This is a genomic window from Tropicimonas omnivorans, from assembly GCF_031846565.1.
Taxonomy (GTDB): domain Bacteria; phylum Pseudomonadota; class Alphaproteobacteria; order Rhodobacterales; family Rhodobacteraceae; genus Tropicimonas_B; species Tropicimonas_B omnivorans.
The window spans coordinates 899,468-957,138 of the sequence record NZ_JAVRHL010000002.1 but is presented as its reverse complement, the minus strand read 5'-3'; the positions used below and the strand labels follow the sequence as shown (position 1 = coordinate 957,138).

At 67.7% G+C, this 57,671-nt stretch carries 47 protein-coding genes (2 of these 47 running past the window's edge); 24 read left to right on the top strand and 23 right to left on the bottom strand.

The window, feature by feature from the left end; translation table 11 throughout:
• The 7 genes from ugpE to RM543_RS09815 all read right to left on the bottom strand — a co-directional run.
• Nucleotides 1-329, bottom strand: the 5' portion of a protein-coding gene (gene ugpE, locus RM543_RS09845) for a sn-glycerol-3-phosphate ABC transporter permease UgpE (protein ID WP_311691370.1). The gene continues 514 nt to the left of window position 1, outside the view; 329 of the gene's 843 nt are visible here — the first part of the coding sequence; the start codon lies at nt 327-329; its stop codon lies beyond the left edge, outside the window.
• Nucleotides 330-333: 4 nt separating this feature from the next.
• Complete coding sequence (locus RM543_RS09840; protein WP_311691047.1) at nt 334-1,305, bottom strand: ABC transporter permease subunit; 972 nt, start codon at nt 1,303-1,305, stop codon at nt 334-336.
• 138 nt (nt 1,306-1,443) lie between these two features.
• Entirely contained in the window at nt 1,444-2,739 is a 1,296-nt protein-coding gene (locus tag RM543_RS09835) for an extracellular solute-binding protein (protein ID WP_311691046.1), read from the bottom strand.
• 188 nt (nt 2,740-2,927) lie between these two features.
• Complete coding sequence (locus RM543_RS09830) at nt 2,928-3,905, bottom strand: glycosyltransferase family 4 protein (protein WP_311691044.1); 978 nt, start codon at nt 3,903-3,905, stop codon at nt 2,928-2,930.
• A gap of 13 nt (nt 3,906-3,918) precedes the next feature.
• Nucleotides 3,919-4,893, bottom strand: coding sequence for a glycosyltransferase family 2 protein (locus tag RM543_RS09825; protein WP_311691042.1), 975 nt, complete (start codon nt 4,891-4,893; stop codon nt 3,919-3,921).
• Nucleotides 4,894-4,906: 13 nt separating this feature from the next.
• Entirely contained in the window at nt 4,907-5,821 is a 915-nt protein-coding gene (locus tag RM543_RS09820; protein WP_311691040.1) for a glycosyltransferase family 2 protein, read from the bottom strand.
• Nucleotides 5,821-7,056, bottom strand: a complete 1,236-nt coding sequence (locus RM543_RS09815; RefSeq protein WP_311691038.1) for an oligosaccharide flippase family protein — start codon at nt 7,054-7,056, stop codon at nt 5,821-5,823. The genes RM543_RS09820 and RM543_RS09815 overlap by 1 nt, the downstream gene beginning before the upstream one ends.
• A 214-nt stretch (nt 7,057-7,270) precedes the next feature.
• Here RM543_RS09815 and RM543_RS09810 point away from each other — a divergent pair, with 214 nt between their 5' ends.
• Nucleotides 7,271-8,512: a polysaccharide biosynthesis/export family protein gene (locus RM543_RS09810; protein ID WP_311691036.1), complete on the top strand. Its 1,242-nt coding sequence runs from the start codon at nt 7,271-7,273 to the stop codon at nt 8,510-8,512.
• A 398-nt stretch (nt 8,513-8,910) separates the two neighbouring features.
• Here RM543_RS09810 and RM543_RS09805 read toward each other — a convergent pair whose 3' ends face one another.
• The 4 genes from RM543_RS09805 to RM543_RS09790 form a co-directional block, all read right to left on the bottom strand.
• Nucleotides 8,911-11,427: a hybrid sensor histidine kinase/response regulator gene (locus RM543_RS09805; protein ID WP_311691034.1), complete on the bottom strand. Its 2,517-nt coding sequence runs from the start codon at nt 11,425-11,427 to the stop codon at nt 8,911-8,913.
• Nucleotides 11,428-11,458: 31 nt separating this feature from the next.
• Entirely contained in the window at nt 11,459-11,968 is a 510-nt protein-coding gene (locus RM543_RS09800) for a putative pterin-binding protein (RefSeq protein ID WP_311691032.1), read from the bottom strand.
• 122 nt (nt 11,969-12,090) lie between these two features.
• Complete coding sequence (locus tag RM543_RS09795) at nt 12,091-12,981, bottom strand: UTP--glucose-1-phosphate uridylyltransferase (RefSeq protein WP_311691030.1); 891 nt, start codon at nt 12,979-12,981, stop codon at nt 12,091-12,093.
• A gap of 24 nt (nt 12,982-13,005) precedes the next feature.
• The gene (locus RM543_RS09790; RefSeq protein WP_311691028.1) at nt 13,006-14,412 is read right to left on the bottom strand and encodes a WecB/TagA/CpsF family glycosyltransferase; all 1,407 of its coding nucleotides are present in this window, start codon (nt 14,410-14,412) and stop codon (nt 13,006-13,008) included.
• 371 nt (nt 14,413-14,783) lie between these two features.
• Here RM543_RS09790 and RM543_RS09785 point away from each other — a divergent pair, with 371 nt between their 5' ends.
• The 8 genes from RM543_RS09785 (at nt 14,784) to RM543_RS09750 (ending at nt 22,900) form a co-directional block, all read left to right on the top strand.
• Nucleotides 14,784-15,395 carry a response regulator gene (locus RM543_RS09785; RefSeq protein ID WP_311691026.1) on the top strand — a complete coding sequence of 204 codons (612 nt, stop codon included), beginning with the start codon at nt 14,784-14,786 and terminating at the stop codon, nt 15,393-15,395.
• Between the two features lie 108 nt (nt 15,396-15,503).
• Nucleotides 15,504-17,033, top strand: coding sequence for a GumC domain-containing protein (locus RM543_RS09780; protein WP_311691024.1), 1,530 nt, complete (start codon nt 15,504-15,506; stop codon nt 17,031-17,033).
• Nucleotides 17,030-18,283: an O-antigen ligase domain-containing protein gene (locus tag RM543_RS09775; protein ID WP_311691022.1), complete on the top strand. Its 1,254-nt coding sequence runs from the start codon at nt 17,030-17,032 to the stop codon at nt 18,281-18,283. Before RM543_RS09780 ends, RM543_RS09775 begins: the two co-directional genes overlap by 4 nt.
• A gap of 123 nt (nt 18,284-18,406) precedes the next feature.
• Complete coding sequence (locus tag RM543_RS09770; protein WP_311691020.1) at nt 18,407-19,432, top strand: ABC transporter permease; 1,026 nt, start codon at nt 18,407-18,409, stop codon at nt 19,430-19,432.
• On the top strand, nt 19,432-20,328 hold the full coding sequence (locus RM543_RS09765) for an ABC transporter permease (protein ID WP_311691018.1): 897 nt from the start codon (nt 19,432-19,434) through the stop codon (nt 20,326-20,328). The genes RM543_RS09770 and RM543_RS09765 overlap by 1 nt, the downstream gene beginning before the upstream one ends.
• A 4-nt stretch (nt 20,329-20,332) precedes the next feature.
• A complete protein-coding gene (locus tag RM543_RS09760; RefSeq protein ID WP_311691016.1) occupies nt 20,333-21,172 on the top strand; it encodes an ABC transporter ATP-binding protein in 840 nt (279 codons plus the stop codon).
• On the top strand, nt 21,169-21,915 hold the full coding sequence (locus RM543_RS09755; protein ID WP_311691014.1) for an ABC transporter ATP-binding protein: 747 nt from the start codon (nt 21,169-21,171) through the stop codon (nt 21,913-21,915). Before RM543_RS09760 ends, RM543_RS09755 begins: the two co-directional genes overlap by 4 nt.
• Complete coding sequence (locus RM543_RS09750) at nt 21,908-22,900, top strand: alpha/beta hydrolase family protein (RefSeq protein ID WP_311691012.1); 993 nt, start codon at nt 21,908-21,910, stop codon at nt 22,898-22,900. The genes RM543_RS09755 and RM543_RS09750 overlap by 8 nt, the downstream gene beginning before the upstream one ends.
• Nucleotides 22,901-22,963: 63 nt before the next feature.
• Here RM543_RS09750 and RM543_RS09745 read toward each other — a convergent pair whose 3' ends face one another.
• Nucleotides 22,964-24,550 (bottom strand): ABC transporter substrate-binding protein, encoded by a 1,587-nt coding sequence (locus RM543_RS09745; protein WP_311691010.1) that lies wholly within the window; start codon nt 24,548-24,550, stop codon nt 22,964-22,966.
• Between the two features lie 68 nt (nt 24,551-24,618).
• Nucleotides 24,619-25,767: a mandelate racemase family protein gene (locus tag RM543_RS09740; RefSeq protein WP_311691008.1), complete on the bottom strand. Its 1,149-nt coding sequence runs from the start codon at nt 25,765-25,767 to the stop codon at nt 24,619-24,621.
• Nucleotides 25,768-25,982: 215 nt separating this feature from the next.
• Between RM543_RS09740 and RM543_RS09735 the strand changes: the two genes are divergently transcribed.
• The gene (locus RM543_RS09735; protein ID WP_311691006.1) at nt 25,983-26,666 is read left to right on the top strand and encodes a FadR/GntR family transcriptional regulator; all 684 of its coding nucleotides are present in this window, start codon (nt 25,983-25,985) and stop codon (nt 26,664-26,666) included.
• Between the two features lie 7 nt (nt 26,667-26,673).
• Here the strand turns inward: RM543_RS09735 and RM543_RS09730 are convergent, their stop codons facing one another.
• The 7 genes from RM543_RS09730 to RM543_RS09700 form a co-directional block, all read right to left on the bottom strand.
• On the bottom strand, nt 26,674-27,522 hold the full coding sequence (locus RM543_RS09730; protein ID WP_311691004.1) for an ABC transporter permease: 849 nt from the start codon (nt 27,520-27,522) through the stop codon (nt 26,674-26,676).
• A 4-nt stretch (nt 27,523-27,526) separates the two neighbouring features.
• The gene (locus RM543_RS09725) at nt 27,527-28,393 is read right to left on the bottom strand and encodes an ABC transporter permease (protein WP_311691002.1); all 867 of its coding nucleotides are present in this window, start codon (nt 28,391-28,393) and stop codon (nt 27,527-27,529) included.
• Nucleotides 28,393-29,466, bottom strand: coding sequence for an ABC transporter ATP-binding protein (locus RM543_RS09720; protein ID WP_311691000.1), 1,074 nt, complete (start codon nt 29,464-29,466; stop codon nt 28,393-28,395). Before RM543_RS09720 ends, RM543_RS09725 begins: the two co-directional genes overlap by 1 nt.
• A gap of 65 nt (nt 29,467-29,531) precedes the next feature.
• Nucleotides 29,532-30,605 carry an extracellular solute-binding protein gene (locus RM543_RS09715; protein WP_311690998.1) on the bottom strand — a complete coding sequence of 358 codons (1,074 nt, stop codon included), beginning with the start codon at nt 30,603-30,605 and terminating at the stop codon, nt 29,532-29,534.
• Between the two features lie 128 nt (nt 30,606-30,733).
• Nucleotides 30,734-31,993: an NAD(P)/FAD-dependent oxidoreductase gene (locus RM543_RS09710; protein WP_311690996.1), complete on the bottom strand. Its 1,260-nt coding sequence runs from the start codon at nt 31,991-31,993 to the stop codon at nt 30,734-30,736.
• 4 nt (nt 31,994-31,997) lie between these two features.
• Nucleotides 31,998-33,485, bottom strand: a complete 1,488-nt coding sequence (locus RM543_RS09705; RefSeq protein WP_311690994.1) for an aldehyde dehydrogenase family protein — start codon at nt 33,483-33,485, stop codon at nt 31,998-32,000.
• Complete coding sequence (locus RM543_RS09700) at nt 33,482-34,591, bottom strand: mandelate racemase/muconate lactonizing enzyme family protein (RefSeq protein ID WP_311690992.1); 1,110 nt, start codon at nt 34,589-34,591, stop codon at nt 33,482-33,484. The genes RM543_RS09705 and RM543_RS09700 overlap by 4 nt, the downstream gene beginning before the upstream one ends.
• Nucleotides 34,592-34,704: 113 nt before the next feature.
• On the opposite strand from RM543_RS09700, the gene pdxR reads away from it, so the two are divergent.
• Entirely contained in the window at nt 34,705-36,261 is a 1,557-nt protein-coding gene (gene pdxR / locus RM543_RS09695) for a MocR-like pyridoxine biosynthesis transcription factor PdxR (RefSeq protein ID WP_311690990.1), read from the top strand.
• On the opposite strand, the gene RM543_RS09690 is transcribed toward pdxR, so the two are convergent.
• The gene (locus RM543_RS09690) at nt 36,173-37,816 is read right to left on the bottom strand and encodes a GMC family oxidoreductase (RefSeq protein ID WP_311690988.1); all 1,644 of its coding nucleotides are present in this window, start codon (nt 37,814-37,816) and stop codon (nt 36,173-36,175) included. The two genes, pdxR and RM543_RS09690, sit on opposite strands and share 89 nt — an antisense overlap.
• A gap of 579 nt (nt 37,817-38,395) precedes the next feature.
• On the opposite strand from RM543_RS09690, the gene RM543_RS09685 reads away from it, so the two are divergent.
• Entirely contained in the window at nt 38,396-38,713 is a 318-nt protein-coding gene (locus tag RM543_RS09685; protein WP_311690986.1) for a DoxX family protein, read from the top strand.
• A 3-nt stretch (nt 38,714-38,716) separates the two neighbouring features.
• On the opposite strand, the gene RM543_RS09680 is transcribed toward RM543_RS09685, so the two are convergent.
• On the bottom strand, nt 38,717-39,646 hold the full coding sequence (locus tag RM543_RS09680) for an isoaspartyl peptidase/L-asparaginase family protein (protein ID WP_311690984.1): 930 nt from the start codon (nt 39,644-39,646) through the stop codon (nt 38,717-38,719).
• Nucleotides 39,647-39,828: 182 nt separating this feature from the next.
• Between RM543_RS09680 and RM543_RS09675 the strand changes: the two genes are divergently transcribed.
• From RM543_RS09675 to RM543_RS09660, 4 genes are all read left to right on the top strand, one after another.
• Complete coding sequence (locus RM543_RS09675) at nt 39,829-40,689, top strand: cyanophycinase (RefSeq protein ID WP_311690982.1); 861 nt, start codon at nt 39,829-39,831, stop codon at nt 40,687-40,689.
• Nucleotides 40,676-43,324: a cyanophycin synthetase gene (gene cphA / locus RM543_RS09670; protein ID WP_311690980.1), complete on the top strand. Its 2,649-nt coding sequence runs from the start codon at nt 40,676-40,678 to the stop codon at nt 43,322-43,324. The genes RM543_RS09675 and cphA overlap by 14 nt, the downstream gene beginning before the upstream one ends.
• 72 nt (nt 43,325-43,396) lie before the next feature.
• On the top strand, nt 43,397-44,695 hold the full coding sequence (locus RM543_RS09665; RefSeq protein ID WP_311690978.1) for an ATP-grasp domain-containing protein: 1,299 nt from the start codon (nt 43,397-43,399) through the stop codon (nt 44,693-44,695).
• Between the two features lie 98 nt (nt 44,696-44,793).
• Nucleotides 44,794-46,806 (top strand): CocE/NonD family hydrolase, encoded by a 2,013-nt coding sequence (locus RM543_RS09660; protein ID WP_311690976.1) that lies wholly within the window; start codon nt 44,794-44,796, stop codon nt 46,804-46,806.
• 61 nt (nt 46,807-46,867) lie between these two features.
• Here RM543_RS09660 and RM543_RS09655 read toward each other — a convergent pair whose 3' ends face one another.
• Nucleotides 46,868-47,839 carry a LysR family transcriptional regulator gene (locus RM543_RS09655; protein WP_311690974.1) on the bottom strand — a complete coding sequence of 324 codons (972 nt, stop codon included), beginning with the start codon at nt 47,837-47,839 and terminating at the stop codon, nt 46,868-46,870.
• A gap of 138 nt (nt 47,840-47,977) precedes the next feature.
• On the opposite strand from RM543_RS09655, the gene chvE reads away from it, so the two are divergent.
• The 8 genes from chvE to RM543_RS09615 form a co-directional block, all read left to right on the top strand.
• Nucleotides 47,978-49,042: a multiple monosaccharide ABC transporter substrate-binding protein gene (gene chvE / locus RM543_RS09650; protein WP_311690972.1), complete on the top strand. Its 1,065-nt coding sequence runs from the start codon at nt 47,978-47,980 to the stop codon at nt 49,040-49,042.
• Between the two features lie 133 nt (nt 49,043-49,175).
• Nucleotides 49,176-50,711 carry a multiple monosaccharide ABC transporter ATP-binding protein gene (mmsA, locus tag RM543_RS09645; protein ID WP_311690970.1) on the top strand — a complete coding sequence of 512 codons (1,536 nt, stop codon included), beginning with the start codon at nt 49,176-49,178 and terminating at the stop codon, nt 50,709-50,711.
• Nucleotides 50,712-50,716: 5 nt separating this feature from the next.
• Nucleotides 50,717-51,916 (top strand): multiple monosaccharide ABC transporter permease, encoded by a 1,200-nt coding sequence (gene mmsB / locus RM543_RS09640; RefSeq protein WP_432280450.1) that lies wholly within the window; start codon nt 50,717-50,719, stop codon nt 51,914-51,916.
• Nucleotides 51,917-51,921: 5 nt separating this feature from the next.
• Complete coding sequence (gene araD1, locus RM543_RS09635) at nt 51,922-52,914, top strand: AraD1 family protein (RefSeq protein ID WP_311690966.1); 993 nt, start codon at nt 51,922-51,924, stop codon at nt 52,912-52,914.
• A complete protein-coding gene (gene araD / locus RM543_RS09630) occupies nt 52,914-54,656 on the top strand; it encodes an L-arabinonate dehydratase (RefSeq protein WP_311690964.1) in 1,743 nt (580 codons plus the stop codon). Before araD1 ends, araD begins: the two co-directional genes overlap by 1 nt.
• A gap of 172 nt (nt 54,657-54,828) precedes the next feature.
• Nucleotides 54,829-55,770, top strand: coding sequence for a galactofuranose ABC transporter, galactofuranose-binding protein YtfQ (gene ytfQ / locus RM543_RS09625; protein ID WP_311690962.1), 942 nt, complete (start codon nt 54,829-54,831; stop codon nt 55,768-55,770).
• 89 nt (nt 55,771-55,859) lie between these two features.
• Entirely contained in the window at nt 55,860-57,392 is a 1,533-nt protein-coding gene (locus RM543_RS09620; RefSeq protein WP_311690960.1) for a sugar ABC transporter ATP-binding protein, read from the top strand.
• A protein-coding gene (locus RM543_RS09615; RefSeq protein WP_311690958.1) for an ABC transporter permease crosses the window boundary here: on the top strand, nt 57,389-57,671 show its beginning. It continues 743 nt past the right edge of the window; 283 of the gene's 1,026 nt are visible here — the first part of the coding sequence; it begins with the start codon at nt 57,389-57,391; its stop codon lies beyond the right edge, outside the window. The genes RM543_RS09620 and RM543_RS09615 overlap by 4 nt, the downstream gene beginning before the upstream one ends.

The following is a 57,671-nucleotide window of genomic DNA, read 5'->3' as shown; positions in this document are numbered from 1 at the left end:
AGGATCGTGGCGAACCGGAAGCGAAAGTAGACGAGCGCATAGGCCGCCATCATCGACAGGACGATCTTCCCGACCGCGAAGCCGATGCCCATGATCATCGAGTTCATCAGCATCCTGAGGCCGGTCACGTCCCCGGTGAAGCCGCCCTTGTGGGTCAGCACCTTGCGATAGGTCTCGCCGCCATGGCTGCCGGGGGTGAGGTAGAGGCCGTTGGAGTGGATGTCCGTGGGCGTATGGGTCGAGGACATGAGGGCCATCACGACGGGCGCGATCAGGAACAGGACGCCCGCAATGAGGATCAGGTGGTCGAGGGGTTTGATCTTCTGCATCATGTCACCCGTAATGCACGCGGCGTTCGAGGAAGCGGAACTGCATGACCGTCAGCGCCGCGACGACGATCATGAGGATCACCGACTGGGCGGAGGAGCCGCCGATATCGTTGCCCTTGAAGCCGTCGAGATAGACTTTGTAGACGAGCGTGATCGGGTTGTTGGCCGGCTTGTCCTTCACCACCACGTCGAAGATCGGGAAGGTGTCGAAGAGGCTGTAGGTGATGTTGATCACCAGCAGGAAGAACGCCGTCGGCGCAAGGAGCGGCAGCGTCACGTCTTTGAAGCGCCGCCAGCCCGACCGCGCGTCGATGAGCGCGGCCTCGCGAACCGAAGTTGGAACGGATTGCAGCCCCGACAGGAAGAAGATGAAGTTGTAGGGGATCTGTTTCCAGACCGAGATGGTGACGACCGCAAAGGCGGTGTCCCAGTAGTCGATTCCGACGCGCAGATCGTGGCCGAAGAGCGCCGCGAGGTCCTTCAGCGGGCCCATGTGCATGTCGAAGAACATCATCCCGATGAGCCCCGCCACCGGCGGCGCGATGGCGTAGACGGAGATGAGAAGCGTCTTGTAGGCAGGTGCGCCGCGGATCACCTTGTCCGCCTTCACCGCGAGCAGAAGCCCGATCCCGAGCGAGAGCGCCGTGACGATGGCGCAGAAGAAGGCGGTGAAGGTCGCGGTGGAGAGGTACTGGCTGGAGGCGAGCGCATCGACGTAATTCTCGCCGCCGACGAACGTCGCCCCGAAGCCGAACGGGTCCTCGATGTAGAACGACGATGTCACCGCCTGCACGGAGGGCCAGTAGAAGAAGATCACGACGATGGCGAGCTGCGGCACGAGGAACAGCCATGGCGTCAGCGGCCGGTCGAACTGCACCCGCTTGACGGGGTGCGGGGTCTCGGCGCTGTACCATGCCCGCAGGCGGGACAGGATCGCGCCCCGTCGCGCGCTGCCGGTGTGGTAGGTTTCGGCCATGGGGCCCGGTACTCCATAGGGATGGCGGCCCGGGGGCCCGGGGTCATGTCCCCGGCCGCGGGCCGCCCTTGGAACGATGCGGGGATCCGGCCCGCGATGGGGGGCCGGATCCCTTGAGGTTCGGATCGGACGAGTGGATCAGCCGGCGGTCTTGGCGAAGCGCGCCAGGAGCTGGTTGCCTTCCTCTTCGATCGTCTCGAACGCGTCCTGCACGTCGACCTCACCCGAGAAGATGCGGTTGAATTCGCGCTCCATCACGGTGCGGATCTGCGGGTAGAAGCCCATGCGGTAGCCGCCGGTCCACTCGCCGCCTTCGAGCATCAACTGCTGGATGCCGACCTCGGCCACGGGCTGCTCGTCGTAGTAGCCCTCGTCCTTGGCCATCTCGTAGGCGGCCTCGGTGATCGGAACGTAGCCGGTGTTCTTGTGGTAGTAGACCTGCGTTTCCGGGGAGGTCAGGAAGGAGAAGAACTGCGCCGAGCAAGCGTTCTCCTCGTCGGACTTGCCGGACATCGCGAAGAGCGCGGCGCCGCCGATGAAGCTCTGCGTGCCGGCGCCCTCGATGGCGTCCCAGTAGGGCATGAAGTCGGCGGAGAAGTCGAAATCGGTGGATTGCTGCAGGCCGCCGAAGGAGCCCGAGGAGCCGATCCAGATCGCCGCCTGGCCATCTTCGAAGGGCTTGAGGTTGTCGCCCCAGCCGGCGCCGTAGAAACCGAAGAGCTCGGCGTCGGCCCACTCCTTCAGCTTCTCGAACATCATCACCTGGTTCTCGTCGGTGACGAGGATCTCCGTGCCGTCGACGCTGTCATAACCGTTGTTGTTGGTGGCGAACTGCTGGTTGTTCCGGGACTTGAAGTTCTCGACCATCATCCACGTGAGCTGGGACGCGGTCATCGGCAGGTAACCGGCCTCCTTCAGGGCGGGGGCGATTTCCTCGAACTCTTCCCAAGTCTTCGGCGGCTCGACGCCGGCTTCCTCGAAGGCCTCTTCGTTGTAGTACATGATCGGCGCCGAGGAGTTGAACGGCATGCCGATGAACTTGCCGTCGCTGTCGGCGTAGAAGTTGCGCACGCCGGCGATGAAGGCTTCGCGGTCGAACTCCTCACCGGCGTTCAGGATCAGGTCCTCGGCGGGGATCGTCGCGCCCTCGGCGGCGATGATGGTCGCGGCGCCGGCATCGAAGACCTGCAGGATGTTGGGCTGTTCGCCCGAGCGGAAGGCGGCGATGCCGGAGGACAGCGCCTCTTCGTAGGTGCCGCGGGACACCGGCGTCAGGTGGCAGGCGTCCTGGGCGTCGTTGAACTGCTGGGAGATCTCGTTGATCACCTCGCCGTTGCGGCCGCCCATGCCGTGCCACCAGCTGATCTCGGTCTGCGCCATCACGGAGGTGGCCGTCAGGCTGAGGGCGATCGTCGCCGTTGCGGTCTTCATCATGTCGCTTGTCCCTGTAGCGATTCCAAATGTGCCGCCGGGCTAGGCCTCATCCGTAACGCCGAGGTCACGCTTCCGTGACGGTTCCATGAAGATCGCTTTCGGGGAGATGTGTCGTGGCGGCAGTTGCAGACCGGACGCTCCGGACGCCGCGCGAACCTGCGGATTGCGCGGCGTCCGGGATGCACTGCTCAGGCTGCCAGTGCAGGCGCGGCCCCTTCCTGCACGGACCGGGCGAGCGCATGCCATGCTGCCCGGCAGGCCTCCTCCGCCCCGTCCGGGCGGGGCGCCGGAGCGATTTCGGCAAGGCTCGAGAGCGCGCCCCGCCACACCTCCGTCCCGGCGCCCCGCACGGCATGCGCGCCGGACCCGGCGTGATCGGCGAGCCCGTCCGCCGCGCCGACGAGGAGCACCCTGCCCGCGGCCATAGCTTCGAGCGCCACGAGGCCGTAGGGCTCCCAGCGCGAGGGCATCGCGATGACGTCGCACTCCGCCATCGCCGCGGCGGGATCGGCGGCGAAGCCATGGAAGGAGATGCGCGCGTCCCCCTCCGCCAGGGCCTCGAGCGCCGCACGCTCCGCGCCGTCTCCGATCAGCCGCAGCCTGAGCGCCGGATCATCCACGGCCCGGAAGGCCCTGATCAGAAGGTCGAATCCCTTCTGCGGATCGAACCGCCCCACCGCCCCGATGACGCGCCTCTGCCGCGGTGCCGGGAGCGCACGGAACGGCGCGAGGTCCACGCAAGGCGGGATCACGCTCAGCGCGGCGGGTCTGACCAGCTTGCGCAGCCGGAGCCACTCTCCCTGCCCCCGGCTGACCGCGACCACCCTGTCGAAGAGCGCATAGGCGGTGCGCAGGAGAGTATGGAAGCGGCGCCGCGCGGTGACGTTTGAGGCGACGAACCCGGCCGAGTAGCTGTGCTCGACATGGATGAGAGGCGTGTTCGGATGCGCCCCCCGGAGTGCCATCAATCCCGGCAGGCCACGCCACGTCACCGCGAGGTGGGAGACGATGATGTCCGCCGCCTCCCCCCCGGCGCTCGGTCTGGTGCGGGAGACGGGACGGACGATGTGCTCGAGGCCGGAGGCGGGGCTCGATGCGAGGAAGTCCAGGTAGCGCGTGACGCCGCCGGGGTTCGTGTCGTCGACGAGGTGGAGGATACGGGTCATGGGACAGGTCCTTTCAGGAGGCGGTGCTGCGAATTGCGCCGGGACGGAGCGGAAGGGAGCCGGTGAGGGACATCAGCGAAGCGGCGGCAAGCGTGGTCAGGGTCTTGGCCGGCTCCTCGGCGAGTGGCCGGAGGGACGTGCGCAGAGATTGGGCGCAGAGGGCCGCCGCCCGCCTGCCCTGCCCCGCGCTCACGGCCCGCCGCGCGAGGTAGCGCAGCTGATAGGCGCGTGCGGCCGGCAGGTGCCGCGCCATGAACTCGGGCGCGACGGGGACCAGTCCCGCCATGGCCCGCTCCCAGGAGGCGTATTGCGCGTCGATCCCGGCCGAAAGACCGCCGCCCGCGATGCGGTAGCGGGTCAGAAGGCCCGGAATGCCCTCGATCTCCCAATCCGTCGTGAGCCCGAGGCGAAGCCAGCACTCGATGTCCTCGGACTGGCGCAGGGTCTCGTCGAACCACCAGTCCCGATGCCTCTCGAGCCGGGGCCGCCAGGCGATGGCATCGAGGGCGCTTCGCCGCAGGACCGCCGCGGAGCCGTTGCCGACCGGATTGCGCTTGAGGATATGCGCCGCCGTCACGTCGCGGAGCCGGGGCCGCTGCGCGAGGCCGAGGGAGCAGCCGGCCTCGTCGATCATCTCGGAGCCCGAATAGCTCAGACCGACCTCCGGGGCATCGTCCAGATGCGCGACATGAGCGGCAAGCTTGCCCGGACGCCAGAGATCGTCCGCGTCGCAGAAGCCGACATAGGCGCCGCGGGCATGGTGGATGCCGGTGTTCCGCGCCCCGGCAAGGCCGCGATTGGGTTGTTGCACGAGGCGGACACGGGTGTCTCCGGTGGAGCGGGCGATGCTCGCGGTGCGATCGGTAGAGCCGTCGTCGACGACGAGGATCTCGACGTCACCGAAGGTCTGGGCGCGGAGCGAGGCGAGCGTCGCCGGAAGGGTGGCGGCGACGTTGTAGGCGGGAACGACGATGGTGGCGCGGGGCATGGGAGTGATCCTTTCAGGACGCGAAGAGACGGCGACGAAGGGGGCGTGGCAGAAGCGGGGCTGCGAGCGCGCCGGCGATGGTCAGCGCGCCGCGGCGGGGGCTCGAGAAGAAGCCGGCAGGGCTCCGCATCAGGCCGGCAAGCGCGAAGCGAAGGGCTTCCACGCCAGGCGCGTCGACCCTGAGCGCGCGGCGGGCGAGGTACCGCAGGTTCACCGCCTCGTGCCGCGGCTCGGCATCAAAGCCATAGCTGCGGGCGCTGGCGATGGCGGCTTGCCGGCCGGCCTGCATCTTGCACAGATCGGCTGAGAGTCCCGTCCGGCTCGTGCGGTAATGCACCAGCGTCTGCTGCAGCCCGATGGTCCGGTGGCCCTCGCCGACGAGGCGGACCAGCCATTCGAGATCCTCGTTGTGCACGAGGGTCTCGTCGAACCCCCCGGTCGAGGCGAAGACGCAGGCCCGGACCGCGAGGTTCGACATGGTCCCGACCGGGTTCTCCCCCAGAAGCTGCGGCACCCGCAGCGGGCCCGTCGGAACGGTGGACAGGGTGCGGATCTCTCCGTGATCGAAGAAGCCGTAGCGTGCATAGACGGCGGCGAGCGCGTGGTCGTCGAAGGCCTGCGCAAGGCGGGCGAGCTTGTCCGGCGTCCACAGATCGTCCGCATCGCAGAAGGCGAGGATCGGCGCGTTCGCGAGCCGCGCGGCCGTGTTGCGCGCGACGGCGGGGCCGCGCCCCTCTCCCTCGATCAGCCGGAAGCGCGGCTCTGCGTGGCGGGCAGCATCGATCAGGAGCCGCGTCGCATCGGTGGAGCCGTCATCGACCAGGAGCGCCTCCCAGTCCCCGAACGTCTGGGCGACGAGGCTGTCCAGCGTTTCGGGAAGGGTGTCCTCGGCGTTGAAGCAGGGCACGATTATGGTGAAACGGGGCATCAGGCAAACCTCGGTTGAGCGGGAAGGAAGGCGCGAAGAAGGACGGGGGCCGCGCCGCCGATCTGGGCGACGGCCGAGACCGCGAGATACCCCAGCGCAATGGCGACAAGGCCGTGCGGCGCGAGAAGAACGGTGTTGGCGATGAGCGCGGCGGTCATGCCCAGCGTCAGGGCGAACTCGACCTCCGGCCGGTCCGCGGCCCTCAGCCACCCCGCGGCGGACGCCCAGACGATGGCCGGGATCGCGGCGAGGCAGAGGATGCGCACGATGGGCGCAAGGCCGGTCCAGTCGTCCCCAAAGAGAATGGGCACATAGACCGGAACGAGAAGCGCCTGTACGAGCACGACCGGCACGAGAATGCAGAGGCTGAGGGTCAGCGCTTGCCTGAGCGCGGCAATGCGGTCGGACGCGGTGCACAGATGCGGGAACAGGACGGTCGCGAAGGCCTGCGAGAAGGATGTTGCGAGGCCGAGCCCGGCATTGAAGGCGAGAAAGTAGATGCCCAGTGCCTCGGCGCCCATGAGCGCCGCGATCACCAGTTTGTCCGCCTGCAGCCGAAGCGCCTTCACGACCTCCGTGCCGAGAACGGACGCGCCGTAGCGCACGAAGGGGCCGAGGGGGGCGGGCGTTGCCGGGACCGGCGTCCAGGGCTGCAATCTGCGCATTGCGACAAGCCAGATCGGCGCGGCCAGAAGGCGCGGCAGGACGAGCGCGAGCGGCCCCGCGATCAGCACGGCGAGAAGAGCCGTCAGCGCGTTCGCTCCGACGACCTGCCCCGCGGCGATGGAGGCGGTCTGGCGCATCTTGCCCGCCCGCATCGCCAGGGCGCAGTTCACGAGGCCGGCCGGCATGAAGAGGTATTCCCCGGCGAGGATCGCGATGAGGACGAAGAGCATCGCATCGCCGCTCGCCGCCCAGAGGCCGAGGCCGAGCGCGATCTGCAGCGCGAAGAGACCGAGGCACCACGCCCAGAAGATCCGCCGCGCGGTGCGGCAGATGCCGGGAAGGTCCTGCTCGGAGGCCGCGATGATGCGCTGACCGGCGCCGTTCTCCGTCAGGGCCTTCAGGATATCGGATCCCGCCAGCGCAGCCGCCGCGACGCCGATCGCGGTCGCATCCATGGTCCGCGCGACGGCGACCACCACGAGGATGCGGGAGGCCTTGGCCGCAACTTCTGAAAGACAGTAGGCCATCAGGTTTCTGGCGAACGGGCCGGGTCTGAATGATAGGGGCATCGGGGCCTCCGTTGGCGGGCCGGGAGCGGCTGTGGCCAAGGTCTAGCCGTCCGCGGACCCTTTCGTCCCGCTCCCCTCCGGCGAGGCCCGGCGCCCGGTCGGGCAGCCACCTATCCGTTCGGGTGGGGCCGCGATCCGGGCGCGGAGATGCAGGGCGCCGGCGCCGCGCGGTAGACCATGGGGCGTCCCCGATCGCTCAATGAAAGCCAGTCCCATGACCTTCCCCACGCTCACCCGCGCCGCCGGCGCCCTCTCCCTCCTCCTCGCGGCCGGGTGCGGCACCCCGCACCAGCCCGCCAACCTCGAGCCCGCCACCCGCGGCGGCGCCTACCAGGCGCAGTACCGCCTGCCCGAAGGGCGCGGAGATGCGGGCGCCCTCCTGCGCTCCGCCGCGATGAACGTCGAGCGCTGCGCGGACGGAGCCGGCCCGATCGCGGATGACACATACGCGTCCGTCAGCAAGCTTTCGGGCGACATCCCGCGCGGCCTCGGCGGTGAGCTTCTGTCCCGCGGGGATCTCGTCGACCTGCGCGTGCCGCAGGACGAGACCTTCACCGGGACGTTCGTCGTGTCCCGCGACGGCACACTGAAGCTGCCGTTCATCGCTCCGGTGCCGGCGCAGGGCCGGACCACGGATCAGGTCGCCTCGGACATCAGGGGAGCCCTCGTCGGCGGAGGGTTCTATGCCGCCACCCCGGCCGTTTCCCTTCTGGTCGCCGACTTCGCCCCCGCCCATGTCGCCGTCGCGGGCGCCGTGTTCGAGCCGCAGCCGGTGCAGATCGGTGGCGTTTCCGGCGACCGGATCGACAGCCTTCGGCAAGCCGCGCTCGGCGCCTCCACCGAGGCGCGCAACCTCTCGGCGGCGATCCGCAATGCCGGCGGCGTGCGCCCGGATGCGGATCTCGCCCGCGTGCGTCTCACCCGCGGCGGCACCAACTACGTGCTCGACCTGCGGGGCATGATCGCCGGCAGCGCGGCGGACGACGTGATGCTGCTGACCGGAGACCAGATCCACGTTCCCTCCCGCCACTGCTTCCAGGACGATCTCATGCGTCCGAGCCCGATCAGCCCGCCGGGCATTTCCCTTTACCTGTCGAACCTCACGCAGCCCGCCACCGGCAACGCCATTTCCGCCATCGGCCAGACCGTGCGCGAAGTGCCCTACGGGACGCGCTTCATGCAGGCGGTGGTGGATGCCAACTGTGTCGGCGGCGCCCGGGCGACCAGCGCCAACCGCTCCGCCGCGCTGTTCTCCCGAAACCCCGTCACCGGCGTCTCCGTCGTGATCGAGCGCAGTATCGAAGACATGCGCGCCCGCGCCGACCGCGACGATTACGACCCCTACCTGCTGCCCGGCGACAGCATCGCCTGCTACGACAGCGGCATGACGAACCTCGCCGAAGTCGGCCGCGTCGTCGGAACCGTCACGGCGGGACTGCTCGTGCCGGGCCTCTGAGGCATCGGGGCGAAGACGATCGGGGTGGAGGCGACAGGCCCGGAGCGATGCGGATCGCTCCGGGCCTTTTCTGTTCGGCGCGGCTGTCCGAAGCTTGCGTCGGACACCTCGGAGACCTCTGCGCGCCGTCGTCCCTCGTCCGGCCGGACCGGGGAAACAGGCGGCGACACAAGTACATCCTCCCCGCGGGCAGGACATCGCCGCATGCGAGACCTTGGGCAGCTTGGACCTTCCCGATGTCCACACCGGGGGCGAGCCGGGACGATCACGCGCCTCCCCCGTGCCGGGAAGCCCGCCGGACGCGCGGGCCCGGCGGGTGCCGTCCTTATCCGCGCGGCGTCCACCACTCGATGGGGTCCTGCCGGCGGCATCCCCTGCCGCGGGTCCGTCTTTCACGATCAGGGAGCGGCGTTCTCCAGTTCGGCGACGAGACCGGGCCGGGTCCTCGTCCAGAGATCGGCGAGCGCCGCGATCTCACCGTCCGGGCGCGTCCCCTGTTTCGCTTCGGTCTCGATCCGGGCGAGGGTCTCCCGCAGGTCGCCGAGCCCGAAGACCGCGCAGGATCCGGCCTGCCGGTGCGCCTGTGCCGCTAGGGCACCCATGTCGTCCTCGTCCGGAAAGACAGCGACGGCGGCGTCCATCTCGCCGATGAACTTCGCCACGAGCCGTCGCAGCACCTCCGGGTCCGTGCCGTCCTTCAGCGCCGCCAAGCTGGCCGGGGCGGGCGCAGTCTCCGGGGACGCATCGCCGAGAAGCGCCATGATCCGCGAGAGGGCGGCGCGGTCGATGGGCTTGGAGATCGAATGCTCCATCCCGGCCTCCCTGAACCGGGCGACCTCCTCCGGCAGCGCATGGGCCGTCACCGCCACGATCGGCGTCCGGGCACAGGGGCCGCCCCCGGAGCGGATGCGGCGTGCCGCCTCCTGCCCGTCCATCACGGGCATGGAAATATCCATCAGGATCACGTCGAAGCGCCGACGCTCCGCCCACTCGACGCCGGCCTGACCGTTCACCGCCTCCGTCACCTCATGCCCGTCCGACTGAAGCATCTCGCGGGCGACGAACCGGTTGATCTCGTTATCCTCCACCAGGAGGATCGAGAGCGGCCGCCCGCCCGGATCGGGCGCATCCGCGGCAATCGGCGTGCCGGAGGCGGCCTGATCGGCGGCGACCATCGGCAAGCGCACCCAGAAGAGGCTCCCCTCCCCGGGCTCGCTCTCCGCGCCGATCCGGCCCCCCATGATATCCACGAGACGCCGCGCGATGCCGAGACCGAGACCGGTTCCACCGGCCTGCCGCGCATAGGAGGAATCCACCGTCTCGAAATCCTGGAAGATCCGGCCCAGATCCTCCGGCGAGATACCGATCCCGCTGTCGATCACGCGGATCTCCAGAAGATCTGCGCCCAGCGCTTCGGCCTCGATCTCCACCGACCCGCCGCGGGTGAACTTCAGCGCATTGCCGACGAGGTTCAGAAGAACCTGCCGCAGCCGCCGCGCATCCCCCTTCAGCGGGCCCACGGGGGCCCCGGCCCAACTCCAGCCGAGCGTGTTGCCGTTCGCCGCGGCGAGGCTCGCGGTCGTCTCCACCACACCGTCGAGGAGGCGTGCGGGATCGAAGACGCGGGTCTCGGCGGTAAGTTTGCCCGCCTCGTATTTCGAGAGATCGAGCACATCGTTGATCAGGCCCAGAAGATGGTTCCCGGTGCCATGCATCGTGTCCACGAGACCGGCCTGCCGCGAGCTCAGATCGGTGTCCCGCATGAGCTGGATCGATCCGAGGAGGCCGTTCAGGGGCGTGCGCATCTCGTGGCTCATCACCGCAAGGAACTCCGCCTTCGCCTTCTCCCCGGCCAGGGCCTTGTCCCGGGCCTCGGTGAGCCCCTCCTCGGCCAGCTTGCGGCGGGAGATGTCCCGGATGAAGGACACGTAGACGGGACCGTCAGGCCCCTTGGCCCGGTCCACCGAAAGCTCGACGGGGAAGGCCCTGCCCTCCTTCGAGCGCCCCATCAGCTCGAACTGGCGCTCCGCCGGGTCCGGGCGGCGGCCGGAGTCCAGAAACTGCAGCGCGCCCTCGCGGGCCCTCTCCGGATCCTCGTCGGGGAACAGCAGGGACAGGGCGTCCGCGCCCCGCGCCTCCGCTTCCGAATAGCCGAAGATGGCGCGCGCGGCGCGGTTCGATTCGAGGATCCGTCCCTCGTCATCCGTCACCAGGATCGCATCGAGGGAGGTCTCCACGATGGTGCGCATCCGGGTCCCGGTCAGCTCGATCTGCCGCGCCCGGGACGCACTCAGGCGATTGAGGCGCAGGAGCCAGAACGCCAGGAGCGCGAGGCCCGCGAAGAGGACGAGGAGAAGAGCGGCCATGCGCGAAAGCGTCTCCATCACCTGCTCGCGCCGCGTCTCGGCCATGTCGACGAAGGTGGCGAGACCGGAGAGCGTCAGCGTGCGGACGTCCTCGGCCCGGTCTGCCGCCGCCGCGGCCAGTGCGGGCGTCGCCGCGCGCAGGGCGTCGTCACCGGCGTCGATGGCGGGGATGCTGCCCTCGAGGAACGCCCGAACCTCCTCCAGCGCTCCTTCGAACGCGGCATCTGCCCGCAGCTCCGAATAGACCTCGCCCATGGAGAAGGTCGCGATGCGGCTGTAGAAGACGTCGAACCGCCGTCGCACGGCATCGAGCGCGCCCGGGTCCCTCTGCGCCTCCGACAGCGCGAGGCGAAGCCGCAGGTATTCCACGTCGAGCTGCGTGAGGCTCCACTCCACGTCGTCGGAACTGGCCGTGGCCAGATCGTCTATTTCCCGCAGCGCACTCGTCACGATCCAGAGCACGAGCGCCGCGACGAGGGCGATGGCCCCTGCCGCGGCGAGCGCTCCGCCGATCCGTCGCGGGATCGTTCCGGTCCCCAGTGATGCCACCTTGCGTTCCTTCCCGGATGAAGCCCGGAGGTTAAGGGAGCACGTCGATCCGATCCAGTTGCCAGATGCTGCGGGAGTAGATCGCCTCGGTCCGGTAGTCCGGCGAGGCGTCGTAGGGGTAGACGATCCAGAGCGGCCCCTTGTCCCGCACGGACATCGGCTCCCCATTGTTGAGATAGGCCACGATGGCGCCGCCCTCGACCACGTCCCCGGCGGGGATCTCGACGGCATAATCGTTGATCGCCGTGGCCATCAGCGTCTCGCCCTCGCCGCCGAGCTCGTCCAGCAGGCGGGCGAGCGACACGCCGGTGAAGGTCTGCGGACCCTCCGTCCAGATCGTTTCTGTCTCGATGGTCACGGGCTCCAGACCTTCGAGCATGGCCCGGTCGAAGAGCGCGGCCCCCTCGTCGTTGGTTCGGGCGATGGCGCCGGTCACGGTCAGGAGGGTCTCGCCCGTGGGCGCCGGAAGCTCCTGCGCCGAACCGGGTCCGGCGCAGAGGGCGAAGGCGGCAAGAGCGCTTGCGCGGAGGAGCTGTATCATCGTCGTCTCACCTTGGTCGATTGAGGTCGGCCCCTGATGTGCCACGGGCGCCGGTCGTCGGGGAGGGGAGCATCGGCAGAGCCCCCCCTATCCGAACGGGTAGGACGGGCCCCGCCCGGCCTTCAGGCGGCCTGCACGCCCGGAGCGGACAGGCGGCGCATGAGGGAGGCGCGGATCCGCCCGGCCAGCTCGGGTCGCTCCATCGCAAAGGCAAGACAGGCCTCGACATATCCCGCGACGGAGCCGCAATCGAAGCGCTCGCCCTCGAACCGGTATCCCGCCACGGGAACCTCTCCCGCATCGGCATTGATCGCATCGGTCAGCTGGATCTCGCCGCCGGCGCCCGGCGGGATCTCGGCGAGCCGCGCGAAGACCGAAGGGGCGAGAACGTAGCGGCCGACCACGGCGAGGCGGGAGGGCGCGGCGATGGTCTGGGGCTTCTCGACGAGGCCTCGCGCGGTGGCCAGCCGGCCGGACACCTTCTCGACGTCGAGAATACCGTAGGAGCTGACTTCCTCGGGCCGGACTTCCATAGTCGCAAGGACGTGACCGCCATGCCCGGCATGGGCCTCCACCATCTGCGCGAGGCACCCCTTCGGCGCCCGGATCACGTCATCGGGCAGGAGGACGGCGAAGGGACGGCTCCCGACGACGTCCCTCGCGAGGGACACGGCGTGACCGAGGCCGAGCGGCGCCGGCTGGTGGACGACGCTGAGGGCCCCCTCGGGAAGCCGCGTCCGCGCCAGCGTTTGAAGCAGCCCGGTCTTTCCGCCGGCCTCCAGCTTGCGCTCCAGCTCGGGCGCCTCGGAGAAGTGCCGCTCCAGGGCAGCCTTGCCGGGCGCGCTGACGAAGACGAACTCCTCGATGCCGGCGTCGCGGGCCTCCTCCACGGCGTACTCGATCAGCGGGCGGTCGAGGAGCGGCAGCATCTCCTTCGGGACGGCCTTGGTGGCGGGCAGGAACCGGGTGCCGAGTCCGGCGACGGGAAAAACGGCGATCTTGACGTGGGACATCGGAAACTCTCCTTCGAGGTGGGATCAATAGGCGCCGCGGCCGCCGAAGACGGCTCGGAAGGTGCATGAAATCAGCAAAAGGTCTAAGATCAGGCTGCGGGAGCGGGCATAGGCGAGGTCCATGTCGATCATCTTGTCGAAACCGACCTCGGCACGGCCCGAGACCTGCCACACTCCGGTCAGCCCGGGCTTCACCGCGAGCCGCCCCAGTGCGTGGCCGGGATAGGCCGCGACCTCCTGCGGCAGGGCGGGACGCGGGCCGACGACGGACATCTCTCCGCGCAGGATATTCAGGATCTGCGGCAACTCGTCGATCGAGAACCGGCGGAGGATCCGGCCCACCCGCGTGACCCTGGGATCGGTGCGGGACTTGAAGCAGACGCCCTCCCGGTCCGACTGCGCCAGGAGGGCGTCCCGCCGCGCCTCGGCATCCACATGCATCGAGCGGAACTTCAGCATGGTGAAGGGAACGCCGTCCTTGCCGACGCGGGTCTGCCGGAAGAAGACCGGACCGCGGCTGTCGAGGCGAAGGGCGACGGCGACGAGTCCGAAGAGCGGCGCGAGCGCGATCAGTCCGCCCCCTGCAAGCGCGATGTCGAGCATGCGGCGAAGGGGAGCGACGCCGTCCCCCTGCCCCGTTGCATGGCGCAGGGCGCGCACGAGGAACGCGGCATTGCCCCAGAGGTAGCGGCCGGCCATGCGCCGCGGCTCCATCGCGAGGCGCCAGATCCATTCGCAGCGCAGGCGCCGAACGGGCTCCGGTGCACGGCGTACGCGACCCGAGAGGAAGTCGAAGAGCGCACCGACGCCAAGGGACAGGCGCGGCCTGAGACGCTCCGCGTTCCGGGCAAGCCACAGATCCTGTAGGGGCACCCCGAGCGCGACGAGGAGAATATCCGCCCCCGAGGTATTGATCGCCGCACGCGTGGCGGTCTCGTCCTCAAGGCCCTCGTAGCCGTCCCTCGTTCCGGCGATGCGAAGGCCGGGAATGCGCAGCGCGAGCCGGTCCGCGGCGGCCGAAGCCACCCCCGGGCGCCCCCCGAGAAGGAAGACGGACAAGCCGCGGCGGGCGGCCTCATGCAGGAGGGCGGGGACGAAATCGGTCCCGTTGAGGTTCTCCGTCACCCGCTGCCGGCTCATCCGCGCGCCGATCTCGATCCCGATCCCGTCCGGCAGGACCGCGTCGGCCGTGACCAACGCATCGGCATAGTCGGCATTCCGCGCAGCGACATTAGCGCAATGGGCATTGAGGAAGGCGACGCGTGATCGGCGGCCCGGCTCCAGGAGGTGCTCGATCATCGCCGCCGATGACGAGGAGGCGATGTCGATTCCGAACAGACGCACGGGCGACGGGCGTTCCGGCGCGGGCTGCGAGCCGAAACGGGCGTCATGGGCGGGAAAGAAGGTGGTGGGCGAAGGGGCGAAGGTCATGGCGAGGGATCCGGGTTGAGGGCTGTTGACCCCCCGATGCTGCGTGACCGCCCCCCGTCCGGCAACGCGGCGAAGGGAGAGGCCTGACGCGCGGATGCCCCGCCGTCCATTCCCTTAGGACGGCGGGCCCCTCCTTCGGGCGCGGACCCTTCGCATCGGGGCGCACCCCTATCCAACCGGATAGAAGGACTCGCCCCCTTCGCCCTGTTTTCGTCATCTTTTTCGTGCTTTGTACGTGCATCGCGTTCATACTCGCACGCGGATAGGTAGAAGACCGATCGGGAGACCTCGCCATGACCCAAGACGCGCTCACCTCCGCCCGTCCTGCCGGCGTCTCCTCCCAAGAACGCCGCCCCGGCAGAGGGAGCGACATGCGCATTCTCATAGCGGACGACCACGAGCTCCTGCGGGACATGCTCGTGCTCTACTTCGAGGGCGAGGCCGGCTTCGAGGTCGAAACCGCCGCGGACCGGGCCAGCGCCGAGGCGCGCATGGCCGAGACCCCGTACGACCTCGTCCTCCTTGATTATTCCATGCCGGGGATGGACGGGATCGCCTCTCTGGACGAGATCCTCGCCCGTCCGGATGCGCCGCGCGTCGCGATCATTTCCGGCACCGCGAGCCCGGAGATCGCCGAGCAGGCGCTGGCCTCCGGCGCGGCGGGCTTTCTGCCCAAGACCCTCTCCGCCCGGTCCCTCGTCAATGCCGTGCGCTTCATGGCGATGGGGGAGCAATACGCCCCGCTCGACTTCCTGCGCGGCGGCGACGAAGGCCCGGCCCATCCCCTAACGGAGAAGCTGTCCCAGCGCGAGATCCAGGTCCTCGAAGGGCTGACGAAGGGCAAGTCCAACAAGGAGATTGCCCGCGATCTCGACATCCGCGAGCCGACCGTGAAGCTCCACATGAAGACGCTCTACCGCAAGATCGGCGCGTCGAACCGGACCCAGGCGGCGATGATCGCCAAGGATGCCGGCCTCTTCTGAGCTATCCCTCCGGATAGGGGCCGATCCGGCCGGGACACGGGGCTATCCCCACCGGCACGCGCAGGCAGCAACGGGGGGCGATAGTGTGGCGGCGAGGAGATCTCGCCCATGACACGCACCATCTTTCGCTCATCCATCCGATCCGCCGTGCCGCCCGTTCCGGCGCTCGTGCGGACGCCGATCCGTCAACTCTCGCCGGTACGCCTGCTGAAGGGAGGCCGGGTTTCCGATCTCGGCCGCCTGCCCCGCTATGCCGGCGTCTTCGCGCTGGGCGCGGTCTGCATCTGGACGCCCATCGCGAGCTACCTGAAGACGGCGCCCGTTCGTTACACCTCCTCGCTGTCGCTGATCCTGCCCGGCTCGGGCGCGTCGGCTTCGGTCAATCTCGACAGCATCGGGCAGGCCTCGTCCTTCGCGAGCTCCCCGTTCGCCAGCAATTCGGTCAGCCCGACCGAGACCTACAAGCGCCTGATCGCCGCGGACCGCATCCGCCGCAGCGCCGCCGACAGCCTGGGCCTCTCCGTTCAGGACTTCGGCAGCCCGCGCGTCGATCTCGTCGACCAGACCAGTCTGATCCATGTCTCAGTCACCGGCGCGTCGCCCGAAGACTCGCAGGCGCGGGGCGACGCGCTGCTTCAGGCGTTCTTCCGCGAGGTGGAGACGCTGCGGACGGACGAGCTGACCCAGCGTGAGACCAGCGGCAGCGCCGCCATCGAGGAATACCGCCAGTCGGTTCTGAGCACGCGGGCGGAAATCTCCGAGCTGCAGAAGGAAACCGGCCTCATCTCCGCGACGCAATACGACGCGCTCGTTGCCGATGCGGACGCTCTTGGCGGAACGATCCGGGATCTTCGGGCACGGCGGGACGAAGCCGCGGAGGCCGTCCGCACCCTCGAGGCCTCGCTCGGCGTCGATGCGAGCCTCGCCGCTGCCGCGCTCCGGCTCCACGCCGATACCGAGTTCGTCGCGCTGACCGCCGAGATGGCGGACCATGCCGCGGCGCTCGCGGAGGCAGGCGGACAGCTCGGCGCCAATCATCCCACGATCCGCGCCGCGACGAGCGCCCGCGCGGCAGCGGCGGAAGGCGCGCGGGCCCGCGCCCGCCTCCTGACCGGCCTTCCGGATGACCAGATCGACCGCCTCGACCTCAGCCATGTCGGCAGCCGCGCCGATCTTCTCAGCCGGCTCGTCACCCGTGAGGCGGAGCGTGCCGGTCTCGAGGCGGAACTCGCGACGCAGACCGAGCGCCTGGAGGCCTCCGAGGCGCGCAAGATGGACCTGATCGAGGCGGCCGCACGTCTCGAGGATCTTCAGCGCGACTTCACCGTCGCGGGGGCCGTCTTCGCTTCGGCCATGGCACGGACCCAGACCTCGAAGACCGACCTCTACGCCTCCTACCCGCTCGTGCAGGTCCTGGAGAACCCGTCCCTGCCGGAGGTGCCCTCCTCCCCGAAGGACAAGCTGGCGCTGGCCGCGGGCGTCGCCGCGACCCTGTTCCTCCTGATGGGTCTTCTTCTCGGCTGGATCCGCCGGCCGCTGATCGGCAGGCTTCTCGCGGACAAGCCCGAAACCGCGGCCGGCACCCCTCCGAGCGAAACGGCGGCTCCCCCCGCGCCCCACGCGGTGCCGGCGGAATGATCGCCCCGGCCAACCCCGCCGAGGCGATGGTCTACCGCGCCATCTGTGCCACCTGGCTCTTCTACGCCTTTGGCGCGCTCTACGTCGTGGGGCCGGTCCTCGCCTGGCTGCTCGGGGGTCTCGCGGTGCTGTCGCTCTATCTCGGCCCGGCGATCCGGCGGGACCTGAGGGCGACGGGAGGGATCCCGCCCCTCGTCTGGGCGTGGATCCTCGGCATGGCGGTGATGCTGGTCGCGCTCTGGATCGGGCACATCGACTGGGGGCTCGGCCTGAAGAAGACCATCAAGTCCTCCATCGGCTGGGCCAAGGGCTGGGCGCTGCTCGCACTTTTCCCGCTGGCGGGGGCGATCCTGCCCATCCGGCGGGAGGTTCTCGTCCGGGCGCAGTGCCGCCTCGGGCTCTGGACGCTGATCCTCACGCCGATCCTGTTCGCCGCGCCCTATATCGGCCTGCCGGAGCGCATCTTCACCTCTCCGCTCAAGGCGATCGGCGGGCCGGGGCCGGAATACTTCTCAGTCTACTTCTTCACATGGGATCCATCGAGCTGGACGCCGCGATGGCAGTTCTACGCCCCCTGGTCCCCCTTCGCGGCCCTTCTCGGCGTGCTCCAGGTCTGCTTCGCACTGGAGGAGCGAAACATCAGATGGCGCGCGATCGGCGTGACGGCGGGCGTGGTGATGATCCTGCTCACCAAGTCCCGGATGGGCCTTGTCGGCCTCGTCGCCTGCACCGCCGGGCCGCGACTGATGCCGCTCGTCCTCAAGGGCTGGGCGTGGGGTGCGCTGGCCGCGCTCACCGCCTCCCTCGCGATGACCGGGGCGATGCTGGCGCAGGCGGCGATGGACGGGGTCGCCGCGTTCAAGGGGGCGCGCGCCGACAGCACCCGCGTGCGCGCCACGCTCCAGCGCATCGCCGGCGAGCGGTGGGAGAACGAGGCCTACTGGTTCGGCCACGGCACCGTGCATCCGGGCGCCCATATCGTGGAATACATGCCCATCGGCAGCCACCACACGTGGTGGGGCCTGCTCTTCGTGAAGGGGATGGTCGGTCTACTCGCCCTTCTCGTGCCACTCGCATGGCAAACCTGTCTCGCGCTCGTCGATGCCGCCCGCTCCCCCGAGGGGCGCCTGCCGCTCAGCATCGTCATGACGATCATCCTGCTGTCCTTCGGGGAGAACCTCGAGATCGAGGCCTACATGCTCTGGCCGGGCCTTCTGGTTCTCGGCTCGCATGCCGCCCGTCACCGATGAGGCGGGGACGAAACCGCGCCCGACGCCCCCGGGAAGGCTTGACAGGACCGATCCTGTAATACAGGTTCTACCACATGTCATACAGCGCACTGCCGCTGCGTTGACGTGAGGGAGGACATCTACGTGATACTAGATCGCAGACGCGCGACCGCGCTTCTGGGCCAGGGCGGGTCGATTTTCGTCACGCTGTTCGGACTTCTGATCCTGACCTTCGTGATCGGCCGCATCATGCCGTCCGACCCGGTGCGCGCCATCGTGGGCGAAGACGCGACGCGCCAGGTCTACGAGACGGTCTACCGCCAGCTCGGGCTCGACCGTCCGGTCTGGGAGCAGTTTATCTTCTACGTGAGGGACGTCGCCACGCTCGATTTCGGCACCTCCATCCGCACTGGTCAGCCGGTGCTGACGGATATCCTGAGGGTCTTGCCCGCGACGATCGAACTGGCCACCTTCGCAATCCTCTTCGGCGCCGTCGTCGGCATTCCGCTCGGCGTGCTGGCGGCGGTCCACAAGGATCGCTGGCAGGACCACCTGATCCGCGTCTTCAGCCTCATGGGCCACTCGATGCCGATCTTCTGGACCGGCATGATCGGACTTCTGGTCTTCTATGCCTGGCTCGGCTGGGTGGGCGGCTCCGGACGGATGGACCAGTTCTATATCGGCCTCGTGCCCGAGCGGACGAACTTCCTGCTGATAGACAGCGCGCTGGCCGGCGAATGGGGCGTGTTCCGCAGCGCGATCAACCATATCCTGCTGCCCGCCACGCTCCTCGGCTATTCCTCCTCGGCCTACATCACGCGCATGACCCGCAGCTTCATGCTCGACCAGATCAACCAGGAATACATCACCACGGCCCGCGTCAAAGGCCTGTCGAACCGGCAGACGATCTGGCGCCACGCCTTCGGCAACATCCGGGTCCAGCTCGTCACCATCGTCGCGCTGGCCTATGGCGCGCTGCTCGAAGGCGCCGTGCTCATAGAGACGGTCTTCGCCTGGCCGGGCTTCGGCTCCTACCTGACCGCGAACCTCCTGATCGGGGACATGAACGCGGTGATGACCTGCGTGCTCGTGGTCGGCCTCATCTTCATCGGGCTGAACGTGATCTCGGACATTCTCTACCGCGTATTCGATCCCAGGACCCGCTCGTGATGTCAGATACCCTTCCCCAGAGCCCGCCCCGCCGGACCGCCCCGCAAGGGCTGGTGGTCACCGGAAACATCCTGCGCTTCTTGCTGAAGCAGCCGACCTCGGCCTTCGGCCTCGTCGTCCTCGCCCTGCTCGTCGGCTCCGCGATCCTGGCCCCCCTCCTCGCGACGCACGACCCCTACGTACAGGACCTGACGGGCACGCTCCTGCCCCCCTCGGCCGCGCATTTCTTCGGCACGGACGAGCTCGGGCGGGACATCTACAGCCGCCTTCTGCACGGCTCGCGCATCACACTCGTCATCATTTCCCTCGTGACGATCACGGTCGGCCCGATAGGCCTCCTCGTCGGCACTGTGGCGGGCTATTTCGGCGGCAAGACCGACACGATCCTGATGCGCCTGACGGATATCTTCCTGTCCTTCCCCTCCCTGATCCTGTCGCTTGCCTTCGTCGCGGCGCTCGGGCCCAGCCTCAACAACGCCATCATCGCCATATCGCTGACCGCCTGGCCGCCCATCGCGCGACTGGCGCGCGCGGAGACGCTGACGTTCCGCAAGGCGGACTTCATCTCCGCCGCAAGGCTTCAGGGCGCCTCCCCGGCCCGGATCATCTGGAAGTCGATCGTGCCGATGTGCCTGCCTTCGGTCGTGATCCGGCTGACCCTGAACATGGCGACCGTGATCCTCACCGCCGCCGGCCTCGGCTTCCTCGGTCTCGGCGCGCAGCCGCCGCTGCCCGAATGGGGCGCGATGATCGCCACCGGCCGGCGCTACATGATCGACTCGTGGTGGCTCGTCACCTTCCCGGGCGTCGCCATCCTCGCCGTCAGCCTCGCGTTCAACCTGCTCGGCGACGGCCTGCGCGACGCGCTCGATCCCAAGCAGATGCACCGGAGGTGACCCGATGAGCGACCCCGTCCTCGATATCAGCAATCTCTCCGTCCTCTACGGCGGCTCGACCACGCCGGCGGTCCGCGGCGTTTCCTTCACCCTCGGCCGGGAGCGCCTCGGGATCGTGGGCGAATCCGGCTCGGGGAAGTCCACCCTCGGCCGCGCCCTGATGAAGCTGCTGCCGACTGCCCGGATCACGGCGGACAGGATGCGGTTCGAGGATGTGGATCTGCTCGCGGCCACCGAACGCCGGATGCTGTCCCTCCGCGGGCGACGCATGTCGATGATCCTGCAGGATCCGAAGTTCTCGCTGAACCCGATCCGGAGGTGCGGAGACCAGATCTCCGAAGCCTACCGCACCCATTTCAGCACCAGCCGCGGCGAGGCGCGCGCGAAAGCCGTCGAGATGCTCGCCGCCGTGCAGATCCGGGAGCCGGAGCGGGTCTACGATCTCTACCCGCACGAGGTCTCCGGCGGGATGGGTCAGCGGATCATGATCGCGATGATGCTCCTGACGGACCCCGATCTCGTCATTGCCGACGAACCGACATCCGCGCTCGACGTCACCGTCCGTCTCCAGGTGCTGCGCATCCTGGACGGCCTGGTGCGCGAGAAGGGCATCGGCCTCGTGATGATCAGTCACGACCTCAGCCTGGTGCGGAACTTCTGCGACCGGGTCCTGATCATGTATGCCGGCCGTGTCGTCGAGACGCTCGCGGCCCGCGACCTCGACCGCGCGGAACACCCCTACACCCGCGCGCTTCTGGCCGCGCAGCCGCGCATTGCCGGGGACCGGGGGCCGCTTCCCGTGATGACCCGTGATCCCGCCTGGGCCGAGGAGACCGCCAGATGAAATCCCTGAGCGTCAGCGATCTGTCCGTCAGCTTCGGCGCACTGCAGGTGCTGCACGAGATCAGCTTCGACGTCCGTCCCGGCGAGTGCTTCGGCCTCGTCGGGGAATCCGGGTCCGGCAAGTCCACCGTCCTGCGCTGCGCCTCGATGCTGTGGTCCAACTGGACCGGTCAGGTGGGCATCGGCGATGCCGACGTCCGCACCATGAGCCCGTCGACGCGCTGCCGCACGCTTCAGATGGTGTTCCAGGACCCTTATGGCTCGCTCCATCCGCGCCACGCGATCCGGACGGTCCTGTCCGAACCCCTCAAGATACAGGGCGTGGGCGACCGGGATGCGCGCATGGCGCAGGCGATGATCGATGTCGGCCTGCCGGTGGATTTCCTCGACCGCTACCCGCACCAGCTCTCGGGGGGACAGCGCCAGCGTGTGGCCATCGCACGGGCGTTGATCGTGGAACCTGACCTGCTGCTTCTCGACGAGCCGACCTCGGCCCTCGACGTGTCGGTGCAGGCGGAGATCCTGAACCTTCTGGCAAAGCTGAAGGAGGAGAAGGGGTTCACCTATGTCATGGTGAGCCACGATCTCGCCGTGGTGGATCACATGTGCGACCGGTTCGCCGTGATGCAGGCGGGACGGATCGTGGAGATCCTCGACCACCAGGCGATCGCGGGCAATGGGGCGAGTGCCCCCTACGCGCGCGAGCTGATCGCCGCGAGCCTCGAATACGAACGGATTGCCTGACGCCCTGCCCCCGTTCCTGAGCGCGCGCCGCGCGGACCCAGACCTCGATCTGGGTTGGCAGGACGAATCCTTCGGAGCGTGGTGGACACGGCTCCTCGGCGCCTGGCAGAGCACCCTGCCTCCCACCGGGATCACCGGAGCCGCACGGAACGGCGACACGCTTCGGCTGACCCATGCCACCGGCGCCGTGACGCGGGGGCTGCTGACCTGCCCCCCCGGCCCCGGGCCCCACCCGGCGGTGATCCTCTTTCACGAGCATGGCGGCCGGTTCGACATCGGATGGGAGAAGCTTCACGACCTCCCGGCCTCGAAAGAGACCCGGGACGCGCTCTATGGCGGGCACTCCGCGGCGCTGGCGATGCAGGCGGCGGGCCTTGCCACGCTGAGTTGCGACGCGCCCTGTTTCGGATCGCGGCAAGCCGGCGGATACGACGGCCAGCAGGCCTTCGCGGCCGCCGCCATGGGCCTTGGCTGGAGCCTTGCGGGCCTCGCGGCATCGGAGCATGTCGCGCTCGCCGACTGGCTTACGGAGGATCCGCGGATCGGGCGCATCGGGGCGTTCGGTTTCTCCATGGGGGGCCATGCGGCCTGGGTGGCCGGCGCCCTCTCCCCGCGGATCGAGGCTGTCGCCTCCGCAAGCTGGCTTGCCTGCCGGGCGGACCTGATGGCCCCCGGGATGCCGCTGCGCTCGGGGCACTCGGCCTTCCATTTCCTCCATCCCGGCCTGTCCCATCGGGCGGACTACCCCGACCTCGCCGGTCTGGCCGCCGGCAAGCCGCTGTTCTTCCGTTCCGGCCGCGGCGATCGGCACATGCCGCAGGACAGCGTGCGCCGTGCCTGGTCCCATGTCGCCCGGATCGCCCAAGCCGCCGGTGGCCCCGCCCCCGACACCGCCTTTCACCCGCACGGCCATACCTGCCCGCCGGACGTGCTGGAGGCGGCTGCGTCGTTCCTCGCGGCGCATCTTGCCGGGCCCCGCACATGAAAGAGGGCGCGACCCGAAGGCCGCGCCCCTGACGCCGACTCGTCTGAGGAGGAGTCGTCAGCGTTACTTGGTCACATCCTCGAACCGCGTGATCCACGGGTTGATGATGAGGCCTGTGACCTCGTCCTGGTACGCCGCCGTCACGACGCGTTCCGAGAACGGCTGGATCGAGGGGACCTTGGTATCGATCAGCTCCTGGATCTCCCCGTAGAGCTCGATCTGCCGCTCCCGGTCGCCCTCGGTCAGGGCCGTCTCGATCAGCTCGTTCAGCTCCTCGTCCTGGTAGGACGTGCGCCAACCCTGGTAGTTGGTCAGCCCCGCCTCCTGCGAGTTGTCGGGATTGTAGATCACCGCGCGGAGGTTCGAGTCCGGGTGAGGCTCCTGGCCGCCGCCGCCCCGGCCGACGAGAAGCTCGAACTCGCGGTCCCGCATCGCGCCGTAGATCTGGCCGCCGTCGCCGGTGATGATCTCCGCCGAGATGCCGGCCTGCGCCAGCGTGTTCTGGATCGCCGTGGCGCTGTCGAGGAACTGCTGCTCCGAAATGACGCGGATCGTGGTCTCGAAGCCGTCCTCGTAGCCTGCCTCGGCCAGAAGCTCCTTCGCGCGGTCCACGTCGAGGGTGTAGCCCGGATCGTCCAGCGCGCCGAAGGCATTGCTGTTGATCGGGCGCTGCCGCTCCACGCCGAAATAGGGCATGATGGCGGAGTTGATGCCCTCGTAATCGATCAGGTACCGCAGCGCCTCGCGCACCTTGGGATCGGCATAGCGCTCATCCTCCATCGACACGGCGAGGTAGTAGAAGCCGGCGGAGGGCACCGTCTCGACCGCAATCTCCTCGTTCTCCTCGAGCGCGCTCAGGTCCGCCGCGGCCAGGGTGAAGCCGACGTCGATATCGCCCTGCTCGAGGCCCAGACGCTGGCTCTGGCTCTCGGGGAGGTGCCGCATCAGGATGCGCCGCATCTCGGGCACGCCGTCCCAGAATTCCTCGTTCCGGGTCAGGATGACGTATTCGTTGGAGCGCCAGTCACCGAGAACGAAGGCGCCCGAGCCGGCGGAGTTGTTCGTCAGCCATGCCTGCCCCATGTCGCCGTCCACGGCGTTTTCTTCGACGAGCTGACTGTCGACGATGGAGCCGATGCCGGCCTGCGTGAGGTACATCAGGATGAGCTGCGGGTCGTCCGGCTGCGGCAGGTTGATGGTGAAGGTATGATCGTCCTCCACGACGAAATGCTCGTCCACGCCCTCGGCGGTGAAGCCGCGGGAACTGAGGCCGGAGGATTGCGCGAGGCCGAGCTTCATGACCCGGTCGAGGCTGTACTTCACGTCCCGTGCGGTCAGCGGATTGCCGGAGGCGAAGGTCACGTCGTCGCGGAGCGTCAGCGTGACGGACATGTTGTCGTCCGAGTACTCCCAGCTTTCGGCGATGCGGGGCTGGAGCTCGTAGGTCTCGGGGTCGAACTGCACGAGGGCGTCGTAGACGTTGTTCAGAACCTGCACGGCTTCGCCGCCGGTGATCGCGGCGGGGTCCATGGTCAGGATGTTGTTCATCGTGAACGCGGCGACGAGCTGGTCGTCCGGCGTGTCGGCCGGCGCGGGCGCGGCGCCGACGGCGAGAGCGGCCATCGCGGCCGAGGCGAAGAGATGTTTCATGGGTCCTCCCTGGACGTGACATCAAAGGTTGCGGCCCGTCTTGCCGGGGCCTTGGCGCCGTCCTGTCGTCAGGCGACGCGGTTGTTCTCGATATGATCGAAGTCGATATCCTCGCCGAGACCGGGTCGGTCAGGGACGTGGATGTAGCCGTCCTCGTCCATCGGATCGGAGAGCGTCTTGAGGTAGTCGAACCCGTCATCGTATTCGAGGAACGGGTGCAGCAGGCCACGCTCGTACCACCTGGCATTCTTGGAGGCGGCGGCGACGTGCAGGTTCATGGCGGTGTTGCCGTGGATCTCGCATTCCATCCCGAAGGACTCGGCGAGGTGCATGGTCTTGAGCGCCGGGGTGATCCCGCCCACGTCGTTGACGCCGGTCCTGAGGATGTCGCAGGCGCCCTGCCGGATCCATTCGGCGCGATGCCAATGCTTGCCGGCGGCGCTTTCCGGCCCGATCACGGGGATGTCGAGATTGTCGGTCAGCCACTTGTATGATGACAGGGACTGCTCGTCGAGCGGCTCCTCGATCCAGGCGAAGCCGAGCTCGTGGAGGCCACGGCCAAGCGCCAGCGCGTCGGTGCGGCTGTACCAGTGGAAGGCGTCGAGCATCAGCGCGACGTCCGGCCCGACGGCCTCGCGCACCGCGGCGCAGGCCTTGAGGTCCATCTTCACATCAGGCGCCCACGAGACCGGCGGCATCCAAGTATGCAGCTTGATGCCCTTGTAGCCGCGTGCGACGAGGGTCTCGGCGAAGCGCCCGTAATCCTCAGGCGTCGCCAGACCTCCCTCGATCTCGTCTCCGCACATGATGGAGCCATAGGCCGGGATGCGGGTGCGGTAGCTGCCGATGAGCTTGTGCACGGGCTGGTTCAGAGCGCGGCCGGCCAGATCCCAGAGCGCGCAATCGACGACGGCGAGCGTGCGGTCCGTAAGCTGCGCCGCGGAGCCCCGCTGCCAGTGAGCCAGATCGTGCCAGAGGCGTTCGCGATCCCGGTGATCCTGTCCGATCAGGACCTTGCGCACGAACTTGTCGAGGACATGCGGCCGGACGATCTCGGGCGGGCAGAAGGAATATCCCTCGTCCCCGTCCTCGGTGCGGATCGTCAGGAGCGCGACCTCGACGGGATGCTCCGGCCCCGGATGCGCATGGCCGGCGCTGTCCGAATGGCGCCGGGTCATGTGCCGGAACACCGTTGTCGTGACGTCCTTGATGATCAACGTTTCTCGCCTCCGCCTCGCGTCTGTATAACAATACCTGTTATCTGTAATACAGGTTAGACAGCAGCGGGCCGCCCCGTCAATGCATTTCTCTTCTGACCCGGCGCAATCTTGGCAAGGCGTTACCGAACCGGTAGTCTCAACCTGTCATACAGAACAGGACCTACGACGCCATCATGGATGCCCAGACGCCCCCGGACCCGCCGCGAACGCGCGTGACCCAGATCGCGGAGAGCCTGCGCGCGCAGATCGAGGCCGGCCGCTACAAGGCCGGGGATCGTCTGCCGAGCGAGCGGGAGCTGACGGAGGCTCATTCGGTCAGCCGCACCGTGGTTCGGGAGGCGTTGGCGCTTCTCAGGGTCGACGGGCTGGTGGAGGCGCGCAAGGGCTCCGGCGTCTACGCGACCGGGCCGGGGCGCGCCGCGAAGCCGTTCGAGGATATCGATACCGAGCGGCTGTCGAGCGTGATCGAGCTCTTCGAGCTGCGCTCCGCCTTCGAGATCCGCGCCGCGGGGCTGGCGGCGATCCGGCGCTCGGCGGACCAGATCGACGCGATCGAGCGGACCCACGAGGCGGTCGCCCGCGCCATCGAGGACGGGGTATCGCCGCGCGAGGCGGATTTCGCCTTCCACGAAGCCATTGCGCTCGCGTCGAACAATCGGCGGTTCCCCGAATTCCTGGCTCTCATACGCCCCGGCATCATCCCGCGGGTGGAACTGAGGTCGGGCGGCGGCCCGCCCCGCCCCTACACCCCGAACCCGGACCTCGTGACCGAACACGCCGCCATCGCGAACGCCATCATCGACGGCGACAGGGACGCCGCCGAAGCCCGGATGGAGGCGCATCTCGAAGGCAGTCTGGAGCGCTACCGCAATTTGTGGCGCGGCGGCGCGTCCTGATCCCGGATCAGGCTTTGCGCGGGCGCTGTGCGAGGACCGAGATCAGCGCGAGGAGCCCCGAGCCCAGCATCAACACGACGGACACCGCGTTCAACACCGGCGTCGAGCCGACCTTCACCATCCTGTCGTACATGGTGATCGTCAGTGGCGCATCGGAGCCGACCAGCATGAGCGTTGTGTTGAAGTTCTCGAAGGAGACGAGGAACGCCACCACGAAGGCGGAGAAGAGCGCGGGAAAGAGGTAGGGCATCGTCACCGTTGCCAGCACCCGCACCCGGCTCGCCCCGAGATTCAACGCCGCTTCCTCGAGCGAGATGTCGAATTTCTGCAGTCGCGCCGCGATGACGAGGGAGGTGATGGTGGTCAGGAAGGACACCTGCCCCAGCACCACGAGCGGGATGCCGGGCCTGAGCCAGGTCAGGAACAGGCCGAGCGAGCGATCGGCGAAATTCGCCACCATCGAGGCGAAGACGAGGATGGAAATGCCGAGGATCACGCCCGGAATGACCAGCGGCACCACCATCAGCACGTAGAGAAGCGGCTTGAACCGGAAGGAGCGCCGCTCGAACAGGAAGGCGTTGCAGGTGCCCATCAGCACGGAGAGCGACGCCACGATGAGGCCGATATAGAGCGAGTTCTTCATGCCCCTGAGGAGCCGGTCATCGTGCAGGAGGCCGAGCTTCGGCTCCGAGGGCGAGACGAACCAGTCCCAGGTGAAGCCCTGCCAGGGGAGCGACGGAAAGAGCGAGTCGTTGAAGGCGAAGGCGCCGGCGGCAAGGAGAGGCGCCACGAGGTAGAGAAAGAAGATCAGGACGTACGCGCGGTAGATCCACAGCAGATGACGGGGCGATTGCATCGGCCTACTCCTTCGCCACGGTAGTCGCGAGACTCTGCCCGGTCAGCTTGAGCCCGAACCAGACCACGAGGGACGTGAAGACGAGCAGAAGGACCCCGAAGGTCGCCCCCGCCTCCCAGTTGTAGCGCGTGATGAACTGGCTGTAGATCTGCTCGGTGAACCAACTCGAATTCTTGCCGCCGAGGAGGATCGGCGTGAGGTAGCTGCCGGCGGTGAGCATGAAGGTGATGATGCAGCCCGCGACGATCCCCGGCATGGCATAGGGCACGATGATCCGGCGAAAGACGGTAAGGCGGGAGCCGCCGAGGTTGTAGCCGGCTTCGAGCAGCGCGTCGTCCATGCCCTGAAGGGTTGAGACGAGCGGCACGATCATGAACAGGATCACGGTATAGACGAGGCCGATGATCACCGTGACGTCGTTGTAGAGCATCTCCACCGGCTCGGCGATCAGCCCCAGGCTGACCAGCGCCGAAGAGACGAGACCGGTTTCCCGCAGAAGCACGATCCAGCCATAGGCGCGCACGAGGTCGCTGACCCAGAGCGGGATCAGGCACATCAGGAACAGCGCCGCACGGCTGCGCTCCTTCGCGATCTTGGCGATGTAGTAGGCCACCGGGAAGCCGAGGATCAGCGCGAGGATCGTGACGAGTATGGACATCCAGGCCGTGCGCAGGAGCGTGTTGCGGTAGATCGGCTCGCCGAAGAAGTCGGCATAGTTGCCAAGGCCGATCTCGTACTCGGCGATCCCCACCTTCTCCCGCAGGGAGACGTACCCGATGCCGAGCTGCGGCAGGACGATCAGAAGCCCGATCCAGAGCGCGAAGGGCGCGAAGAGGAGGATCAGCGAAAGCCGGCCCGCGTCGCGGCCCATCAGACCTCCCTCCCGGCGAAGACGCGCGCCCGGTCCGGCTGCCACGAGATGGTGACGGCGTCCCCCTCGCTGAGCGATTGGCGCTGGGCGCGGTCGGCGATCTCGATCAGGTGGCCGCTGCCTGTGCGCACCAGGATGCGGGAATTGGCGCCGTTGAAGAGAAGGCTGTCCACCGTTCCACCGAGCGACGACGCATACCCCCGGTCCTCCAGCGTCATTGCCTCGGGGCGAAGGAAGATCTCGACGGCGTCACCGACGCGGCTGTCATCGCAGAGCCGGCCGAGCACCGTTCCGCCCTCCTCCTCGAGCGCGATGCGCGCCTCCTGTCCCCTGACCTCCTCGATCCGGCCCGCAAGCCGGGTCGCGTCTCCCACGAAGCCGGCGACGAAGCCCGATCGCGGGTCGTCGTAGAGCTCCCGCGGGCTGCCGACCTGCTCGAACCGGCCGGCATTCATCACCGCGACGTTGTCGGACATCACCAGCGCCTCGGACTGGTCGTGGGTGATGTAGAGGAATGTGGTCTCGAACTGGTGCTGAAGCTGCTTCAGCTCGATCTTCATGTGCTCCCTGAGCTTCAGGTCGAGCGCGCCGAGCGGCTCGTCGAGCAGGAGCACGTCCGGCTCCAAAACCATGCAGCGCGCGATGGCGATCCGCTGCTTTTGACCACCGGAGAGCTGTTCGATCCGCTTGTCCTCGACGCCCGGAAGGCCGACGCGGTCGAGGACGCGGGCCACCTTGCCGCCGATCCCGGAGCGCGCATCGCCCCTGCAGCGCAGGCCGTATGCGATGTTCTCGCCGACATTCATCATCGGAAACAGGGCAAGGTGCTGGAACACCATCTTCACGTTGCGCCTGTTGGGCGGCTGACCGATCACGCTCTCGCCCTTGATCCTGATGTCTCCGGAGGTCGGGCTCTCGAAACCCGCGATCATCCGCATCAGAGTTGTCTTGCCGCATCCCGACGGTCCGAGAATCGAGAAAAACGAGCCGGAAGGAATATCGAGGGTCACGCCGGACACGGCCGTGAAGTTGCCGAAGCGCTTGGTGACGTCGGCGCAGCTGAGATCGTACATGGAAGGCCTTTCCGGTCGTGGAACCGGCCCGGGACGCGCACGCCCCGGGCCGAACTCAGATCGCGTCAGTCGCTCGACGCGGCCTTGATCCGCTCGAGCGCGATGCCCTCAAGATCCTCGATCCCCGGCGGGATGTTCGCGAAGAACTTGAGGTTGTCGATGTCCGACTGGTCGAAGGCCACCTCGACCGCCGCGCGTTTGTCCTCGGGCAGAAGCTCGATCCCGTTCGGCACCGCCGCGATGGCGCCGGTCGAGGCGGACATCAGCTCGACGATCTCCGGCCGCAGGACGAAATTGATCCACTTGTAGGCCGCATCGTCAGCCTGCCCGCCCCGCGGGATGGTGAACGTGTCGATCCAGGCCAGCGCACCGGTTTCCGGCGGGACGAAGACGATGTCCTCGTTCTCCGAGTAGATCTTGAATGCCGTCGAATCCCACGATTCCGACAGGACCACTTCGCCCGAGAGGATCAGCGCCGAGAGGTCGTCCCCGCCGTTCCAGTAGGCCTTGATGACGCTCTTGCAGTCGATGAGTTTCTCGGTGACCTGCTCGAGCATGTCCTCGTAGGCCTCGGTGTCATCGTAGAGCTCGAACGGGTTCATCCCCATGTCGAAGGCCATGCCGAGCAGGATCGTGCGGCGCAGGCGCATCGAGGTGCGGCCCTCGTAGGCCGGATCGCAGAGCGCCCCCCAGGTCGAGGCGTCCGGCGCCTCGGCCTTGTTCACCATGAGGCCCGTGGTCCCCCACTGGTGCGGTACGGAATAGACCTCGCCATCTATCGTCGTGTTGGCCTCGACGCCTTCCACCAGGTTCGGCGTCATCACGTCGCGGTCGATCTTCGACAGATCCAGCGGCTTGTAGATGTTGTACTCGACCTGCGCTGCATAGACGCGGTCGTGGCTCGGTTGAGCGAGGTCGTACCCCGTGCCACCCGTGGCCCGGAGCTTGGCGATCATCTCCTCGTTGTTGGAAAAGGTCACCTCGACGTCGATGTCGGGATATTCCTCCTCGAAGCGCTGGATGACCTCCTCCGGCGCGTAGCTGCCCCAGGTCATAAGCCGGAGCGTTTCCGCGGAGGCCGGCGCGGCCAGGAGCGCGGCGGCGGAGGCCGCCAGGATGGCGCGCATTGATCGGTTCATGTCATGTCTCTCCCGTTGTGCATGGTTCGTTGACGCGAGCCGTCTTCCGCGGCCCTGATGGATAGTTGAGGACCTGCCGGACCTCGCACCAAGGTCCATTAAGCCGCTTTCAGCACACCTATTCCAGTTTATAATCCGGCCCGATCGAGGAGACGGAATGTCGTGACCGACGCTGGCAGGAACCAGGGATCGCCGGTGTAGAACGGGCGCGCCGGGAAGGCGGGCCGCATCAGCGCGGTCTCGCCCCGCGCATCGCCCAGAACCCTGAGGCCGGCCTTCATCCCGAGGTAGGACGCCATCCCGACCCCCGAGCCACAATAGCCCATCGCGTGATGGATGCGTCCCTGGCTGCCGGTATGGGGCAGCGTATCGAACGTGAAGCCGACGAAGCCCATCCAGCTGTGCGTGATCGCGGTCTCGGCAAGTTCGGGAAAGAGCGCGACCATCTCCTGCCGCAATCTCTCTCCGGCAATGCCGGCGCCGAGCTCCCCCGCGCTCGTCCGCCCGCCGAAGAGGATGCGCCGCCCGTCCGGCGACGTCCGGAAGTAGTAGACCACACGGCGGCTGTCGGAGGCGATGCGGTTCGTCGGAAAGAGGCGCGCCACGAGAGCAGGATCCAGCTCCTCGGTCGCGACGATGTAGCTGCCGATGGGCACGATGCGGCGGCGGTGCCAGGGGGAGAGCGGGCCCGAATAGCCGTTCGTCGCCAGCACGACGTCGCGGGTTTCGATGGTCCCGCGGGGGGTCCGGACGGTGACGCCGAGGGCGGTCTCGTCGAGCGCGGATGCCGGCGTTTGCGGAGCGAGCGTGACGCCCGCCTGTCTTGCGCGTGCGACGAGGCCCGCGTGGTAGCGGCCGGGATCGAGGGCGGCATGGTGGTGGAAGACGGCGCCGCCATGATAGCGGTCCGTCCCCAGCTCTTCGCGCTGCCGGTCGCGGGGAACGAGGGTGATCGTCTCGCCGTCCGCAACTTTTTCCAGCGCGGCGTAGGCGCGCGGATGGGCGGCGGCGTGAAAGCGGCCGCAACTGCGGAAGTCGCAGTCGATCCTCTCCTCCCGCACGAAATCCTCGACATAGTCGCGGGAGGCGACGCCCTCGGCGAGGATGGCGCGGGCCGTCTCATCGCCGTGCCGCTTCCTGAGGATGGACAGGTCCGGCTTGATGGAGGTGCTGACCTGCCCACCGTTGCGCGTCGAGCACCCATGCCCGATCCGCCCCGCCTCCAGCACGACCACGCTGCGCCCGCCCCGCGCGATCCTGAGCGCGGCATGAAGCCCGGTATAGCCGGACCCCACGACGACGGCATCGGCGCGGGCGGGCAGATCGGGCCGCGCGATCGTCGCAAGGGGCGATGTGTCCCACCAGTAGGGGTGCGTTGCGGGGGCCATCGTGCTACCCGATCCGTCCGGCGACGCCCTTGATACGCAGGTAGTTGCGGACCGCAGCGAAGCCCTTCTCACGGCCGAACCCCGATCGGCGGTTGCCACCGAACGGCACTTCGATCCCGCCGGCGAAATACTCATTGAGGTAGACCTGCCCGGCATCCACGTCTCGCGCCAGCCTGTGCGCCCGCCCGAAGTCCGCCGTGTAAATCCCCGCAACCAAACCATAATCCGTACAGTTCGCAAGCTGGAGCGCGTGCGCCTCATCCTCCGCCACTTGCACGGAGAGGACGGGGCCGAAGATCTCGTCCTGCACCAGCGCATCGTCCGCCGGGACATCGTCGAAGATCGTCGGGGCGAAGAACCAGCCGGCGTTCGTCACGGGATCGGTGGCCACCGTGCCGCCGATGGTGGCGCGACGTCCCCGCGACAGCGCCGACTCCACCGCGGAGCGCACCCGGCCCAGATGCGCGTCCGAATTCAGCGGGCCAAGCGCCGGACGCCTCAGCCCGTGCCCCATCTCGATGGCCTGAGCCTTCTGGACGACCCGCGCGACCATCTCGCCATGAACAGCGCGGGAGACGATCAGGCGCGAGCCGGCCGAGCAGATCTGCCCGGCATTCTCGAAGATCGCGCCGATCACACCGTCTGCCGCCGCGTCCAGATCCGCATCCTCGAAGACGATCACCGGGGATTTTCCGCCAAGCTCCAGGACCACGCTCGCGACATTTCTCGCAGCCGCCTGCATGACACCGATCCCCGTGGGCACGGAGCCGGTGAAGGTCACGTGACGCACACCAGGGTGTGCAACGAGGGGGGCTCCTGCGTCCGGGCCCGTACCCGTCACCACGTTGCATACGCCCGTCGGAAGTCCGGCGCGCACCAGGAGCTCCGCCAGCATCAGCATGGTCAGGGGCGTCGTGTCGGCGGGCTTCGCGACCACCGTGCACCCCGCCGCCAGGGCCGGTGCGATGCCGCGCGCGGCGGTCGAGATCGGGAAGTTCCAGGGGATGATATGTGCGGTCACGCCCATGGGCTCGGGAAGCGAGTAGGCAATATGGTCGCTTCCGACCGGGAACGTCCCGCCCTCGATCTTGTCCGCCGCGCCTGAATAATACTCGAAGGCCCGCGCGGCCCCGGCGACGTCGCCTTCGGCCTCCTGCAACGGCTTGCCGCTGTCGAGGCTCTCGGCAAACGCGAAACGCGCCGCCTCCTGCCGCAGAAGCGCCGCCGCGCGCATCAGGATGGCGCCCCGCTCGGAGGGTTTCGTCCGCCCCCATGCGCGCTGAACCCGCTCGGCCGCCGCCACCGCCCGGTCCACATCTGCCGCGTCGCCGGCCGCGACGACGTGGAAGGGACGCGCGGCCCCGGCATCGAACGTCTCCATCCGGCCGCCATTCACCGGCGCGGCCCAGTCGCCCGCGATGAAGTGCCTGTCCGGCAGATCGGGCAGCGTGCCGTCCCCGAGGTAGCTCTCCACCATCTCTTCGATGCTCATGCCGCAGCCTCGCTCATCTGGTATGTCGCCTTGTCCAGCCAGTCCGGCGCGATCTCGACGCCCCATCCGGGCGCCTCCGTGACCCGCGCCTCGCCGTTCTCGATTCCGAACGGGCTCCGGACGAAGAGGCCGTCCTGCCACGGATAGTAATCCGCGCCTTCGATGGAGAATTCGAGGTACTTCCCCGCATTGGGAAGCGCCCTCAGCAGATGCATGGTAAAGAGGGTGACCATCGAGAGGTTCGCGCAATGGGGGGTCACCGGCAAACCGGCCGCCTCCGCCATCCGCGCCACCTGCATCGTGCGGCCGATCCCGCCGAGATAGAGAATGTCCGGCTGCGCGATGTCGACCGACCGAAGCTCGAACATCCGCTTCCATGTCGGGATCCAGCAATCCTGCTCGCCGCCCGTCACGTCGATGTCGAGCGCGGCGGAGACCTCGGCGGTCTGCTCCAGTTCCCAGTAGGGACACGGCTCCTCGAAATGGGTGATGCCGTGGTCCTCCAGCATCCGGCCATAGTGGATCGCCGCCTCGGGGCCGTAGCAGGAATTCGCATCTGCAAGGAGCGCCACGCCGTCGTCTGCGAATGCACGGCCGATGGCCGGGATGATCTCTTCGGTCCGGCCCTCCCACTCGTCCTGCCCCCGCCCGCATTCGGCACCGATGCGGAACTTGAAGGCGTCGAACCCGAACTCCCCGCGCAGGCGCCGGAAGCGTTCGGCCTCCGCTTCGGGCGTGATGTCCCGCTTCATGGAGGAGGCGTAGGTCCGCAGGACCCCGGCGCTGCCGCCAAGCAGCTCCGCGACCGGCTTGCCGAGAGCCTTGCCCCGCAGATCCCAGAGCGCGGTCTCGACACCCGCGATCGCGCGGCAGATATAGGACCCGGGGAACTTGTGCTCCCGCTCCAGCACCGTCTGGAAGAGGTCGTCCTGATCCTCGATCTCGATGCCCAGCACCCAGGGCGCGACCTGCCTGTGCAGCACCTGGACCGTGATGTCGGAGTGATAGGTCGAGACCTGGCCCCAGCCGGTCGCCCCGGTCTCGTCCGTGACCCGGACGAAGCCGACGAAGGGCGACGCGAAGGTTTCGATCCGTGTGAGATGCATGAGGTTTCGCCCTTCACGCCCGATGGCCCATGCGTACTTGGTACTTGCATAACGGACTGGCGATAAGGTCCACTTCGCGGAGGCCATGAGACCAATAGGCCAAGGAGACCGACATGAAACACGCAGGCGGTGCGCTGATCCCCAGCCTCACGATCGACCGGTCGGACAAGGCGACGCTGTCGACGCAGCTCGTGACGGGGCTGCGCCGGATGATCCTCACAGGCGACCTCGCCGTCGGGACGCGGCTTCCCGCGACGCGCATCCTCGCGCGCGATCAGGGCGTCTCCCGCACCACCATCGTCACGGTCTACGACCAGCTTCTCGCCGAGGGTCTGATCGTCAGCCGCGTCGGCGCCGGGACGTTCGTCAGCGAGGAGGTCTCCCTCGCACCTGCCCCGCCTCCCCTGACGGGAAACGATCCGCTGCCCCGCCTCGCCAGCCTCAGCCGCGGCGCCTCCGAGCAGTATTTCCCGCGCCTGTCGCACCCCGGATCTCCCCGCGCCTTCGTCACCGGCATGCCCGCGTTCGATGCCTTCCCGATGTCCACCTGGGCGCGGATCTCCTCGCAGTACTGGCGCAGCGCCCGTGCGGCGATCATGTCCTACCCGGACCCGGCGGGACTGCCCGAGCTTCGGCGCGCGATCTGCCAGCACCTGCGCGCCAATCGCGGGCTCGTCTGCGAGACCGAAGAGGTCTTCGTCTTCGCCGGCGCGCAGGATGCGTTCTCGCAGATCGCGGAGATGATCCTCGATCCGGGCGAGCCTGTCTGGATGGAGAACCCCGGCGCCATCGGTGCGCGGAACGCATTCTACTCCCGCGGCGCGCGCCTCGTGCCGGTGCCCGTGGACGAAGACGGGATCGACGTGTCGCAGGGCCTTGCACTGGAGCCCGCGCCCCGCGCCATCTTCGTCACCCCGGCGCACCAGCATCCGCTCGGCGTCACCATGTCCCGCGACAGGCGCTTCGAGCTTCTGGCGGCGGCAGGCGCGGCTGGAGCATGGATCGTCGAGGACGATTACGTCGGAGAATTCAACTACGCCAAGTCCCCGCTGCCGCCCCTCAAGGCGCTCGATGGCGGCGGGCGCGTGATCTATGTCGGCACCTTCTCGAAAGCCCTCTTCCCGGCCGTGCGACTGGGCTACGCGGTGATGCCGCCTTCGCTCGTCGATATCTTCGAGCGCGCGCTCGGCGCCACGGCCCACGGCGTGAGCAGCGCGATGCAGTCCATCGTGACGCGATTCATCGAGGAGGGGCATTTCAGCGCCCATATCCGGCGGATGCGCGAAACGTATGCCGAGCGGCGGGACACCCTGATCGAGGCAAGCGCACGGCACCTGTCCGGCCGGATCGACGTGCGCCCGACGGAGACAGGGTTTCACACCGTCGGTTTCCTGCCCGAGGGAGGGCTGGGCGAGGCGGAGCTGGAGCGGAGGGCGGAGGGGGCCGGCCTGGCGACGGCATCTCTCGGGCGCTTCGCCCTCGCTCCCCTGACGCGCAAAGGGGTGACGCTGGGCTTCAGCGCGGTGCCGCCGGCGGAGCTCGCCCGCGGCGTCGAACGTCTCGCGGCGCTCCTAGGTTCGGTCAGTTCACCGCCCGGATCAACTCCGCCGCCCGCTCGCCGATCATCAGGCAGGGCGCACCCAGATTGCCCGCCGGGATCGTCGGCATGATGGAGGCATCGGCAACCCGCAGGCCCGCGATCCCGTGGACCCTGAGCTCGGGGTCGACGACCGATGTGGCCGGATCGGGCCCCATGGCGCAGGTGCCGCAGGGATGGAAGACGGAGCCGGATCTGGCACGGATGTAGTCGGCCATGTCCTCCCGCCCGGTCACGCCCGCGCCCGGCAGCTTCTCCTCGCGGACCACTCCCGCCACGGGAGCTTCGGCGGCGATGCGGCGCAGGATTTCGGTTCCCTCCAGCATCTCCTCCATGTCCTCCGGCTCGGCATAGTAGCGCGGATGGATCTCCGGCGGCTCGGCCGGATCGGCGGAGCGGACATGCAGCCAGCCGCGGCTCCTGGGGTGGCAGTTGGACAGACCCATCATGAAGCCGGGGAAGCTGTCGGGCTTCGTCAGCCGCCGCTTCCCGGGAACCGCGCGGGTGTAGGACAGGGGCGAGAAGTAGAGTTGCAGGTTCGGCCGGTCCCGTCCCGGTCCGCTCCTGACGAAGCCGCCGGCCTGATTGACACTCAGGCTGAGCGGACCGCCCCGCGTCGCGACGTAGCGCAGCCCCGCCATGCCCCGGGCCATGAGTGGCCCGAGCACGGAATTGAGCGTCGGAACGGTCGCCTCGTAGACGAAGTCGAATCCGACATGATCCTGCAGGTTCCGGCCGACCTGCGGCCGCGCCAGCACCGTCTCGATCCCGAGGGCGGACAGTCGCTCCGGATCGCCGATGCCGGACAGCTGGAGGATCTGCGGTGAGCCGATCGCGCCGGCGCTCAGGATGACTTCCCGGCGCGCGCGCAAGCTCACGAGGCGGTCCCCCTTGCGATACTCCACGCCGACCGCGCGGTGTCCCTTGAAAAGAATGCGGGTGACGTGAGCTTCGGTTTCGAGACGCAGGTTTGAGCGTTTCAGGGCGGGCCTCAGATACCCCGTCGCCGCCGAGCAGCGCAGTCCCCGGCGGGTGGTGATCTGGTAAAAGCCGACGCCTTCCTGATCGGCCCCGTTGAAATCGGCATTGTCCCTGAACCCGGCCCGCCTCGCGGCATCGAGAAACGCGTGACCGAGAGAATGGGCATGTGCCGCGATATCGGTGATCGTAATCGGACCGCCCGCCGCGCGATACGTGTCGGAGCCGGCAAGATTGTCCTCCAGCCGACGAAAGGCGGGGAGCAGGTCTTGATAGCTCCAGCCGGTGTTGCCGGCCTCGGCCCAGGCGTCGTAATCCCGCGCCTGCCCCCGGATGAAGACCATCGCGTTGATCGATGAGGACCCGCCGATGACCTTGCCCCGCGGCCAGTAGGCCGCCCGCCCGCCAAGGCCCGGATCCGGCTCCGTCATGTAGCGCCAGTTGAGCCTTGGATGGTGAAACGCGCCGCCGTACCCGATCGGCATGCGCACCCAGAGGCTCCGGTCCGACCCGCCTGCTTCGAGCACCGTGACATTCAGATCCCGCCGAACCGAAAGCCGCGAGGCGAGGACGCATCCCGCCGACCCGGCCCCGACAATGACGATATCCGTTTCCTCGTGCTCCGGCCCGGTCATGAAACTCTCCGCCATTCGTATTCCTGCGAAAGCCTATACCGGTAATTTTCCTTAACGTAAGCCCGAGCCATTGCGTATCTTTGAAAGGACCATTCGCGGACACGTCCTCGCAATTCATGGGCGAGTGTAGCGAGAAAAATTCCCGTCAAATTGCGAAGCTCGTGGGTGGTTCGCATTTCGAAATTGATAATGAAAATTCTGCCACTCGAGCATTCGGAAAGAACTGATCGGTGAATCAAGGCCGATCCCGCCGGCCCGGCGACTTACCGCGGCTCCCCGCTTTTGCCATCTGCAACCCGCGCTCTCACCGTTGCGGAAAGCGCAGTCTCCGCGGAGCATCGGACACGCCGCACCGTCCGGCTGAGGCTCCCTCCGCGCGTCCGCGCTGTCCGCAACGAGGCCACGTTGAATGACTCGCTCTCTCGAGCCCCGCCTTCATCCGGACCAAATCCCGGAAGTTGAGCGATTTACCGCAGCGTTCAACACCCGATTGTGACTTGAACATTATGAAGAAATAGGTTCCGAAACGAGCCCATCCTTGAGATCCTGTCTGCACGCCCCCGCGTACAGAAAAGGACGTGAGTACTTAGCCGCATGCTATCGCTGTTGATCTACACGCTTGCCGCGTTCTTCGTGGTCATCGCGGTCATGAACCTCGCATCGTCCGCATCCTTTCGCGGACGGTACGCGCTGGTGGGGCTGCCCATCTGGATGCACTGGGTCACCGGCGCGCTGGAACTCGTGACCGCGGCGCTGCTCATCTTTCCGCCGACCCGATTTGCCGGTGCGGCGCTCGGTTTCGGCGTGATGTTGTCCGCGACGTTCACATTGATCCAGCACCGCATGCCGCTGAACGCCGCTTTCCCTGCATTCATCAGCATGGCGCTCGCGATAATCGCCTTCACGAGGTGAGCCTCAGTAGATCGCGGTCTCTCTCGTGCCGGAACGGCTCCAGCCGCGATACATGCCCTCGCAGTTGAACGGCACTGCGATCTCCCCGTCCCGGCCCACGGCGATGAGCCCGCCGCTTCCGCCGATTGCCGTCAGGTCCGTGCCGATGACGGCGCCGGCGGCGGCCTCCAGAGACTCCCCCGTCAGCCGCATCCGCGCGTCGATCTCATGGGCGACCGAAAGGCGCAGGAAGGCCTCGCCGTCCCCGGTGGCGGAAATCGCACACGTGCGGTTGCAGGCGAAGGTTCCCGCCCCGACGATCGGAGTGTCACCGACGCGGCCGGGCCGCTTGGCCGTCATTCCGCCGGTGGAGGTCGCCGCGGCGAGATTGCCGAAGCTGTCTCGCGCGACGGCGCCCACGGTGCCGTGGCGCCGGGCGGGATCGTCGTCGAGCGTGCCCTCGGCCTCCATCCGCAGCGTCTCCTGCAGGCTGTCCCAGCGCTCCTCGGTGAAGAAGTAGGCGTCCCCCTCGAAGGGGAGGCCGGCATCGCGGGCGATCGCGAGTGCCCCCTCGCCGATCATCAGGACATGCGGCGTGCGGTCCTTGATCAGCCGGGCCAGAGCGATGGGGTTTCGCGGCCCGCAGATCCCGGCGACGGCGCCGGCGGACCGGTCCGTGCCATCCATCATCGCGGCGTCCATCTCGTGCTTGCCGCCGCTGGTGAAGACCGCCCCCCGCCCGGCGTTGAAGAGCGGTTCGTCCTCCAGCGCGGTCACTGCCGCCGTCACGCCGTCGAGCGCGGAGCCGCCGTCTTTCAGGACCTCCTCGCCCGCGGCGAGGACACGGTCGAGCGCCGCGCCGGTCTCGGCCTCGCGCTCCGGCGTCATCCGCTCGCGCGGAAGAACGCCGGCACCGCCATGAATGACCAGGGTGTATTCAGTGTCGCCCGCCATCGTCTCATGTCCTTCCACCGCCCGGAAAAAAGGCGAGATGACTGCCGATGCCGCACCGAGATGTGACATCCGCGCATCGCGCTGCCGGGATGTTGCAGTTTTCAGCCTTTGTTTAATCCCATACTGATAGACGTTCCAGAGAGTTGAACGTCGCAAGACGCGCGTCACGGGGGCCCCGGGTGATGAACATGAATGCCAAGGTGAAGATGCAGGGGCCTCTCGTGGCCATCGGGGGCGCCGAGGACAAGGCGTCCGAAGCCCAGATCCTGCGCCACGTCGTGTCCCTCTCCGGCAAGGAGGCGCCCATCGTCGGGGTCATCACCACCGCCAGCAGCATTCCGGAAGACGTCTACGCCGCCTACGAGGACGCGTTCAGGCTATTCGGCGCGGACGAGGTTCTCGACGTGCGCATACGGGACCGCAAGGATGCCGAGGCGGATGAATTCGTCGCGATGATCCGGCGGTCCGATATCGTCTTCCTCTCTGGCGGCGACCAGATGCGGCTGACGAACGTTCTCGGTGCCTCCGCCGCGCTGGACGCGATCCGCGAGCGCCGGGCGAGCGGCGCCGTCATTGCCGGGACGAGCGCTGGTGCGGCCTGCCAGTCCCGCACGATGGTCTACGGCGGCTCGCCGGACGATTCGCTCCGCAAGGGCGCGGTGAAGATGACCGCAGGCTTCGGGTTCGTCGAAGACGTCATCATCGACACGCACTTCCTGGAACGCGGCCGGTTCTCCCGGCTGATGGAGGTCGGAACGACGAACCCCGAATACCTGGGTGTCGGCCTCGGCGAGAATGCCGGTGTGCATTTCGACGGGAACATCATGCGGGCGCTCGGGCCCGGTCATGTCATCCTCGTGGACAGCTCCGACATCGGCGGCTCCAACGTGTTCGAGCTTCACGACGGGGAACCGGTGGCGGTCTCCAACGTTAAGATGCACGCGCTCGTGAACGGCTACGGATTTGACATGGGGACCAGACGGGTTCTCGGACCGGACGAGCTAGAGGCATTGGCCCTGGAGCACAGTATTGCATATTCTTGAGCACCGCGCACTCCGCGGGCCGAACTACTACAGCCGCTACCAAGCGATCTACCTGCGGCTCGACATTCAAGATCTCGAGGAGCGCCCGAGCGACAAGGTCGAAGGGATAGCGGACCGGCTCGAGGCCCTCATCCCCAGCATCTACGATCATCGCTGCTCGATCGGCGAGCCGGGCGGTTTCCTGCAGCGGGTCCGGAACGGCACCTGGGCCGGCCACATGGTCGAACATGTCGCGATCGAACTGCAGAACCTCGTCGGTTTCTCGGTGGGCTACGGCAAGTCCGTCGACAGCTACGACAAGGGCATCTACCACGTCATCTATCGCTACCGGGACGAGGCCACCGGCCTTGCCGCCGGCGAGGCGGCGGTGGAGATCGTCCGCAAGCTCTACGACGGCGAGGAAGTCGACCTTCAGCCGCATATCGACAAGCTGAAGGAGGTGCGGGACGCCCACGCGCTCGGCCCGTCCACCGGCTCCATCGTCGCGGCCGCCAAGGCGCGGAACATCCCCGCCTACAATCTCACCGAAGGCACGAGCTACACGCAGCTGGGATACGGCATACGGCAGCGGCGCTTTCAGGCGACGGTCACGGATGCGTCCGGGATCATCGGCCACTCCATCGCCGACGACAAGGAATGGACCAAGCAGATCCTCGGCGATGCCGGCATCCCGGTGCCCCGCGGGGAGACGTGTTATTCCTGGGAAGAGGCGCAGACGGCGGCGGAGTGGATCGGCTGGCCGGTCGTCACAAAGCCGCTGTCGGGCAATCACGGCCGCGGCGTCACCACGGACATCGCGTCGACGGAGGATCTGAAGTCCGGTTACGAGGCCGCCGTCGCCCGCGCTCGGGATGACTATGCCGGCGTCATCGTCGAGAGTTACATCAAGGGTGAGGATCATCGGATGCTGGTGATCGGCGGCAAGCTCGTCGCCGCCGCCCGTCGCCGCCCCGCCCATGTCACGGGCGACGGCAGCCGCACGATCCGGGAGCTGATCGACGCGGAGAACACCGATCCCCGCCGGGGCGTGGGGCACGAGAACCTCCTGACGCAGATCGTCGTGGACGAGCAGACCGAACGGATGCTGGAGCAGGCAGGCTACGCGCTCGACACGGTGCTTCCCGAGACCGAGGTGGCGTTCCTGAAATCCACCGCGAACATCTCCACCGGCGGCACCGCGGCCGATCTCACCGACGAGGTCCACCCCGAGGTGCGCTTCACCATGGAGAGGATTGCCCGGATGATCGGGCTCGACGTGATCGGCATCGATCTTCTGTGCGAGACCGTGTCCCGTCCGCTCGAGGAGCAGTCCGCCGGGATCGTCGAGGTCAATGCCGGCCCGGGGTTCCGGATGCACATGTCCCCCACCCATGGCAAACCGCGCGAGGTGGGCGAGGCGGTCGTGCAGATGCTCTTCCCCGACCCGACGGATGACGGCCGCATTCCGATCACCGCGATCACGGGCACGAACGGCAAGACCACGACGACGCGCCTGACCACTCACCTTCTGCGTCAGGCCGGCAAGTCCGTCGGCATGGGGTGCACGGGCACGGTGGAGATCGACAACCATGTCATCCTCCGCGGTGATTATTCCGGCCCCGCGGCGGCGCAGGCCGTCCTGCGCGAGCCGACCGTCGAGCACGCGGTCCTCGAGGTCGCCCGTGGCGGCATCATGCGCCGGGGCCTCGGCTTCGACGAGGCGAATGTCGGCGTCCTTCTGAACATCGCGTCGGACCATCTCGGCGAGCGGGACATCCACACTTTGGAGGAACTCGCACGCTGCAAGACGGTCGTGGTCGATGCGGTCAAGCGCAAGTCGGAGGGCGGCTTCTGCGTCCTCAACGCGGACGACCCGCTCGTCATGGAGCATGGCACCTACTGGTCCCGCGGGGAGATCATCTACTTCACGATGGACCCCGACAATCCGGACCTCAGCCAGCACCTGAGCGAGCTTGGCATGGTGCTCACCGTGCGCAACGGCTGGATCGTCCTGCTGCGCGGCAAGGTCACCGTGGAGATCGCCGAGATCAACGACGTGCCGATCACCTTCGAGGGGCATGCGCCCTTCAACATCCAGAACGCGATGGCGGCGTCGGCCGTCGCCCTCGCCCATGGCCTCGAGATCGACGATATCCGCGCCGGCCTCATGACGTTCCACCCCACCCCTGCGCAGATGCCGGGCCGCACGAACTACTTCGAGGCGGACGGGGTGAAGTGCCTGATCGACTACGGCCACAACGTTCCCGCGCTCCAGGCGCTGGAGCCGCTGGTCAACGGTCTCGGAACGCAGCGGAAGATTGCCGTCTCCACCGCGCCCGGCAACCGCAGGGACGAGGACCTCAAGGGCCTCGGCGCGCAGCTTGCCGCCATGTGCGACGTGGTCTTCGTCTACGAAAGCGATTCGCGGGGGCGGGCCGAGGGCGAGGTCGCCGCGCTGATCTCGGACGGGGCGCGCGAGGCGGGATCGGCCGGTCGCGTCGAGGTTATCATGAGCGAGGCTGACGCCGTCGAGCGGGCCATCGAGCTCGCCGAAGAGGGCGACTTCCTCCTTCTGCTCGTCGATGACATCGAAGGGACCACCGCGCGGCTCAAGGGGCGCAGTTACGGCGAACAGGCCGATCTGGCGCGAACCTGAGCGGCGACGCGGCACCATCAAGACACAAGAAACGGGCCCGCATCTCGCGGGACCCGTACCAGAGGGGGTAACATGACGAAAAACGTGTTCGTCATCGGCTTGAACGATCACAACGCCGAGCGACTGAAGCGCCTGCGCGGCGTGGAGGACGTCGAATTCCACCAGCTGCTGACACCGGCGCAGGTCTCCGACACGCAGGACTTCGATATCCCCGCGATGCTCGACGAGGCGCGCGGGACGCTCGACGCCTTCGGTGGATCGATAGACGCCATCGTCGGCTATATCGACTTTCCCGTCTCGACCATGCTGCCGATCCTTTGCCGGGAATACGGCACGAAGCAGACCTCGCTCGAGGCGCTGCTTAAATGCGAGCACAAGTTCTGGTCCAGAAGCGTGATGCGCGAGGCGATCCCGGACCACATCCCGAAGTTCACCGCGTTCGATCCGTTCGACGACGATGCGCTGTCCAAGATCGGCGAAGCGGACCTGCGCTTCCCGTTCTTCGTGAAGCCGATCAAGTCCTCCGGCTCGCGCCTCGGCTTTCGGATCGACAGCCCCGAAGATTTCGACTTCGCGATCGAGAAGCTCCGAGCCGAGATCCGCACCATCGGCGAGCCCTTCGACCACGTCCTCGCGCAAGCCGACCTGCCGGAGGACATCCGTGCCGTCGAGGGCCATTACTGCATGGCCGAGCAGGTCATCGGCGGACGTCAATGTACCGTCGAGGGCTATGTGCATGACGGCAACGTGGTGCCCTACGGGACGGTGGATTCGATCCGCTACCCGCAGGTGCTCAGCTTCTTCTACTACCTCTATCCCTCGACCCTGCCCGCCCGTGTCCAGCAGAAGATGTGGGAGATCACCCGCACGATCATGGGCCATATCGGCTACGACAATGCGGGCTTCAACATCGAGTATTACTGGGACGAGGTTCAGGATCGGATCTGGCTCCTGGAGATCAACACCCGCATCGCGCAATCGCACTGCGACCTTTTCGAAATGGTCGATGGCGTGTCGCACCAGCAGGTGACCATCGATCTCGGCCTCGGCCGGGCGCCGGACATGCCGAGGGGCGAAGGCCCCGAGAGCGTCGCGGCGGAGTTCTTCTACAGGGTCTTCTTCCGCGATGCCCGCGTCGCACGCATCCCCTCGGCGGCAGAGGTCCAGGTCGCGGCCGAGACCGTTGAGGGCGCTCGCATCGTGTCCTACGTGTCGAAGAACATGATGCTTTCGGAACTGCCCGAACAGGATGCCTACAGCTACGCCGTCGCCTCCGTCTGGATGGGGGCCGGAAAGCAGTCCAAGCTGCTGTGGAACTACGAGCAGGTGATGAAGAAGCTCAACTACGAGTTCGCCGACATCGTCGAGTAGACGCACGATCCGCGGGGGCAGCGCGGTGGATGGACTTCGGAGCCGGGGGCGCGGATAAGACCCATGCCCCCGCCCCTCTTTTACCGGATCGCTGCCCCATGAAGATCGACACGGACATGCCGCGCGACGTGCGCGAACTCGAGCACGTCGAGATCCCGATGCCGGACGGCACCCGCCTCGCCGCGCGGATCTGGATGCCGCAGGACGCCGCCGCCCGGCCGGTCCCCGCGATCCTCGAGTACATTCCCTATCGCAAGAACGACAAGACGCTGGAGCGGGACGCCGCCCGCGCGCCTTGGCTCGCGGGGCATGGCTACGCCTATGTCCGACTCGACATCCGCGGAACCGGCGAGTCGGACGGCGTGATGACCGACGAGTACACCGACATCGAGCTGCAGGACGGCTGCGACGCCATCGACTGGATCGCGGCGCAGGAATGGTGCGACGGCGGCGTCGGCATCGTCGGGATATCCTGGGGCGGCTTCAACGGCCTGCAGATCGCGGCTCTGCGCCCCCCCGCGCTGAAGGCCGTCGTGACGATCTGCTCCACCGACGACCGCTACGCCGACGACATCCACTACATGGGCGGTGCGCTTCTCGGCGACCAGCTCTCCTGGGCGTCGGTCATGTTCGGCATCAATACGCTTCCGCCCGATCCCGCCCATGTCGGCGCGCGATGGCGAGAGATGTGGGAGGCCCGGCTCGATCACTCCGGCCTCTGGCTCGAGGAATGGATGCGCCACCCCACGCGGGACGCCTTCTGGAAGCACGGGTCCATCTGCGAGAACTGGGACGATGTCGAGGTGCCGGTCTACGCGGTCAGCGGCTGGGCGGACGGCTACTGCAACTCGGTCTTCCGCCTCGTCCAGAACCTGCGCTCTCCCGCCAAGGGCATCGTCGGCCCGTGGTCCCACAAGTATCCCTATCTCGGCGCCCCTGGCCCCGCCATCGACTGGCTGACCGAGGAGACGCGCTGGTGGGACCAGTGGCTGAAGGGCGAGGACACCGGCATCATGGACGAGCCGCCGCTGCGCCTGTTCCTGCAGGACCACGCGGAGCCGCGCTCCCATTACGACGTGCGCGAGGGTCACTGGATCACCGAGCCCGCCTGGCCCTCCCCCAATGTGACGCCAGTCCCCTATCCCCTCGGCTCTGACGGATCGCTCGGAACGGAGGGCGCGCCGGATGCGCCGCTGACGATCACGTCTCCGCTCTGGACCGGGATGCAGGCGGGAAAGTGGTGTTCCTACGCCCATCCCGGAGACCAGCCCGGAGACCAGCGCCGCGACGACGCCGGGAGCCTGACCTTCGAGACGGCCCCGCTCGAGGCCGATCTCGCCATCGCCGGCGCCGCCGCCCTGACCCTCACCTTCCGGGTGGATCGTCCGGTGGCCCAGGTCGCCGTGCGACTGATGGACGTGGCCCCGGACGGCGCGGCGACGCGGGTGAGCTACGGTCTTCTGAACCTCAATCACCGCGACAGCCATGAGGCGCCGGAGACGCTGGAGCCGGGCAAGGACTACAAGGTCTCGGTTCCATTCAAGCATGTCGCCCAGATATTCCGAGCCGGGCATCGCATCCGCCTCGGCCTTTCGACGAGCTACTTCCCGATCGCCTGGCCCGTCCCCGAGGCGGTCCGTCTCACGGTCCTGCCGGCGGAATCGTCCCTCACCCTCCCCCTGCGGGAGGCGAATGTGGACACGGCGCCCGATTTTGACCCGCCCCGCGCGGGCGCGCCGCTCGACATGTCGTTCGAGGCGGCCCCGAAGGCCGAATGGACCGTCACGGAGGACCGCGATACCGGCCGCCTGACAATCGAGGTGCGGGACCACGAGGGGGACGCGGTGATCTCGGCACAGGAGTTCCGCCACTCCGCCGAGGGGCGCGAGATCTACACGATCCTGCCCGGCGATCCCCTCTCCGCCGAGGGAGAGGTGACGTGGATCCACGAGATGAGCCGCGAGGACTGGAAGGTGCGAACGGAGACGGATACGCGCCTGACCGGCGACGCGACGCATTTCCGGATCGAGGCGCGGCTGCGCGCGTGGAGCGGTGGGGAGCTGGTGCGCGATCTCGATTGGGACGTCCGGGTGCCCCGCGTGATGAGCTGAAGACCGGCGGCCGGGCGGCGCCTGTCCGCCCTGCCCCTGCTTCTGACCTGCGGATTGCCGGCTAGTCCTGAGGTCTCGAGCGGGCGCGCAGGAGCGTCATGAAGCGGTCGGCCGCGGGGGTCAGTGCTGCCCCGGCCCGGGAGACGATGCCGAAATCCTCGACCGCGATGTCCTCCGCGACGGGCAGAATCGCGAGCCGGCTGCCAAGCGCCGCCCGTTCGATGAAGAAGCGGCAGACGGCGCTCGCGATCGGCGCGATGGCGTTCGTCTCGTTGACGAGGGCGAGCGTGAACAGGATCGAGGTCGTGCTCACAACGCGTGACGGCACGCTAAGTCCCTTCGACAGAAGATAGTTCTCCGCCGTCCGGCGCAGCAGGCCGCCGGGCGGCTGCATCACCCAGTCGTAGTCGAGGCAGTCCCTCAGCGTCGCATCCGACTTGCGCGTCAGGGGATGGGCGAGGCGCACCAGAAGGCTGATCGGCTCCGGTCCGATCATGTCGATGGCGAAGGGGCGGGCATCGGCGGCATCCGGAACCCGTCCAATGTAGAAATCGAGATTGTCGGCAAGGAGCGCCTCGGCGAGACGGTCCGAGGTGTCCACCTGCACCGTCACCTCGATCTCGGGGTAGGCCAGCCGCACCTCGCGCTGCACCGGCAGCAGCTGCTCGAGCGACGGCCCCGTCACCGAGCCGACCCGCACATGGCCACGCATGCCGCCTTTCAGCCCCTCCATCTTCTGATGAGCGCGGTCGAGCCCCTTCAGCGTCTCCGTCGCCTGGTCGGCGAGGATGCGTCCCGCTTCGGTCAGTTCGATCCCCCTCGGGTGCCGTATGTAGAGGGGCGTTCCGACAAGGGGCTCCAGCTGCGCCAGGAGCCGGGAAGCAGCTGGCTGAGTCATGCCCACATGGCTCGCCGCCGCTCCGATCCGGCCATGCTCACGGAGCGCTGACATCAGCCGGAGTTGGGAGAACTTGAGCCCTCCGCGGACGAGGTCCCCGGTGGCAGACGATCTGGGGCGATCCGGGTTGCTCATATCATTTTCGGTATATCAAAGCGCACAATCGGAATTTGTTATGTATCTCCGTAAAGGGCAAGGGTTGTATCGGGCCGCGCAACGTCGCGTGCCCGGGAGAAGCCGGCGCACGATCCGCTCCGGCGAAGGGAGGACAACATGAAACTCACGCGACGCGCCCTTGGCGCCACCGCGATGGCTGCGCTTCTGGCGCTGCCCGCTTACGCACAGGATCAGGGCACCGTCGGCATCGCCATGCCGACCAAGTCCTCGGCCCGCTGGATCGCCGACGGCGAGAACATGGTCCGGCAGTTCGAGGAGGCCGGCTACGCGACCGACCTGCAATATGCCGAAGACGATATTCCCAACCAGCTCGCCCAGATCGAGAACATGATCACCAAGGGCGTCGATGCCCTCGTGATCGCCGCGATCGACGGCACCACGCTGACGAACGCGCTCGCCAACGCCGCCGCGATGGATATCCCGGTCGTTGCCTATGACCGGCTGATCCGCGACTCGGGCGATGTCAGCTACTACGCGACCTTCGACAACTTCCAGGTCGGCGTGCAGCAGGCCAACACGCTCGTCGAGGGTCTCGAGGAGCGCTTCCCGGACGCCGAGCCCTGGAACGTCGAGCTCTTCGGCGGCAGCCCCGACGACAACAACGCGTACTTCTTCTACGATGGCGCGATGTCCGTCCTGCAGCCGCTGATCGACGACGGGAGCGTCAACATCGTGTCCGGTCAGACCGGGATGGATACCGTCGGCACGCTGCGCTGGGACGGCTCGGTCGCGCAGGCGCGGATGGATAACCTTCTGTCCGCCAATTACACCGACGAGACGGTGCACGGCGTCCTGTCCCCCTATGACGGGCTTTCCATCGGCATCATCTCCTCGCTGAGGGGCGTGGGCTACGGCTCGGGCGACATGGAGATGCCCATCGTCACCGGTCAGGACGCGGAGATCCCCTCGATCAAGGCGATCGTGCGCGGCGAGCAGTACTCCACCATCTTCAAGGACACCCGGGAACTCGCCGGCGTGGCCGTGAGCATGGTCGATGCGCTCCTGCAGGGCGGCGAGCCCGAGATCAACGACACCGAGACCTACGACAACGGCGTCAGGGTCGTGCCGTCCTACCTCCTGGAGCCGGTGCCGGTGACGGAAAGCAACTGGCAGGACGTCCTCGTGGGCGGCGGCTACTACACCGAAGACCAGATCGAGTGACGGTCTCGCCGGGCGGCCCCAGATGCCGCCCGGCCCCGATCATCCCGGCCCGCACTTCGGCTCCCCACACTGATCCCCGGCCCGGGAGGCGCTCTCCCGCGGGACCCCGTGTCTTTTCTTCAAGGATTCCGCCATGGCGACGCTGCTCGAGATGCGCGACATCACCAAGGAATTTCCCGGTGTGAAGGCGCTCGATCGGGTGAATCTGAAGGTGGAAGAAGGTGAGATCCACGCCCTCGTGGGCGAGAACGGCGCCGGCAAGTCGACCCTGATGAAGGTACTCTCGGGCGTCTATCCGCACGGCTCCTACAGCGGCGACATCCTCTACGACGGCGAGGTCCAGTCGTTCCGCGGCATCCGCGACAGCGAGAGCCGCGGCATCATCATCATTCACCAGGAACTCGCCCTGATCCCGCTTCTGTCCGTGGCGGAGAACATCTTCATGGGCAACGAGCGCGCCAAGCGCGGCATCATCGACTGGCGCCGGACGGAGATGCGCGCGGCGGATCTCCTGGCCCGCGTCGGCCTCAAGGAAAGCCCCAAGGCGACGGTCGCCGATCTCGGCCTCGGCAAGCAGCAGCTCGTGGAGATCGCCAAGGCGCTGTCCAAGGACGTGCGCCTCTTGATCCTCGACGAGCCGACCTCGTCGCTCAACGAGCAGGACAGCGACAAGCTCCTCGCCCTCCTCGCCGAGTTGCGCAAGCAGGGCGTCACCTCGATCCTGATCAGCCACAAGCTCAACGAGATCCGGCAGGTGGCGGACACGATCACCGTCCTGCGCGACGGTGGCGCCGTGGCCCGCCTCGACTGCGAAGGCGGCATCAGCGAGGACGACATCATCCGCGACATGGTCGGCCGGTCGCTCAATGACCGCTACCCCGAACGCGACCCGCAGATCCGCGAGGAGGTGGCGATGGAGGTCTCGGGCTGGACCGTCCACCATCCGGTGCAGACGGACCGCGTCGTTGTCAGGGACGTCTCGTTCCACGTCCGCCACGGCGAAGTGGTCGGCATCGCCGGGCTGATGGGCGCGGGCCGCACCGAACTTGCCATGAGCCTCTTCGGCCGCTCCTGGGGTCGGGACATCACCGGCACCGCGAAGATCAATGGCCACGTGGCGGACCTCTCCACCGTGCGCTCGGCGATCAATGCCGGGCTGGCCTATGCCACCGAGGACCGCAAGACCTACGGTCTCGTCCTCGACGACACCATCCGCCGGAACGTACCGCTCGCGAAGCTGGACGCGGTCGCCGACGGCGTCGTCGTGAACGGCGCGCGCGAGGCGGAGGTGGCGGAGCGCTATCGCGGGCGGCTCAACATCAAGTCGAGTTCCATCGAGCAGGAGACGGTGAACCTTTCGGGCGGCAACCAGCAGAAGGTCGTGCTGTCCAAGTGGCTCTTCGCCGATCCGGACGTGCTGATCCTCGACGAGCCGACGCGCGGCATCGACGTCGGCGCGAAATTCGAGATCTACACCGTGATCCGTGACCTGGCCGCCAGCGGCAAGGCGATCATCGTCATCTCGTCGGAGATGCCGGAACTCCTCGGAATCACCGACCGCCTCTACGTCATGAACGAAGGCCGCTTCGTGGGCGAGATGCCCACGGCCGAAGCCAGCCAGGAGAAGATCATGGCCCGCATCATCAAATCGGGAGACCGCGTGAAATGAGCCAGATCGTCGACGAGACGGCCGATCGGCCCGCCGGAGAACAGGCGCGTGCCAGCTGGCGCTTCCTGAAGGGACACCTGCGCGAATACGGCATCCTCTTCGCGCTGATCGCCATCATGGCCTTCTTCCAGGTCGCGACGGGCGGCATCCTGCTCAAGCCGGTGAACCTGACGAACCTGGTGCTGCAGAACTCGTACATCGTCATCATGGCGGTGGGGATGCTCCTCGTGATCGTCGCCGGGCATATCGACCTCAGCGTCGGCTCCGTCCTCGGCTTCATCGGCGCCCTCGCGGCGGTGATGATCGTGAACTGGGACGTGCCCTACCCCATCGCCGCCATCGTCTGCCTCGCCGCGGGCGCGGTGATCGGCATGGCGCAGGGGTTCTGGATCGCCTATTTCCGCATCCCCTCCTTCATCGTGACGCTCGCGGGGATGCTGGTCTTCAAGGGCCTGACGCTGTGGCTCCTCGCCGGCCAGTCGGTCGGCCCCTTCCCGCCGCAATTCCAGCTCATCTCCTCGGGCTTCCTGCCGGACCTCTTCGCGATGGATGGGTTCAACCTGATGTCCTTCCTCATCGGCCTCGCGGTGGCGGTCGGCCTGACGCTCCTGGCGCTGAGGAATCGCGCGGCACAGGCGAAGACCGGCGCGCCGGAGGAGCCCTTCGCCTTCTTCGCCGGCAAGACCGCCATCGTCTTCATCGGGATCACCTGGATGAGCTGGCTGATGGCCGATTTCAGGGGCCTGCCCAACGTCTTCATCGTGATGGCGCTCCTGATCGCGATCTATTCCTTCGTCACGAGCCGCACCACGACGGGCCGGCGCATCTACGCCATCGGCGGCAACGAGAAGGCGGCCATGCTCTCCGGCATCAACGCCAAGCGCCTGACCTTCCTGACCTTCGCCAACATGGGAATGCTGGCGGCGCTTGCGGGCCTCGTCTTCGCCGCACGCCTCAACACCGCGACGCCGAAGGCCGGGGCGACCTTCGAACTCGACGTGATCGCGGCCGTCTTCATCGGAGGCGCCTCAATGGCCGGCGGTGTCGGAACCGTGGTCGGAGCCGTCATCGGCGCTTTCATCATGGGCGTGATGAACAACGGCATGTCCATCCTCGGGATCGGGATCGACTACCAGCAGGTGATCAAGGGCCTCGTGCTCCTGGCCGCCGTGATCTTCGACGTCATGAACAAGAAAAAGGGATAGGAGCCATGCTGCTCTCTCAATACATTGGCGAGGCGGGCCGCCCGCAGGTCGTCGCCCGTGAGGGATCGGAGGCCTACGAGGTCAAGTCGGACGCCTCGCTCTACGAGCTTGCGATGGAGGCCGCCGGGACGGGCACCTCGATCCGGGACCATATCCTCGCCCTCGGCCTGAACGGCGCGGTGGACCTCGAGGATCTCCAGTCGCAGGGCCGCCTTCTGCCCCCGCTCACCCATCCCGATCCCGCGCACCTGCACCTCACGGGGACCGGGCTCACGCATCTCGGCTCCGCCTCAACCCGCGCCTCGATGCATTCCAAGAAGCCCGAGGACGAGACGGACTCGATGCGCATGTTCCGCATGGGCGTCGAGGGCGGCAAACCCGGAAACGGGGCGGCGGGCGTGCAGCCCGAGTGGTTCTACAAGGGCACCGGTCACGCCCTCGTTCCCCCCGGCGGGCCGCTGAAGAGCCCCGCCTTCGCGCTCGATGGCGGGGAGGAGCCGGAGATCGCCGGGCTCTACGTGATCGGCCGGGACGGCATGCCCGTGCGGGTCGGCTTCGCGCTTGCCAACGAGTTCTCGGACCACGTCACCGAACGGCAGAACTACCTCTACCTCGCCCATTCCAAGCTGCGCCCCTGCGCCGTCGGCCCGGAACTGCTGGTCGGCGAGCTTCCGGGCAGCGTCGAGGGGACGAGCCGGATCCGTCGCGGCGAGAACGTCATCTTCGAGAAATCCTTCCTGTCGGGCGAGGCGAACATGTCCCACTCGATCCGCAACCTCGAACACCACCACTTCAAGTACGACCTCTTCCGCCAACCCGGCGACGTGCATGTCCACATGTTCGGCACCGCGACGCTGTCCTTCGCGGACGGCGTCAGCGCCGAGGACGGGGACATCTTCGAGATCGAGGCCGGCCCCTTCGGGCTTCCGCTGCGCAACCCCCTCGCCCGTCCGCCGGCCGAAACGCGCGAACCCCTGACAGATATCCGGGTGCTGTGATGAGCTTCGAACCCGCCGAATGGCCCAGACGGCTCAGAAGTCAGGAGTGGTACGGCGGCGTCAGCCGCGACAACATCTATCACCGCGGCTGGCTGAAGAACCAGGGCTACCCCCATGACCTGTTCGACGGGCGCCCGGTCATCGGCATCCTCAACACGTGGTCCGAGCTCACCCCCTGCAACGGCCATCTGCGCGAGCTCGCCGAGAAGGTGAAGGCGGGGATCTGGGAGGCCGGCGGCTTCCCCGTCGAGGTGCCGGTCTTCTCCGCCTCGGAGAACACCTTCCGCCCCACGGCGATGATGTACCGCAACCTCGCCGCGATGGCCGTCGAGGAAACGATGCGGGCACAGCCGATCGACGGCGCGGTCCTCCTCGTCGGCTGCGACAAGACGACCCCGTCGCTGATGATGGGCGCGGCCTCGACCGACATCCCCTCCATAGTCGTCACCGGCGGGCCGATGCTGAACGGCTGGTTCCGGGGCGAGCGCGTCGGCTCCGGCACGGCGCTCTGGCAGATGTCCGAGGACATCAAGGCCGGGAAGATGACCCAAGACGAGTTCCTCGAGGCGGAGCAGGCCATGTCCCGCTCCTCGGGCACCTGCAACACGATGGGCACCGCCTCCACCATGGCCTCGATGGCCGAGGCGCTCGGCATGGCCCTCTCCGGCAATGCGGCGATCCCCGGCGTCGATGCGCGGCGCCGGGTGATGGCGCAGCTGACCGGCCGCCGGATCGTGCAGATGGTGAAGGACGACCTGAAGCCGTCCGACATCCTGACCCGCGATGCCTTCGAGAACGCGATCCGCTGCAACGGCGCCATCGGCGGCTCGACCAACGCGGTGCTGCATGTCCTCGCGCTCGCGGGCCGCGTCGGCGTCGATCTGTCGCTGTCGGACTGGGACCGGCTCGGACGCGACGTGCCGACGATCCTGAACCTCATGCCGTCGGGCAAGTACCTCATGGAGGAGTTCTTCTATGCCGGCGGCCTGCCGGTTGTCCTCAGGCGCCTCGGCGAGGCCGGCATGCTGCACAAGGACGCGCTGACTGTGTCGGGCGGACGGATCTGGGACGAGGTCTCGGACGCGGTGAACTGGAACGACGATGTGATCCTGCCGGTCGAGCGGGCGCTCACGGCCTCTGGCGGCATCGCGGTCCTGCATGGAAACCTGGCGCCGAGTGGCGCGGTCCTGAAGCCCTCGGCGGCAAGCCCGGAGCTGATGCGGCACAGGGGGCGCGCCGTCGTCTTCGAGGATATCGACGATTACAAGGCGCGCATCGCCGACGAGGATCTCGACATCGACGAGACCTGCGTGATGGTGCTGAAGAATTGCGGACCGAGAGGCTATCCGGGGATGTCCGAGGTGGGGAACATGGGCCTGCCGCCCAAGGTCCTGCGCCGCGGCATCACGGACATGGTCCGGATCTCGGACGCGCGCATGTCGGGCACCGCCTACGGCACCGTCGTTCTGCACACCGCGCCCGAGGCGGCGGTGGGCGGCCCCCTCGCGGTGGTCCGCAGCGGCGACATGATAGAGCTCGACGTGCCGGGGCGGCGCCTGCATCTCGACATCACGGAGACCGAGTTGCAGGACCGGCTGAAGGCCTGGACGCGGTCCGAGCCGCCGCCCGCCAGCGGCTATGCCAGGCTCTTTCACGATCACGTCGAGGGCGCCGAGAGCGGCGCCGATTTCGACTTCCTCAAAGGCTGCCGCGGGAACGAGGTCCCGAAGGACAGCCACTGAAGATCCGCGGCATCCGTGCCGCGGGAGCGAGACGGCGCGTCCGGGCCCCAGAGCGTCCGGCGCGCCGTGGCAGGAGGCCCCCCGGGTGGCCGGGGGAGAGAGACGCCGAACCGCGCGAACGGCTCATATGGGCCGCCCACCGCGCCCATGACACTTAAAGGGAGAGAGACCAATGAAGACATTGTTGACCACGACCGCCATCATCCTCGGAGCCGTTTCGGCGCAGGCCCAGACCGTGGGCTTCTCGCAGATCGGTTCCGAATCCGGCTGGCGCGCTGCCGAAACCACCCTGACGCGCCAGCAGGCCGAAGAGCGCGGGATCGATCTGCGCTTCTCCGACGCGCAGCAGCGCCAGGAAAACCAGATCGCCGCCATCCGGTCCTTCGTCGCGCAAGGGGTGGACGCGATCCTGCTCGCCCCGGTCGTCGCGACCGGTTGGGACAGCGTCCTCGAGGAAGCCGCCGAGGCTGAGATCCCGGTCGTCCTGCTCGACCGCCGCGTTGACAGCTCGGACGACCTCTACCTGACCGCCGTCGGCTCCGATCTCGTCCACGAAGGCGAAGTCGCGGGCCAGTGGCTGGTGGACGAGGTGGGCGACGAGGAGTGCCGCATCGTCGAGCTCGAGGGCACCACGGGGTCCTCCCCCGCCATCGACCGTGCCACCGGGTTCCGCAACGCGATCGAGGGCCACGACAACCTCGAGATCGTACGCAGCCAGACCGGAGATTTCACCCGGACCGGCGGCAAGGAGGTCATGGAAAGCTTCCTCCAGGCCGAGAGCGGCAACGAGATCTGCGCGCTCTACGCCCATAACGACGACATGGCGCTCGGCGCGATCCAGGCGATCAACGAGGCGGGTATGGACCCCGGCGAGGACATCCTCATCGTGTCCATCGACGCGGTGCCGGACATCTTCCAGGCCATCGCGGGCGGCGATGCGAACGCGACCGTGGAGCTGACCCCGAACATGGCCGGCCCCGCCTTCGACGCCCTCGAAGCCTACTGGGAGAGCGGCACCGAGCCCGAGAAGTTCATCCAGACGGACTCCGCGCTCTACACGCAGGACGACGATCCGATGGCCGAGTACGAGGCCCGCAAGGACCTCGGCTACTAAGCCGCGATCCTTGGGCGCGGGCGGCCGATCCGGCGGCCCGCGCCTTCCCTCCCTTCTCCCCCTTTCTTCGCTTGCGAGGACCCGTTGCGATGCTGCTGTCCATCCGATCCCTGTCGAAATCCTTTCCGGGTACGAAGGCGCTGGATGCGGTCGATTTCGATCTGGAGGCCGGTGAGGTGCACGCGCTTCTCGGCGAGAACGGTGCCGGCAAGTCCACCCTGATCAAATGCCTGACCGGCGCCTATCGCCGGGACGCCGGCGAGATATGGCTGGACGGCGCGCAGATCTCGCCCGATTCCACCTCGCAGGCGCAGGAACTCGGCATCGGCACGGTCTACCAGGAGGTGAACCTCCTGCCGAACCTGACCGTCGCGCAGAACCTGACCTTCGGCCGCGAGCCGCGCCGCTTCGGCATGATCGACGGGCGCGCGCAGACCCGCATGGCCGAGGAGATGCTCCGGGGCTACGGCCTCGAGATCGACGTGTCGCGGGATCTCGGCTTCTATTCCGTCGCGGTGCAGCAGGTCGTCGCCATCGCCCGGGCCGTGGCGCTGTCCGGCAAGGTCCTGATCCTGGATGAGCCGACCGCGAGCCTCGATGCCGCCGAGGTGCGGATGCTGTTCGACGTGGTGCGGGGCCTGAGGGACAAGGGCCTCGGCATCGTTTTCGTGTCCCACTTTCTCGATCAGGTGTTCGAGATCTGCGACCGGCTGACGGTGCTCCGCAACGGCCGGAAGATCACCACGGAGCGCGTGGCCGAGCTGAACCGCCTCCAGCTCATCGAGCACATGCTCGGCCGGGACCTCGAGGACGCTACCGTAGAGGGCGCGGCGAAGGGCTCCGACGATCCGACGGCCCGCCGGGCCGAGATCCTGCACTTTGAAAATATCGGGCGTCCAGGCCTCGTGGAGCCGTTCGATCTTTCGGTGCGCGAGGGCGAGGTGATCGGCCTTGCGGGGCTTCTCGGCTCCGGCCGCACCGAAAGCGCGGAACTCCTCTTCGGCGTACGCAGCGCCGCGACCGGGTCCGCCCGCGACGCGGAGGGGGCCGTCGCTCACGGCACCCCGCGCGAGGCGATCCGGTCGGGCTTCGGCTTCGCCCCCGAGGACCGCAAGACGGACGGCATCATCGCCGATCTGTCCGTGCGCGAGAACATCATCCTCGCCCTGCAGGCCCGCAGAGGCTGGACGCGGCCCATTCCGCGCGCCGAACAGAACCGGCTGGCGCAGGACTATATCGAACGGCTCGACATCCGCACCTCCGACGCCGAGAAGGCCATCGGCGATCTGTCGGGCGGCAACCAGCAGAAGGTCGTCCTGGCCCGCTGGCTGGCGATGAACCCTCGTTTCCTGATCCTCGACGAGCCGACGCGTGGCATCGATGTCGGCGCTCATGCCGAGATCCTGCGCCTGATCCGCGAGCTGACGGAGGCGGGCATGTCCGTGCTGGTGATCTCCTCCGAGTTCGACGAGCTCGTCGCCGCCTCGGACCGCATCATCGTCCTGCGCGACCGTCGCCACGTGCGGGAGCTGACCGGATCCGAGGTCGCCGCCGACGAAATCGTGCGCGCCATCGCCGGCGGGTCCGCCGAGCCCGCGAACCCCATGGAGGCCACCCGATGAAACGTGCGTTCAGGCGGGTCCTGCCCCAGATCGTCACCCTCGCGATCCTCATGGCGCTGACGTCCGTGTTCTTTCCGCAGTTCCTGGCCATCGACTACCAGGGCGGGCGCCTCTCCGGACCGGTGGTGGACGTGCTGAAGCGCGGCGCGCCTGTGGCGCTCCTCGCCGTCGGCATGACCCTGGTCATCGCGACGCGCGGCATCGATCTCTCCGTCGGCACGGTCATGGCGATCACCGGCGCGGCGGGCGCCTGGGCCATCGCGTCGGGCTGGGGCGTCG

Bases quoted from the DNA above. Each gene is read 5' to 3' on its own strand.
- RM543_RS09745 (WP_311691010.1), bottom strand. From the start codon at position 24,550: ATGAAACATCTCTTCGCCTCGGCCGCGATGGCCGCTCTCGCCGTCGGC.
- RM543_RS09815 (WP_311691038.1), bottom strand. From the start codon at position 7,056: ATGCCCCTATCATTCAGACCCGGCCCGTTCGCCAGAAACCTGATGGCC.
- RM543_RS09810 (WP_311691036.1), top strand. From the start codon at position 7,271: ATGACCTTCCCCACGCTCACCCGCGCCGCCGGCGCCCTCTCCCTCCTC.
- RM543_RS09715 (WP_311690998.1), bottom strand. From the start codon at position 30,605: ATGAACCGATCAATGCGCGCCATCCTGGCGGCCTCCGCCGCCGCGCTC.
- RM543_RS09820 (WP_311691040.1), bottom strand. From the start codon at position 5,821: ATGCCCCGTTTCACCATAATCGTGCCCTGCTTCAACGCCGAGGACACC.
- RM543_RS09775 (WP_311691022.1), top strand. From the start codon at position 17,030: ATGATCGCCCCGGCCAACCCCGCCGAGGCGATGGTCTACCGCGCCATC.
- RM543_RS09730 (WP_311691004.1), bottom strand. From the start codon at position 27,522: ATGCAATCGCCCCGTCATCTGCTGTGGATCTACCGCGCGTACGTCCTG.
- RM543_RS09655 (WP_311690974.1), bottom strand. From the start codon at position 47,839: ATGAGCAACCCGGATCGCCCCAGATCGTCTGCCACCGGGGACCTCGTC.
- pdxR (WP_311690990.1), top strand. From the start codon at position 34,705: ATGAAACACGCAGGCGGTGCGCTGATCCCCAGCCTCACGATCGACCGG.
- RM543_RS09835 (WP_311691046.1), bottom strand. From the start codon at position 2,739: ATGATGAAGACCGCAACGGCGACGATCGCCCTCAGCCTGACGGCCACC.
- RM543_RS09690 (WP_311690988.1), bottom strand. From the start codon at position 37,816: ATGGCGGAGAGTTTCATGACCGGGCCGGAGCACGAGGAAACGGATATC.
- mmsA (WP_311690970.1), top strand. From the start codon at position 49,176: ATGGCGACGCTGCTCGAGATGCGCGACATCACCAAGGAATTTCCCGGT.
- RM543_RS09680 (WP_311690984.1), bottom strand. From the start codon at position 39,646: ATGGCGGGCGACACTGAATACACCCTGGTCATTCATGGCGGTGCCGGC.
- RM543_RS09720 (WP_311691000.1), bottom strand. From the start codon at position 29,466: ATGTACGATCTCAGCTGCGCCGACGTCACCAAGCGCTTCGGCAACTTC.
- RM543_RS09780 (WP_311691024.1), top strand. From the start codon at position 15,504: ATGACACGCACCATCTTTCGCTCATCCATCCGATCCGCCGTGCCGCCC.
- RM543_RS09840 (WP_311691047.1), bottom strand. From the start codon at position 1,305: ATGGCCGAAACCTACCACACCGGCAGCGCGCGACGGGGCGCGATCCTG.
- RM543_RS09790 (WP_311691028.1), bottom strand. From the start codon at position 14,412: ATGACCTTCGCCCCTTCGCCCACCACCTTCTTTCCCGCCCATGACGCC.
- RM543_RS09825 (WP_311691042.1), bottom strand. From the start codon at position 4,893: ATGCCCCGCGCCACCATCGTCGTTCCCGCCTACAACGTCGCCGCCACC.
- araD (WP_311690964.1), top strand. From the start codon at position 52,914: ATGAGCTTCGAACCCGCCGAATGGCCCAGACGGCTCAGAAGTCAGGAG.
- RM543_RS09710 (WP_311690996.1), bottom strand. From the start codon at position 31,993: ATGGCCCCCGCAACGCACCCCTACTGGTGGGACACATCGCCCCTTGCG.
- RM543_RS09830 (WP_311691044.1), bottom strand. From the start codon at position 3,905: ATGACCCGTATCCTCCACCTCGTCGACGACACGAACCCCGGCGGCGTC.
- RM543_RS09725 (WP_311691002.1), bottom strand. From the start codon at position 28,393: ATGGGCCGCGACGCGGGCCGGCTTTCGCTGATCCTCCTCTTCGCGCCC.
- RM543_RS09760 (WP_311691016.1), top strand. From the start codon at position 20,333: ATGAGCGACCCCGTCCTCGATATCAGCAATCTCTCCGTCCTCTACGGC.
- RM543_RS09685 (WP_311690986.1), top strand. From the start codon at position 38,396: ATGCTATCGCTGTTGATCTACACGCTTGCCGCGTTCTTCGTGGTCATC.
- ytfQ (WP_311690962.1), top strand. From the start codon at position 54,829: ATGAAGACATTGTTGACCACGACCGCCATCATCCTCGGAGCCGTTTCG.
- RM543_RS09765 (WP_311691018.1), top strand. From the start codon at position 19,432: ATGTCAGATACCCTTCCCCAGAGCCCGCCCCGCCGGACCGCCCCGCAA.
- RM543_RS09705 (WP_311690994.1), bottom strand. From the start codon at position 33,485: ATGAGCATCGAAGAGATGGTGGAGAGCTACCTCGGGGACGGCACGCTG.
- RM543_RS09795 (WP_311691030.1), bottom strand. From the start codon at position 12,981: ATGTCCCACGTCAAGATCGCCGTTTTTCCCGTCGCCGGACTCGGCACC.
- RM543_RS09665 (WP_311690978.1), top strand. From the start codon at position 43,397: ATGACGAAAAACGTGTTCGTCATCGGCTTGAACGATCACAACGCCGAG.
- chvE (WP_311690972.1), top strand. From the start codon at position 47,978: ATGAAACTCACGCGACGCGCCCTTGGCGCCACCGCGATGGCTGCGCTT.
- RM543_RS09675 (WP_311690982.1), top strand. From the start codon at position 39,829: ATGAACATGAATGCCAAGGTGAAGATGCAGGGGCCTCTCGTGGCCATC.
- RM543_RS09620 (WP_311690960.1), top strand. From the start codon at position 55,860: ATGCTGCTGTCCATCCGATCCCTGTCGAAATCCTTTCCGGGTACGAAG.
- RM543_RS09755 (WP_311691014.1), top strand. From the start codon at position 21,169: ATGAAATCCCTGAGCGTCAGCGATCTGTCCGTCAGCTTCGGCGCACTG.
- RM543_RS09785 (WP_311691026.1), top strand. From the start codon at position 14,784: ATGCGCATTCTCATAGCGGACGACCACGAGCTCCTGCGGGACATGCTC.
- RM543_RS09800 (WP_311691032.1), bottom strand. From the start codon at position 11,968: ATGATACAGCTCCTCCGCGCAAGCGCTCTTGCCGCCTTCGCCCTCTGC.
- RM543_RS09660 (WP_311690976.1), top strand. From the start codon at position 44,794: ATGAAGATCGACACGGACATGCCGCGCGACGTGCGCGAACTCGAGCAC.
- araD1 (WP_311690966.1), top strand. From the start codon at position 51,922: ATGCTGCTCTCTCAATACATTGGCGAGGCGGGCCGCCCGCAGGTCGTC.
- RM543_RS09700 (WP_311690992.1), bottom strand. From the start codon at position 34,591: ATGCATCTCACACGGATCGAAACCTTCGCGTCGCCCTTCGTCGGCTTC.